The sequence below is a fragment of the Streptomyces sp. NPDC053069 genome, from assembly GCF_044546895.1.
Classification (GTDB): Bacteria; Actinomycetota; Actinomycetes; order Streptomycetales; family Streptomycetaceae; genus Streptomyces.
Genome location: NZ_JBITZN010000001.1, coordinates 224,619 through 282,289 on the forward strand (window position 1 = coordinate 224,619; position 57,671 = coordinate 282,289).

At 71.8% G+C, this 57,671-nt stretch carries 44 protein-coding genes (2 of these 44 cut by a window edge); 16 read left to right on the forward strand and 28 right to left on the reverse strand.

Annotation, left to right across the window (positions count from 1 at the left end; translation table 11 throughout):
• The 7 genes from pqqB to ACIGXP_RS01070 all read right to left on the reverse strand — a co-directional run.
• On the reverse strand, positions 1-263 hold the beginning of the coding sequence (gene pqqB, locus ACIGXP_RS01040; RefSeq protein WP_399762737.1) for a pyrroloquinoline quinone biosynthesis protein PqqB. The gene continues 628 nt to the left of window position 1, outside the view; 263 of the gene's 891 nt are visible here — the first part of the coding sequence; the start codon lies at positions 261-263; the stop codon falls past the left edge of the window.
• A gap of 123 nt (positions 264-386) precedes the next feature.
• A complete protein-coding gene (locus tag ACIGXP_RS01045; protein ID WP_363219071.1) occupies positions 387-785 on the reverse strand; it encodes an SseB family protein in 399 nt (132 codons plus the stop codon).
• 168 nt (positions 786-953) lie between these two features.
• Entirely contained in the window at positions 954-1,673 is a 720-nt protein-coding gene (locus ACIGXP_RS01050; RefSeq protein WP_399762739.1) for a GntR family transcriptional regulator, read from the reverse strand.
• Positions 1,670-2,221, reverse strand: a complete 552-nt coding sequence (locus ACIGXP_RS01055; RefSeq protein ID WP_399762741.1) for a cysteine hydrolase family protein — start codon at positions 2,219-2,221, stop codon at positions 1,670-1,672. Before ACIGXP_RS01055 ends, ACIGXP_RS01050 begins: the two co-directional genes overlap by 4 nt.
• Entirely contained in the window at positions 2,218-3,732 is a 1,515-nt protein-coding gene (locus ACIGXP_RS01060) for a purine-cytosine permease family protein (protein WP_399762743.1), read from the reverse strand. The genes ACIGXP_RS01055 and ACIGXP_RS01060 overlap by 4 nt, the downstream gene beginning before the upstream one ends.
• A gap of 118 nt (positions 3,733-3,850) precedes the next feature.
• On the reverse strand, positions 3,851-4,174 hold the full coding sequence (locus ACIGXP_RS01065) for a DUF2795 domain-containing protein (protein ID WP_363219067.1): 324 nt from the start codon (positions 4,172-4,174) through the stop codon (positions 3,851-3,853).
• A gap of 10 nt (positions 4,175-4,184) precedes the next feature.
• Positions 4,185-4,331, reverse strand: a complete 147-nt coding sequence (locus tag ACIGXP_RS01070) for a hypothetical protein (protein WP_363219065.1) — start codon at positions 4,329-4,331, stop codon at positions 4,185-4,187.
• Positions 4,332-4,510: 179 nt separating this feature from the next.
• Between ACIGXP_RS01070 and ACIGXP_RS01075 the strand changes: the two genes are divergently transcribed.
• A complete protein-coding gene (locus ACIGXP_RS01075; protein ID WP_363219064.1) occupies positions 4,511-4,705 on the forward strand; it encodes a DUF2795 domain-containing protein in 195 nt (64 codons plus the stop codon).
• A gap of 84 nt (positions 4,706-4,789) precedes the next feature.
• Here the strand turns inward: ACIGXP_RS01075 and ACIGXP_RS01080 are convergent, their stop codons facing one another.
• Complete coding sequence (locus tag ACIGXP_RS01080) at positions 4,790-5,983, reverse strand: MFS transporter (RefSeq protein ID WP_399762745.1); 1,194 nt, start codon at positions 5,981-5,983, stop codon at positions 4,790-4,792.
• A gap of 54 nt (positions 5,984-6,037) precedes the next feature.
• On the opposite strand from ACIGXP_RS01080, the gene ACIGXP_RS01085 reads away from it, so the two are divergent.
• Positions 6,038-6,799: an AraC family transcriptional regulator gene (locus ACIGXP_RS01085; protein ID WP_399762747.1), complete on the forward strand. Its 762-nt coding sequence runs from the start codon at positions 6,038-6,040 to the stop codon at positions 6,797-6,799.
• Positions 6,800-6,959: 160 nt separating this feature from the next.
• Entirely contained in the window at positions 6,960-8,033 is a 1,074-nt protein-coding gene (locus ACIGXP_RS01090; protein WP_399762749.1) for an NAD(+)/NADH kinase, read from the forward strand.
• Between the two features lie 139 nt (positions 8,034-8,172).
• Here ACIGXP_RS01090 and msrA read toward each other — a convergent pair whose 3' ends face one another.
• On the reverse strand, positions 8,173-8,694 hold the full coding sequence (gene msrA, locus ACIGXP_RS01095) for a peptide-methionine (S)-S-oxide reductase MsrA (protein ID WP_363219412.1): 522 nt from the start codon (positions 8,692-8,694) through the stop codon (positions 8,173-8,175).
• A 249-nt stretch (positions 8,695-8,943) separates the two neighbouring features.
• Here msrA and ACIGXP_RS01100 point away from each other — a divergent pair, with 249 nt between their 5' ends.
• The gene (locus ACIGXP_RS01100; RefSeq protein ID WP_399762751.1) at positions 8,944-10,611 is read left to right on the forward strand and encodes a carbohydrate binding domain-containing protein; all 1,668 of its coding nucleotides are present in this window, start codon (positions 8,944-8,946) and stop codon (positions 10,609-10,611) included.
• A 93-nt stretch (positions 10,612-10,704) separates the two neighbouring features.
• Here the strand turns inward: ACIGXP_RS01100 and ACIGXP_RS01105 are convergent, their stop codons facing one another.
• The gene (locus ACIGXP_RS01105) at positions 10,705-11,517 is read right to left on the reverse strand and encodes a TetR/AcrR family transcriptional regulator (RefSeq protein WP_399762753.1); all 813 of its coding nucleotides are present in this window, start codon (positions 11,515-11,517) and stop codon (positions 10,705-10,707) included.
• 157 nt (positions 11,518-11,674) lie between these two features.
• Between ACIGXP_RS01105 and ACIGXP_RS01110 the strand changes: the two genes are divergently transcribed.
• Positions 11,675-13,387, forward strand: coding sequence for an MFS transporter (locus tag ACIGXP_RS01110; protein ID WP_399762755.1), 1,713 nt, complete (start codon positions 11,675-11,677; stop codon positions 13,385-13,387).
• Between the two features lie 444 nt (positions 13,388-13,831).
• Here the strand turns inward: ACIGXP_RS01110 and ACIGXP_RS01115 are convergent, their stop codons facing one another.
• Genes ACIGXP_RS01115 through ACIGXP_RS01130 form a run of 4 tightly spaced genes read right to left on the reverse strand, consistent with a single transcriptional unit; the run spans position 13,832 to position 18,569 of the window.
• The gene (locus ACIGXP_RS01115; protein ID WP_399762757.1) at positions 13,832-14,875 is read right to left on the reverse strand and encodes a 2-hydroxyacid dehydrogenase; all 1,044 of its coding nucleotides are present in this window, start codon (positions 14,873-14,875) and stop codon (positions 13,832-13,834) included.
• A gap of 25 nt (positions 14,876-14,900) precedes the next feature.
• Positions 14,901-15,506 carry a histidine phosphatase family protein gene (locus tag ACIGXP_RS01120; protein WP_399762759.1) on the reverse strand — a complete coding sequence of 202 codons (606 nt, stop codon included), beginning with the start codon at positions 15,504-15,506 and terminating at the stop codon, positions 14,901-14,903.
• Positions 15,503-17,017: an FGGY-family carbohydrate kinase gene (locus ACIGXP_RS01125; protein WP_399762761.1), complete on the reverse strand. Its 1,515-nt coding sequence runs from the start codon at positions 17,015-17,017 to the stop codon at positions 15,503-15,505. Before ACIGXP_RS01125 ends, ACIGXP_RS01120 begins: the two co-directional genes overlap by 4 nt.
• A complete protein-coding gene (locus ACIGXP_RS01130) occupies positions 17,010-18,569 on the reverse strand; it encodes an FGGY-family carbohydrate kinase (protein ID WP_399762762.1) in 1,560 nt (519 codons plus the stop codon). The genes ACIGXP_RS01125 and ACIGXP_RS01130 overlap by 8 nt, the downstream gene beginning before the upstream one ends.
• A gap of 300 nt (positions 18,570-18,869) precedes the next feature.
• On the opposite strand from ACIGXP_RS01130, the gene ACIGXP_RS01135 reads away from it, so the two are divergent.
• Positions 18,870-19,691, forward strand: coding sequence for a DeoR/GlpR family DNA-binding transcription regulator (locus ACIGXP_RS01135; protein ID WP_399762764.1), 822 nt, complete (start codon positions 18,870-18,872; stop codon positions 19,689-19,691).
• Positions 19,692-19,934: 243 nt separating this feature from the next.
• A complete protein-coding gene (locus tag ACIGXP_RS01140; RefSeq protein ID WP_399762765.1) occupies positions 19,935-21,257 on the forward strand; it encodes an MFS transporter in 1,323 nt (440 codons plus the stop codon).
• A gap of 104 nt (positions 21,258-21,361) precedes the next feature.
• On the opposite strand, the gene ACIGXP_RS01145 is transcribed toward ACIGXP_RS01140, so the two are convergent.
• The gene (locus ACIGXP_RS01145) at positions 21,362-22,675 is read right to left on the reverse strand and encodes a serine hydrolase domain-containing protein (RefSeq protein ID WP_399763512.1); all 1,314 of its coding nucleotides are present in this window, start codon (positions 22,673-22,675) and stop codon (positions 21,362-21,364) included.
• 590 nt (positions 22,676-23,265) lie between these two features.
• Between ACIGXP_RS01145 and ACIGXP_RS01150 the strand changes: the two genes are divergently transcribed.
• From ACIGXP_RS01150 to ACIGXP_RS01170, 5 genes are read left to right on the forward strand one after another with little or no spacing between them, the layout of a single operon-like run.
• The gene (locus tag ACIGXP_RS01150) at positions 23,266-24,528 is read left to right on the forward strand and encodes a phenylacetate--CoA ligase family protein (protein WP_399762766.1); all 1,263 of its coding nucleotides are present in this window, start codon (positions 23,266-23,268) and stop codon (positions 24,526-24,528) included.
• On the forward strand, positions 24,525-25,802 hold the full coding sequence (locus ACIGXP_RS01155; RefSeq protein ID WP_399762768.1) for an MFS transporter: 1,278 nt from the start codon (positions 24,525-24,527) through the stop codon (positions 25,800-25,802). The genes ACIGXP_RS01150 and ACIGXP_RS01155 overlap by 4 nt, the downstream gene beginning before the upstream one ends.
• Positions 25,799-26,935, forward strand: coding sequence for a GNAT family N-acetyltransferase (locus ACIGXP_RS01160; RefSeq protein ID WP_399762770.1), 1,137 nt, complete (start codon positions 25,799-25,801; stop codon positions 26,933-26,935). Before ACIGXP_RS01155 ends, ACIGXP_RS01160 begins: the two co-directional genes overlap by 4 nt.
• Positions 26,932-28,098: an acyl-protein synthase gene (locus tag ACIGXP_RS01165; RefSeq protein WP_399762772.1), complete on the forward strand. Its 1,167-nt coding sequence runs from the start codon at positions 26,932-26,934 to the stop codon at positions 28,096-28,098. Before ACIGXP_RS01160 ends, ACIGXP_RS01165 begins: the two co-directional genes overlap by 4 nt.
• Positions 28,095-30,626 carry an acyl-CoA reductase gene (locus tag ACIGXP_RS01170; RefSeq protein ID WP_399762774.1) on the forward strand — a complete coding sequence of 844 codons (2,532 nt, stop codon included), beginning with the start codon at positions 28,095-28,097 and terminating at the stop codon, positions 30,624-30,626. The genes ACIGXP_RS01165 and ACIGXP_RS01170 overlap by 4 nt, the downstream gene beginning before the upstream one ends.
• Positions 30,627-30,754: 128 nt before the next feature.
• Here the strand turns inward: ACIGXP_RS01170 and ACIGXP_RS01175 are convergent, their stop codons facing one another.
• The 5 genes from ACIGXP_RS01175 to ACIGXP_RS01195 form a co-directional block, all read right to left on the reverse strand.
• Entirely contained in the window at positions 30,755-31,558 is an 804-nt protein-coding gene (locus ACIGXP_RS01175; RefSeq protein WP_399762776.1) for an IclR family transcriptional regulator C-terminal domain-containing protein, read from the reverse strand.
• 61 nt (positions 31,559-31,619) lie between these two features.
• Entirely contained in the window at positions 31,620-32,573 is a 954-nt protein-coding gene (locus ACIGXP_RS01180; protein ID WP_399762778.1) for a zinc-binding alcohol dehydrogenase family protein, read from the reverse strand.
• Between the two features lie 295 nt (positions 32,574-32,868).
• Positions 32,869-35,115: a S9 family peptidase gene (locus ACIGXP_RS01185; RefSeq protein WP_399762779.1), complete on the reverse strand. Its 2,247-nt coding sequence runs from the start codon at positions 35,113-35,115 to the stop codon at positions 32,869-32,871.
• A complete protein-coding gene (locus ACIGXP_RS01190) occupies positions 35,091-36,872 on the reverse strand; it encodes an N-acetylglutaminylglutamine amidotransferase (RefSeq protein ID WP_399762781.1) in 1,782 nt (593 codons plus the stop codon). The genes ACIGXP_RS01185 and ACIGXP_RS01190 overlap by 25 nt, the downstream gene beginning before the upstream one ends.
• 177 nt (positions 36,873-37,049) lie before the next feature.
• Positions 37,050-38,243, reverse strand: coding sequence for a glutamate--cysteine ligase (locus ACIGXP_RS01195; protein WP_399762782.1), 1,194 nt, complete (start codon positions 38,241-38,243; stop codon positions 37,050-37,052).
• Between the two features lie 261 nt (positions 38,244-38,504).
• On the opposite strand from ACIGXP_RS01195, the gene ACIGXP_RS01200 reads away from it, so the two are divergent.
• Both ACIGXP_RS01200 and ACIGXP_RS01205 read left to right on the forward strand, forming a co-directional pair.
• Positions 38,505-39,644 (forward strand): hypothetical protein, encoded by a 1,140-nt coding sequence (locus ACIGXP_RS01200; protein WP_399762784.1) that lies wholly within the window; start codon positions 38,505-38,507, stop codon positions 39,642-39,644.
• Between the two features lie 231 nt (positions 39,645-39,875).
• A complete protein-coding gene (locus ACIGXP_RS01205) occupies positions 39,876-40,214 on the forward strand; it encodes a hypothetical protein (RefSeq protein WP_399762785.1) in 339 nt (112 codons plus the stop codon).
• A 47-nt stretch (positions 40,215-40,261) separates the two neighbouring features.
• Here the strand turns inward: ACIGXP_RS01205 and ACIGXP_RS01210 are convergent, their stop codons facing one another.
• From ACIGXP_RS01210 to ACIGXP_RS01225, 4 genes are all read right to left on the reverse strand, one after another.
• Positions 40,262-41,560, reverse strand: a complete 1,299-nt coding sequence (locus ACIGXP_RS01210) for a M64 family metallopeptidase (RefSeq protein WP_399762787.1) — start codon at positions 41,558-41,560, stop codon at positions 40,262-40,264.
• A 159-nt stretch (positions 41,561-41,719) separates the two neighbouring features.
• Positions 41,720-45,343 (reverse strand): sodium/proline symporter PutP, encoded by a 3,624-nt coding sequence (gene putP, locus ACIGXP_RS01215; RefSeq protein ID WP_399763515.1) that lies wholly within the window; start codon positions 45,341-45,343, stop codon positions 41,720-41,722.
• Positions 45,344-45,472: 129 nt separating this feature from the next.
• A complete protein-coding gene (locus ACIGXP_RS01220) occupies positions 45,473-47,542 on the reverse strand; it encodes a SpoIIE family protein phosphatase (RefSeq protein ID WP_399762789.1) in 2,070 nt (689 codons plus the stop codon).
• Between the two features lie 128 nt (positions 47,543-47,670).
• Positions 47,671-48,726, reverse strand: a complete 1,056-nt coding sequence (locus tag ACIGXP_RS01225; RefSeq protein ID WP_399762790.1) for a PP2C family protein-serine/threonine phosphatase — start codon at positions 48,724-48,726, stop codon at positions 47,671-47,673.
• 260 nt (positions 48,727-48,986) lie between these two features.
• Between ACIGXP_RS01225 and ACIGXP_RS01230 the strand changes: the two genes are divergently transcribed.
• Entirely contained in the window at positions 48,987-51,791 is a 2,805-nt protein-coding gene (locus tag ACIGXP_RS01230) for a SpoIIE family protein phosphatase (protein WP_399762792.1), read from the forward strand.
• 146 nt (positions 51,792-51,937) lie between these two features.
• Here ACIGXP_RS01230 and ACIGXP_RS01235 read toward each other — a convergent pair whose 3' ends face one another.
• The 4 genes from ACIGXP_RS01235 to ACIGXP_RS01250 form a co-directional block, all read right to left on the reverse strand.
• Positions 51,938-54,016 carry a SpoIIE family protein phosphatase gene (locus ACIGXP_RS01235; protein WP_399762793.1) on the reverse strand — a complete coding sequence of 693 codons (2,079 nt, stop codon included), beginning with the start codon at positions 54,014-54,016 and terminating at the stop codon, positions 51,938-51,940.
• 138 nt (positions 54,017-54,154) lie between these two features.
• Complete coding sequence (locus ACIGXP_RS01240) at positions 54,155-55,162, reverse strand: YihY/virulence factor BrkB family protein (RefSeq protein WP_363219136.1); 1,008 nt, start codon at positions 55,160-55,162, stop codon at positions 54,155-54,157.
• Between the two features lie 148 nt (positions 55,163-55,310).
• Positions 55,311-55,685, reverse strand: a complete 375-nt coding sequence (locus tag ACIGXP_RS01245) for a peptidoglycan-binding protein (protein WP_399762795.1) — start codon at positions 55,683-55,685, stop codon at positions 55,311-55,313.
• A 283-nt stretch (positions 55,686-55,968) separates the two neighbouring features.
• Positions 55,969-56,340 (reverse strand): peptidoglycan-binding domain-containing protein, encoded by a 372-nt coding sequence (locus ACIGXP_RS01250; RefSeq protein ID WP_363220596.1) that lies wholly within the window; start codon positions 56,338-56,340, stop codon positions 55,969-55,971.
• Between the two features lie 302 nt (positions 56,341-56,642).
• Between ACIGXP_RS01250 and ACIGXP_RS01255 the strand changes: the two genes are divergently transcribed.
• Positions 56,643-57,671, forward strand: the 5' portion of a protein-coding gene (locus ACIGXP_RS01255; RefSeq protein WP_399762797.1) for a helix-turn-helix domain-containing protein. Its footprint extends 2,526 nt past the window's final position; 1,029 of the gene's 3,555 nt are visible here — the first part of the coding sequence; the start codon lies at positions 56,643-56,645; its stop codon lies beyond the right edge, outside the window.

A 57,671-nucleotide genomic window follows, 5' to 3' on the forward strand; every position in this document is an offset into this window, starting at 1 on the left:
TCGGCGTCGGTGAGCAGCACACCGCGCAGCGGGGTGTCCCGGGGACCGCGGCCGGGCCGGAGCGCCGGCGTGGCGGTGAGCTGGGCGCGCAGGTCCGGCGAGGCGTTCAGCAGCCACCAGTCGCGGCCGTTGCCGGTGACGGCCGCGCATTCCCGAGTACGGGAGGGCAGCCGGCCGTCCCGGGTGGCCGTGCACAGCGCGCAGGCGCAGTTCCAGGGCGGGAAGCCGCCGCCGGCAGCGGTGCCCAGCAGGACGACCCTCACGACATCGGCTCCTTCGCGCGCCGCTTCCGTCTTCCGCTGAGGGTCTTCCCTGCGGGCGGCGGGTGATCCCCGGGTGCAGGGTCCAGTTCCGGCCGTCGTGCAAGGCCCGCTTCGGGGCGCTGGTCACCGCGCCAACAAGGTGCGTACCCCCTGTGACGTGAGGGTCAGGGCGTGGGTGGAGTTGCCGTCGATGGCCAGGGAGAGGTCCTCGTCGGGCCATTGGGAGGCCAGGGCGCCCAGCGGTATGAGGCGGTAGCGCGAGACGAACGGCAGCAGTCCGGTCATCTCGCCCTCCGTGGTGAAGACGGGGACGACCGGGTCGCCTCCGGGCTGTTCGAGGACGGGCAGCGCCACGCTCGTGGCATCGGCGCCCTCCCCGTCGATCGCGTCGTCCGGCACGGGGACGAGCACGTCACTGTGGGCGAGGACGTCCAGCGCGGACTGGTCCTCGGCGTTCACGGCCAGCGCGTCCAGCGCCTGCTGGGCCGGCGTCGGCAGGTCGTCGTGTGCGGGTGTCTCCATGGCAGATCCCCAGGTAGCGGCGGTCGTACGGGCCACCCGGGGCGGTTGCACCCGGGCGTGCTCCCGCCTCGCGTACCCGGTGGGCGGCGGCGCATGCGTGAGGATCGGCGGAGGTCCGGTGGGGGCCTGGAAACGTGCGTCCGGAGACGGTGAGACTCAGGACAGCCGTCAGGCGGCGGGTGGGCCGAAAGCCAGGGTCAGTCGGAAGTGGCCGGGGTCGAGGAGCGTGACGACGTGTTCGACGAAGGCGCCGTCGGCTGCCCGGCCGGTCCGCCGCGTCTGCAGGAACCAGTCCCCCGGCGTGCGCCGCAGCAACTGCGCCTCCCGGGCGTCGACCGGCTGCCCGCTGATCCGCTGCTCCCCGTGGTCCGCGCGCAGCCCGGCCCGCAGGAGCAGTTCGGTGAGCGGCTCCTGGGCGAGGCCGCGGGCGGGCAGCTCGCGGATCACGGGCACCGGTGGCAGGAAGCTGCGCTCGTACGACACCACGGTGCCGTCCGAGGCCGGCTCACGGGTGCGCTCCACGCATACGAACACGTCCTTCTCCAGGCCGAGCTCTGCGGCGAGTGCGGCGTCGCGTGTCTCGCGTACGGCGAGGGTCCGCACCGTGGTGTCCACGCCCGGCACGGCCACGGCGCGGGCCCAGCCGAGCCGGTCGTCCAGCGGGCGGCCGTCGAAGAGGGCGTAGGAGCCCTTGCCGGTGCGGGTGGTGATCAGGCCCTCCTCGGACAGTTCGGCAAGGGCCGCGCGGATGGTCGTACGGCTGACGCCGAACCGCTGCGCGAGGGCGTGTTCGCCGGGGAGCCGCCGGCCGGCCGGGCGGCTGCCGCCGCGGATCTCGCGAGCGAGGATCCGGCTGATCCGCTGGTGCTTGAGCGGGACGCCGGTCACGGTCGGCTCTCCGCGAGCAGGTCGTCGACGGTGGTGATCCGGACGAGCGGCTGGTACAGCCCCATGATCTGCAGGGCCTTCAGGTGCGAGTCGTCGTCCACTCCGGCGCAGGCGTCCGCGACCACCAGAACCTCGACGCCGGCGTCGGCGGCGGCCAGGGCGGTGGACAGCACACAGCATTCGGTGCTGACACCGGCCAGCACCAGGCGGTCGTCCGGACCGACGCGGGCGGCGAGCTGCGGGGTCCACTTGCCGAAGGTGGTGGCGTCCACGACATGGGCGGCGTGCTCCGCGAACTCCTCGGACAACTGCCACAGCTCGGAGTCCGGGGGCTGGAGGGCGAAGGGCCATCGGTCGTAGTAGGCGCGCCAGGCCCCCGTGGGTGTGCCGGGGGCCAGGAAGCGGGTGAAGGTGACGCGGTCGTCGAAGGACGGCAGCAGGCTGCGGACGCCCGCCACCGCGTCGGCGTACCGGGGAGTGGCCCAGGGGCTCGCCGGGGCGGCGAAGACGTGCTGCATGTCGATGACGGCGAGGTGCCCGGCGGTCATGCGTTCAGCACCCCCTCGTCGGTGACCGGGCTCGGTGCCTGCGCCTCCTGGGCGCGCACCCGGCCCCGGCCGAGCAGCAGGGTGCCGGTGAAGGCGAGGGCCAGTGCGACCAGGACACCGAGGTTGGCGTACGCCCAGGCACCGGTCTTGCCGCCGAGGCCGAGCGGGGAGAGGAGGTAGCCCTGCCAGGTGAGCCAGCTCGCGGCGGTGTTGGTGACCAGGCCCCAGCCGACGGCCGTGGCGGCGAGGGTGAGCAGCAGGGGCGGCAGCGGGATGTCGCCGTAGCGGCCGTGCGGGCGGTAGAGGTCGCCGTCGTCGTAGTCGCGGCGGCGCAGGGCGAGGTCGGCGAGCATGATGCCGCACCAGGCGGCGATGGGCACGCCGAGGGTGGTGAGGAAGCCCATGAACTGGCCGAGGAAGTCGCCCGCGAAGAAGACGATGTAGACCGAGCCGGCGATCATCAGGAGGCCGTCGAACAACGCGGCCAGGTAGCGGGGCACGCGCAGGCCGGCGGAGAGCAGGGCGAGGCCCGAGGAGTAGATGTCGAGGACGGCTCCGCCGACCAGTCCGAGCACGGCGACCACTGCGAAGGGCACCAGGAACCAGGTGGGCAGGATCGTCGTCAGCGCACCGATCGGGTCGGCCGCGACGGCCTTGCTCAGGCTCTGGGAGGAACCGGCCAGCAGCAGGCCGAAGACCAGCAGGAGCAGCGGGGCCACGCAGGCGCCGAAGGTGGTCCAGCCGATCACTCCCCGGCTGGAGGAACTCCTGGGCAGATAGCGGGAGTAGTCGGCGGCGGCGTTGACCCAGCCGAGGCCGAAGCCGGTCATCATGAACACCAGCGCGCCGACGAACTCCTGCGCGGAACCGGCCGGGAGCGCACTGACCGTGCTCCAGTGGACGTGGTCGGCGACGAGGGCGATGTAGACGAGTGTGAGGACGCCCGTGATCACGGTGATGAATGTCTGCAGCCGCATGATCAGGTCGAAGCCCATGACCCCGCCGACGACGGTCAGCGCGGCCACCACCATGAGGGCGACCACCTTGGTCTCGGTGCCGCCGCCCCAGCCGAGGCGGCTGAAGACGGTCGCGGTGGCCAGCGTGGCGAGCGCGGTGAGGACGGTCTCCCAGCCGACGGTGAGCACCCAGGAGATCACGGACGGCAGGCGGTTGCCGCGGACTCCGTAGGCCGCCCGGCTGAGCACCATGGTGGGCGCCGAGCCGCGCTTCCCGGCGACCGCGATGAAACCGCACAGCAGGAACGAGACGACGATGCCGAGCACACCGGCGATCAGCGCCTGCCAGAAGGAGATGCCGAAACCGAACGCGAAGGCGCCGTAGCTCAGTCCGAGAACTGAGACGTTGGCCCCGAACCAGGGCCAGAACAGCGTGCGCGGGGTGCCCTTGCGGTCCGCGTCGCCGATCACGTCGAGCCCGTGGGTCTCCACCTGGATCGGCCGGGCGGGGGATCTGCCGTCGGTGCTTGCGAGCGGGTCCTGCGGGTGCGTCATCGCCGAGCCACCTGTCCTACCTGTCCAGACGTGTCTGATCAGGCACGCTAGCGCACGGGGGGTCAGGGGGCCACGAGCCGCAGGAACGCCTGGGCGGCGCCCGGGCGCCGGCGCCGGCTCAGCGGTCGAACTCCTCCTGGATCGGTGTCTTCGGTTCCTCCCGCAGATGCTGGGAGAGGCCGGGCTTGCCTCCCTCTCGTGCCTGTTCCGCACGCTGTGCCGCGGTGTGGCCGAGGTCCGAATCCGGGTCCACCCGCACCGACCTCGCCACGTCCTCACGGCCCGTGTACTGCTCGGCGGGGATGCCGCGCAGGGCCTTGACGACCTCTTCGGACGCGCCTGCCTCCCGCGCGGCCGAGACCAGGTGCTCCTTGTCGGTCGGGTAAGACACGTCCTTCAGCGCCGCCAGCACCTCGGGGACGCTGGTGTGTGCCGTGCTCATGACGCCTCCTTCACTCGTCGTCCTGGTCGCTGTTGCCGTTCTCGTCTGCGGTGTCCGATCCTTCCGTCTGGGACGGCGTCGTGCGCGGCGGCTGCTCCGCCTGCGCGTCTCCGGGCTCCCGGTCGCCCTCCGCCTGGGAGGGCGTGGACTCGCTCATGGGGGCCTCCCTCACGTGTCCTTGCCTGTTCCGAAGTCACCGAGTACCCGTCCGCCCGGGGACCCATGACCGGGAGGAATTCGTGAATCCGCCGCCGGGCCGTGGGTACCTGGGCAGTCCCGGCGCAGCATGCGGCGCCGGCGTACCGACCGAGCACGATCTCACCGCCTGGAGGAACCATGGCGGGTATCAACCCCCCTGATCTGCAGAAGGCACTGTCCGGCGCGGAGTACCCGGCCAACTCGGAACAGCTCCGGAAGGTCGCCGAGAAGAATCACGCGTCCAAGGAAGTCACCGAGCGCATCGCACACCTCGGCAAGAAGGAATTCCAGAACCCCGCCGAGGTGAGCAAGGCGGTCTTCCAGAACGAGTGACGAACCACGGCGCGCGGCGGCCGGGCATCCCGCTCCGGCCGCCGCACGTTCCGTCTGCGCTCGTCGCTCACCGCCCACCGCTGGTCACCGGCGCGGGGCTGACGGGTGGGGCTGCGGTTCGCCCTTGTTCCCGCCGGCCGTGCGCGAGGTTGCGGGCTCGGGCAGGGTGCGCAGCAGCAGCCAGCTGAGCGCCGGCATCAGGGCGAGCGGGGCGAGAGCGGTGCGCAGGGAGGCGGCGTCGGCGAGCCGGCCGATGAGCGGGCTCACGAGACCGCCGACGCCGACGGCCAGACCGAGGGTGATCCCGCCGGCTGTGCCCACCCGTGTGGGCAGGTAGTCCTGGCCGAGAGTGACCTGGAGGGAGAACGGCACGTAAAGGCCGGCGGACGTGAGCGCGACGCACGCGTACAGAGCGGGACCGGGGACGCACACCACGCCCGCGACCGCCACCACCGAGACCAGATATGACCAGCGGCACACCGTGACCCGGTCCCACCGCTCCGCCAGCGCGCCGCCCAGCACGGAGCCCAGCGCGCCGCCGAGATAGAGCACGAACAGCGCGGTGGTGCCGGCGGCCCTTCCTCCCAGACGCTGCGCGGCGTACAGGGAGAGGAAGGAGCTCAGCCCGGTGAACACGACCGAGCGGCACACCACGGCCAGCGACAGCTTCACGAACGCTGCCATGTCGTCGGTCCCGGCCACCGGCGCCGTACCGGCCCGGACGGACCGGCGTCGCTCCGGTGCGCGCAGGACGGCCATGCACAGCGCGGTCCCGGCGAGCGCCGGCAGCACCAGCAACGGCGTCCAGCGCAGCCCGCCGGTGCCCACGACGGCGGCGACCAGCAGCGGAGCCAGGGCGAAGCCCGCATTGCCACCGAGCGAGAACCAGCCCATGGCGCGGTGTGCACCCGCGGCCGCCTGCCGCGCGACCCGGGCGGACTCGGGATGGTAGGCGGCCACGCCGATCCCGGACAGTGCCGCGCACCCCAGGGTGAGGGCATAGGCGTCGGCGAGCCCGCTCAGCGCGATGCCCGCACCGGCCAGGAGCGTACTGACGGGAAGCAGCCAGGGAACGGGCCGGCGGTCGGTGAGGGCGCCGAAGAGCGGCTGCGCCACGGACGACAGCAGGGAGGCGGCCAGTACGACACCCGAGGCCGCGGCATAGCCATAGCCGCGCCGGGCGACGAGAAACGGGATCAGGGAGGCGACGGCGCCCTGGTAGACGTCGACGCACGCGTGCCCGGCGGACAGCAGGGCGATCGATATGTTCCTTCGCACCCCGTCATGCTCCGGCCCGGCCGGGCTGTCGTACTTCCGATAACCTGCCAGGTGATGACGGAAGTCCGCCATCAGCCGACGGCTCCGACGCGCACCCGGCGGCTGGCGTCCCGCGCGGCGATCGAGGCCCACCGGCACGACGACCACCAGATCGTCTACGCGGGCCGGGGCGTTGTGGCCGTCACCACCGGCGCGGGTTCCTGGGTCGCCCCGGCCACCCGGGCCATCTGGGTGCCGGCCGGCACGGTCCACGCCCATGAGGCGCACGGCGAGCTGCAGCTGCACCTGGTGGGGCTGCCGGCGGCCGAGAACCCGCTGGCCCTGCACACGCCGACCGTGCTCGCGGTGGGCCCCCTGCTGCGCGAGCTGATCATCGCGTACACCCGTGCACCGGACGACGGCAGTGCCGAACGGGCCCGGTTGCGCGCGGTGTTGCTCGACCAGCTGAGGGCCTCGCCGCAGCAGCCCCTGCACCTGCCCACGCCCTCCTCGCCCCCGCTGCGCGCGCTGTGCGAGATCCTGCGCGCTGATCCGGCCGACGGCCGCACCCTGGCCGAGCTGGGCCGGGAGGTCGGGGCGAGCGACCGTACGCTGTCGCGGCTGTTCCGCGGCGACCTCGGCATGACGTTCCCGCAGTGGCGCACGCAGTTGCGGCTGCACCACGCGCTGGTCCTGCTGGCCGAGCAGACGCCGGTGACCACGGTGGCGCACCGGTGCGGCTGGTCCTCGGCCAGCGCGTTCATCGACGTCTTCCGCCGCACCTTCGGCCACACACCGGGCTACCGCCCGAAGGACACCGGCGGACCGGCCGACTGACGGCGTCGACGTCAGAGGTATGACGGGGATGTCAGGCGGAGACGGCCGTACTCGGGCGCGCGGGCGCACGTGCCCAGGAGGCCGCCCGCGTGGCGGGGGCCGCGCCGAAGCGGTTCGCGGGCGAGGATGGCGCAGGGGAACAGCCGGCCGGGAGGCGGATATGAGAGTGAACCATGTCGGCCTGGTGGTGCACGGCGGCCGCGCCGAGGCCGTGGCTGCCGCACAGGCGGTGCGCGAGTGGTGCGCGGAGCACGCCGTGGCGTGCGCCGACATCGACGTGTGGCAGGAGGGGGCGCGGCACAGCGCCCGTGAGGAGGTCGACGCGGCGGGCGATCCGGACCTCATCGTCACCCTCGGCGGCGACGGCACGTTCCTGCGCGGCGCCCGGCTGGCGGCCGAAAACGACGCCCTGGTCCTGGGCGTCGACCTCGGCCGGGTCGGCTTCCTCACCGAGGTCCCGGCCCCGGCGGTGCGCGCGGCGCTGGACGCGGTCCGGGCCGGACGCATCACCGTCGAGAGCCGGATGCTCCTCACCCTGCGGGCGTCGTGCCGGCTGGAGGTGCCCGCGCAGATGGAGGCGCTGCTGCGGTACGGCCGCGGGCCGATGCTGCCGCCGCCCCGGGTGCGGATGGAGTGCGAGACGGGTGACGACTGGGGCGTCGCGCTGAACGTCACGGCGCTGAACGACGTCGTCGTGGAGAAGCTCGCCAGGGACCGGCAGGTGTCGGTCGGTGTCTATCTCGCCGGCCGGCTCCTGGCCTGCTACTCCGCCGACGCACTGCTGGTGGCCACGCCCACGGGCTCGACCGCGTACAGTTTCGCCGCCGGCGGTCCGGTGGTCTCGCCGCGCGCGGAGGCTCTGGTGTTCACGCCGGTCGCCCCGCACATGGTGTTCAACCGCTCGGTCGTAGCCGCCCCCGACGAACCGATCGCGCTGCGGATTCTCGAACGGTCCGGCCAGGCCGCCGTCAGCATCGACGGCCAGCTGCGCGGTGTACTGAGCCCCGGGGACTGGATCGGCGTGTACGCCGCGCCACGCCGGCTGAAGGCGGTCCGGCTGGGCCCGACGGACTTCTACGGCCGGCTGCGCGAGCGCATGAACCTCACCGACGCGCCGGCCGCGCTCGCCGACGGGGAGGCCGCTCCCCTGTGGCCGGTCACCACACCGCCGCCGGGCGACCTCGCCCACCTCGCGCTGCCACCGGCTCCCGAGAAGGGGGCTCGGCCGTCGTGAGGAGGATGCGTGTGCGGGCCTCACGGCTGCCGCGGGCTTGACCGCACGGCGCGGCGGGCACGGCCGTGCCGCCGGCACTCGTCCGCGCCGGGCCTGGACTCCAGCAGCCGGGCGACCGGAACCACCTCGCCCGCTCCGCTCAGTTCGTCGGGGACGACTCCCGGCGCGGCAGCTTCCAGTTCGGTCGCGGGAAGTGGCACGTGTAGCCGTCGGGATAGCGCTCCAGGTAGTCCTGGTGCTCGGGTTCCGCCTCCCAGAAGTCGCCCAGGGGCTCCACCTCGGTGACCACCGGTCCCGGCCACAGCCCGCTCGCCTCGACGTCCGCGATCGTGTCCACGGCGACGCGGTGCTGCTCTTCGTCGCCGTAGAAGATGGCGGACCGGTAGCTGCGTCCGATGTCGTTGCCCTGGCGGTCCCTGGTGGTCGGGTCGTGGATCTGGAAGAAGAACTCCAGGATGTCGCGGTAGCTCGTGACGGTGGGGTCGAAGAGGATCTCGATGGCCTCGGCGTGGTCACCGTGATGGCGGTACGTGGCGTTGGGGGTGTCACCACCGCTGTAGCCGACACGTGTGGAGACCACACCCGGCTGCTTGCGGATCAGATCCTGCATGCCCCAGAAACAACCACCTGCGAGTACGGCCCGCTGGATTTCCACGGTCATCGGTGACTCCTGACACTCGAACCCGGCACCGCTGTCGGCATTCCGGCTTACCCGATCACCCTAATACCGGCCACGGACGTACTTGGTCTAGTCCTCTTGACGAGGCACCGTCCGGGCGGTTTGGTATGCACCAACGCGGCCGGTCCCGCACGGCACCACCCCGCCACCCCCCACCCCGCCCCACCGCTCCACGTCCGAGGGGCATCCCCAAAGGGGAATGTCATGCACCTGGCAAGAGTCACGACACACGTGGCTTCCGCATGCACGCTCGCCCTCATCACCACCGGCACGGCCGTAGCCCTGGCCCCCGCCGCCGGCGCAGCGGCGAGCAGCGTCTACTCCGTGGCCCCCTATGTCGACATGTCGAACAGTCAGGAGGGCCTGCTCGACAGCGCCGTCACCGGACACCACCTCAAGGCCTACACCGCGGCCTTCGTCCTCGGCGAAGGCTGCAACCAGATCTGGGGCGACACCCTCCCCGTCGGCAACGACTCCTACACCGACCCCGAGATCGCCAGGGCGGAGTCCGAGGGTGCGTCGGTCATCATTTCCTCCGGCGGGGCGAGCGGCGAGCCGCTCGCCTGGACGTGCTCCACCCAGAGCAGCATCGACGCCGGATACCAGGCCCTCATCGACGACTACGGCGTGACCCGGCTCGACTTCGACGTCGAAGGCGCCGCCGTCGCCGACACGGCGGCCGCGGCCCGCCAGATGCAGGCGATGAAGGACCTCAAGGCGACCAACCCGGGCCTGCAGTTCTCCATGACGCTGCCCGTGCTGCCGAGCGGACTCACCAACGACGGCGTCAACATCCTCAAGACCGCCAAGAACGCGGGCATCAAGATCGACGTGGTCAACATCATGGCCATGGACTACTACGCCGGCACCGGCACCGAGATGGGTCAGGCCGCCGTCTCCGCCGCCCAGGCCACGCTGGCGCAGATGCAGTCCGTGGACCCCGGCTACGCCTATGCCGACCTCGGGATCACGCCCATGATCGGCAAGAACGACGACGGTTCCACATTCACGTTGGCGGACGCCCGGACGGTGGAGAGCTTCGCCGCGCAGAACGGCGTCGGGCGGCTGGCATTCTGGTCGGTCAACCGGGACCAGCCGTGCAGCGGAAGCGCCGACTCGCTGCCCACGTGCAGCGAGATCAGCCAGGACAGCCTCGCGTTCACCGACGCGTTCGTGCCCCATGGGGGCAGCGGGGGCGGCGGCACGACCAGTGACTTCTCCCTGTCCCTGGCTCCGGACTCCGCTTCGGTCGCCCAGGGCGGCTCCGCGACGGCGGCCGTCTCCACGGCCGTCACCTCCGGCGGCGCCGAATCCGTCGGCCTCTCCGCCTCCGGCGCGCCCCCCGGCGTCAGCGTCTCCTTCAGTCCGGGCTCTGTCATGTCCGGCGGCAACGCGACCCTGACGGCCACGGTCGGCTCGTCCGTGGCCGCGGGCACCTATCCGATCACCGTCACCGGCAGCGCCGCGAGTGGCAGCCACAGCGCGGCCTACACGCTCACCGTGACCACCCGCGGGGGCGGCGGAGGTTCACTGACCAACGCGGGCTTCGAAACCGGCAGTCCGAGCCCGTGGACCTGCACGGGCGGCAGCACGGTGGTCACCGGCCCGGTCCACAGCGGCGGCCACTCCTTGCGGGTCGGTCCGAGCTCCAGCGGTACAGGGGAGTGCGACCAGACGGTCAGCCTGTCCCCCCACCACAGTTACACACTCACCGGCTGGGTCCAGGGGCCCTACGCATACATCGGAGTCAGCGGCGCCGCCGGCTCCTGGTCGAACAGCGCGAGTTGGAACCAACTGACGGTCGGCTTCACCACCGGCAGCAGCGGGACCGTCACCGTGTACGTCCACGGGTGGTACGGCCAATCCGCCGTCCACGCCGACGACTTCACTCTCGGCTAGACGTCGGCCGCCACATCGCGCGTGCGGTCCGCTGCCTTCCCCAGGGGCGACGGGCCGCACGCGTCGCACCGTCAGGGCCCAGGACGTCGCGGGTCAGGTGGTGTCGTGAGGCTGGTGCGGGTCAGGACGCGCGCTGGACTCCGGGGCGGGCAGATAGCTCGCAAGGCCGCGCAGGATGATCTCCAGGCCGATGTCGAACCTCTCGTCGGACGAGTCCGACACGATCAGCCCGGCCAAGGCGCGCAGATGGGGAAATTCAGCTGCGGGCAGGGACGCGAAGTACTCCTGCATCTCGTCGGCCATCTCACGCCAGTCGGGGCGGGCCGGCGACGAATCGTCACTGCCGTGCCGGGCGGCCCGGTCCTGCCACATGCCCTCCTCCAGGACGAACCCGTCGATGTAGGTGGAGATGAGATCCCCGGCCTCCGCCGCGATACGGTCGGGCAGCCCTGCGGTGCGGAAGATGGCGAGCAACGCTTCGACGTGCGGCAGAAGTTCGGCCGTGAAGGGAACATGGGCCATGGAGATCCTGGCCATGTCGCGGTGGGACAGCAGGCGTTGCCGTCCCGAACGGGCGTAGTCCCGCACCTGTTCCCGCCACCGCTCCGGGTCGGGCTCGGGCAGTGCGAAGCCGTCGAAGAGCCGCGTGTACATCAGCTCCAGGAGGTCGTCCTTCGAGCTGACGTGGGCGTAGAGGGCGGAGACCGCGACTCCCAGTTCGGCCGCCACCTGACGCATCGACAGCCCGTCGAGTCCCTGGCGGTCCAGCACGGTGAACGCGGCCTCGACGACCCGTTCCCGCGACAGCGGTGCGCGCGCGGGCGTCACGTGGGTGCGCACACGCCGCTCACGCTCCCAGGGGGACGGCGGGGGGGAGGTACGGGCGTCGGCGGCCTCGTCGGTCATGGCGCCAGTCTAGGCATCGCGGAGAACAGTGTTCTGCTGTGGTGAGCGGCCTTCGGAACCACAACAGACGCGATATATCTTGTCACGGATCACGGATTGCGCTATATCTTAATGAACGCCGTTCTCTCATCGAACACTGTTCTGCCAGGGGGTACCGATGTCCACCACCGGTGTCGCGTCCGTCGAGACGCCCACCGACTCACCAGCGCCCTACCGGTGGCGCTGGCCTGCGCTCTTCGTGATCCTCGCGGCCGAGGTGATGGATCTCCTCGACGCCGTCGTCACGAACATCGCCGGCCCGTCCATGCGAGCCGACCTCGGCGGAGGTGCCTCCACACTGCAGTGGCTCGCCGCCGCGTACACGCTGTCGATGGCCGTCGGGCTGGTCACCGGCGGCCGGCTCGGGGACATTCACGGGCGCCGCCGGATGTTCCTGGTGGGAGCCGCAGGCTTCACCGTGGGCTCGCTGCTGTGCGCGGTGTCCGTGTCGCCCGAGATGCTGATCGCCGCACGTGTCGTACAGGGGCTGTTCGGCGCGGTGATGCTGCCGCAGGGCCTCGGCATGATCAAGGAGATGTTCCCGCCGCAGGAGTCGCAGAAGGCCTTCGGCATGTTCGGCCCGATCATGGGGCTGTCCGCGGTGTGCGGACCGATCCTGGCGGGCTGGCTCGTGGACGCCGACTACTTCGGCACCGGCTGGCGGATGATCTTTCTGATCAACTTGCCGCTGGGCGCCGCGGCCTTCCTCGGTGCCGTGCGCTACCTGCCGAGGGGCCGGGCCGGCACCAGGCCGCGCCTCGACATCCCCGGCATGCTCCTGGTCTCACTGGCCGCGCTGCTCATCATCTTCCCGCTGGTCCAGGGCCGTGAGTACGACTGGCCCCTGTGGACGTTCGCGATGATGGCCGCCTCGCTGGTCGTCTTCATCGCCTTCGGTGTGTACGAGGCACGCCGCAGCAAGGCCGGCCGGGACCCGCTCGTCGTGCCCAGCCTGTTCCGCAAGCGCGGATTCAGCGGCGGCATGACGCTCGGGCTGGTGTTCTTCTCGACCATGCAGGGCTTCATGCTGGTCTTCAACCTCTACACCCAGATCGGTCTCGGCTACTCGCCGCTGAAGGCGGGACTCGTGATGGTGCCCTGGTCGGGCGGCATGATCGTCGGGTTCGGGATCGCTCAGGGTGTCGCCCGGTTCGGCCGGGCCGTCCTGCAGGCGGGCGCGCTGGTCATGGCGGTCGGCGTGTTCGGCGTGTGGCTGACCCTCGACATGGTGGGGTCCGGCGTCGGCCCCTGGCAGCTCCTGCCGTCCCTGCTCGGCACCGGAATCGGAATGGGCCTGCTGATGGCGCCGTTCTTCGACATCGTGCTCGCCAGCGTCGAGCAGCACGAGACGGGTTCGGCGTCCGGCACGATGACCGCGATGCAGCAGCTCGGCGGCGCGTTCGGGGTGGCCGTCCTCGGTACCGTGTTCTTCGGTCTGCTGGGCAGTGGGATCGCCGCCGCCGTCGACCACCACGCGGACGGCCTGCGGGGGCAACTCGCCGCCGCGCACGTCCCGCCCGCCACCCAGAAGCGCCTCGTGGCGGACCTTCGCGAGTGCACCTCGGACCGTGCCGTGGCCAAGGATCCTGCCGCGACCCCGGCGTCCTGCGCACGCCTGGAGAAGGACACCCGCGCCGCCGTGACCTCACCTCAGGCCGGCGCCCGGATACCCGGCGCGCTGCATGCCACCGCGACGTCGGCCTTCCGGAGCGGTTTCGGCTCCGTCATGAAGACGGTGCTGTGGATCGTCGACGGCATGCTCGCCCTGACCTTCCTGCTGGCGTTCCTCCTGCCGCGCCACGCGCGCCCCGAGGGAGCCGCCGGACACTGACGCGGGCCTGGCCCGCATCGGCGCCGACGGGCGGCCGGGCCCCTGAGAAGAGCCGGTCCGGCCGCCTCGTCCGCGTAAGGAGAGGATGACCGGGCTTCCCGTCTGCGTGAGGAGGGGCGGCCGGACCGCCCCGTCCGCGTGAGGAGGGGCTGGCTCCGGCGTTCCGTCTCGGTGTGGAGGGGCTGGCCCGGCGTCCCGTCTGCACGTGGAGGGGCTGCCGGGCCGCCCCGTCCCGCTGCGAGGGGCCATTGCGTCTGTATGAAGGCGCCCGTGCGACGCGCCGGGTTCGGGCGCCCGTGCTCCTTGCCCGTCGGCACCTGTGCCAGCGGCGCGCCGCCGTCGCCCCGCACCGCCGCGCCGTAGAGACGGGCCCGGTACGGGCGGTTGCGTGCCGGGAAGAGAATCGAGCCGCCGTGTGACCTCTGCGGAACGCGGGGCGCCGCGTCAGCCCTTCAGGGCCTCGGGGTTGGCGCAGTGGGCCAGTGGCTCGCCGCGGAGGAAGCGGGCGGTCTCGGCGGCGACGATCCGGGCGGCCTTGTGGGCGACCTCGCGGCTCGCGCCGGCGATGTGCGGGGTGAGGATGACCCCCGGGGTGGACAGCAGGCGCTCGCCGGCCGGTACCGGTTCGACTGGGAACACGTCGAAGCCGGCGGCTGTCAGATGTCCCGAGTCCAGCGCGTCGCACACCGCGTCGTAGTCGGCCAGGGCACCGCGGGCGCAGTTGACGAGGACGGAGCCGCGCGGCATGGCCGCGATCTGCGCCTGCCCGATCATGCCGCGGGTCTCGTCCGTCACCCGCGCATGCAGGGAGACGATCCGGGAGCTGCTGAGCAACTCGTCCAGCGACACCAGCCGTGCGACGCCCTCCACCGCCTCCGGCGGCACATAGGGGTCGTGGACGAGGACCGTGGCCCCCATCGCGGTCAGGACGCGGGCGACGCGCGAGCCGATGGCGCCGAAGCCGACCAGGCCCACGACCGAGCCGTCGATCTCGACTCCGCAGCGCGTGTAGTCGTAGTAGTCGCCGCGCCAGGTGCCCTGCTTGAGGTCGGTGTGGACGTCGCCGATCCCGCGGGCGGCGGCGAGGATGAGCGCGAGGGTGTGTTCCGCGGTGGCGACGGCGTTGCGGCCCGGGGCGTAGCAGACGGCGACGCCGTGCCGGGTGGCGGCCTCCAGGTTGGCGTTGACGGGTCCGCCCCGGCTGACGCAGAACAGCTCCAGATCAGGGCAGGCGGCCAGCACCCGTTCGGTGAGCGGGGCCATCTGGGTGACACAGATCCGTACGCCGCGCAGCGCCTCGATGAGCTCCTCCTCGGTTCCGGACGCCTCGTCGACCTCGGCGACCTTCCCGAACGGGGTGTGCGGCCAGGGCAGTCGGAGCTGACGGATGTCCAGGCCGGGGCCGGCGGGCACCGCGGCGCGCAGTTCCTGTTCGAGCAGCCCGGGCAGGACGAAGTGGTCGCCGGCGGCGAGGACGGTGGTGGGCACGGTGGTTCTCCCGGAGAGCGGTGGATCAGTGAACGGGTGCGTTGAGGCGGAGCAGGGACGCCTGGCCGGCGCGCAGCCGCAGTTCGGTCAGCGCGCCGTTGTGCAGGGCGGGGAAGACCTGGCGGTAGCGCGCGAGGGGAATGCCGAGCAGCTTGCACAGCACCAGGCGCAGCAGAGTGGAGTGGGCCACGACCAGGACACGCCCGTCGGGGAACTTGTGCGCGGCCTCCTGGAGGCAGTCGACCGCGCGGTCCGCCGCCGTGACGGGATGCTCGCCGCCGGGCAGGTGGTGGGCGACCGGGTCGGTGAGGAACGCGGCGAGTTCCTCGGGGAACGCCTCGGCCATCTCGGCGCGGGTGAGCCCGTCACCGCGGCCGAAGTCCACCTCGTACAGGCGCTCGTCGACCCAGGACGTCAGGCCGAGGGCGCTCGCCGCGGGCTCGGCGGTCTGCCGGGCCCGGGACAGCGGTGAGCACAGCACGGCGTCCAGGTGCTGCCCGGCGGCCCAGTCCCCCAGTTCGGCGGCCTGCCGGCGGCCGAGGTCGGTGAGCGGCACGTCGGTGCGGCCCGCGTAGCGGTTTTCGGCGTGCCAGACGGTCTCCCCGTGGCGGACGAGGACGAAGTCGGTCACTGCAGGGCCTTTCCGCGCGCGTGGTCGGCCACGGCCGCTGCCAGCCAGCCGCGCCGGACCAGCGCGTCGACGAATCCGAGGTAGACGGGGAGCAGGCGGGCGGTGCGGGCGGGGTCGGGGCGGAGTTCCTCGCGCAGCCGCACCATGGCGCCCGCGGCCTCCTCCAGCGTGGCACCCGAGGCGGTGGCGGCGAGCACCGCCATGCCGAGGGCGCTCTCGGCCTGCTCCGGCAGCCGGGCGGGGCGGCCGAGCACGTCGGCGCGCAGCTGCGCCCAGTAGCGGTTGCGGGCCCCGCCGCCGGTGAACGTGAGCGGACCGTCGACCGGGGCGCCGAGGTGGTCGAGGTAGTCGAAGCAGAGCCGTTCGAGCAGCGCCACGCCCAGCAGACAGGCGTGGAACTCCTCCGCGTCGCCCGAGGGCTCGCCGAGGACGAAGGACTGGGCGTCGGGGGCACGGAACGGGAAACGCTCGCCGGCCGAGCCGACCAGCGGGTAGACGACGGCGGTGGAGCCGGTCGCGGCGGCCCGCGCGGTCAGCGCGTCGAGGTCGGCGGGGCTCGCGCCGGGGAACCGGTGGGAGAGGACTCCGGCGCCGCTGCTGGAGGCGCCGCCGGGCAGCCAGCTGCCACCGGGGCCGCGGTGGCAGTAGACCACGCCGCCGGGGTCGCGGACGAGGTGGGGGCTCGCCCCCTTGAACACCAAGGTGGTGCCCAGCACGGAGTTCCAGGAGCCGGGCGTGAGTGCCCCGGCTCCGATCTGCGCGGCGCAGCCGTCGGTCATGCCCGCGGCGATGAGGGTGCCGGCGGGGATGCCGGTCGTCTCGGCGGCCTCGGCGCACACCGTGCCGAGGACGGTTCCGGGCCGCACGACGTCGGGCAGCAGCCCGCTGGGGACGCCGAGCGCGTCGAGTTCGGCCTCGGGCCACCGCTCGGCGACCAGGTCGTAGCCGGTCTTCAGGGCGTGGCTGGCATCGCTCGGGACCTGGTGCCCGGCGAGCCGCCAGGTGATCAGATCGGCCTGGTGCAGCAGGCGTGCGCCCGCCGGGAGGCCCGGGCCGCCCGGCCGGGTCGGGTCGTCCAGCAGCCAGAGCAGTTTGGGCAGCGCCCAGGACGGCTGCATGGCGCGATAGCCGAGCTTCTCCCACACCCGCGCGCCACGCGTGTTGACGCGGTCGGCGTATGTGTCGGCCCGGCGGTCGTCGTACATCAGTCCCGGGGTGAGGGGGACGCCTGCCGAGTCGGCCAGGAGCACGGTCCCGGAGGTGGCGTCCACGGCCAGGCCCCGCACCCGGCGCGGGTCGATACCGGTCAGGGCCTCGCGGCTGGCGGCGGCGAGTGCCGACCACCACTGCTCGGGGTCCTGCTCGTGGCGTACGCCGTCGCGGCGGCCGGTCAGCGGACGGGAGGCGGCGCCCAGCAGCCGGCCGGTGCCGTCCACGGCGACCGCGCGGGCGCTCTGGGTGCCGAGGTCGAGTCCGAGGTGGACCGCGTCGGATGACAGGGCGTCAGACATGCGGGACCTCCGGGGCACGGGCCGGGGAGGCGGCCGGTGCGGCAGTGGGCGGCGGGGCCGGGACAGCGGCGGGCGCGGGTGCCCAGCCGAGGGAGCGGGCGGCGTCGCGCCAGGTGAGGTACGTGTCGTAGAGCCCGTCGTAGAACGCGGCGCGTTCGGCGTCCGGTTCCCAGCTCGTACGCATACGGACGTACCGGGCGGCGGCGCTGTGCATGCTGCTCTCCGCCCCGGTGAGGACGAGACCGGTCAGGAATGCGCCCTTGGCGCCCAGTTCCGTGTCCGCGCTGCGGGCCGTCGGCACGCCGGTGACGTCCGCGATGAGCCGGCACCAGGCGTCGCTGGCGGATCCGCCGCCGCACAGGCGCAGTTCATGGACGTCGGTCCCGGACGCGGTCAGGCAGTCGCGGACGACGAGGGACAGTCCCTCGAAGACGGCGCGGGCGACATGGGCGGGGGTGTGGTCGAGGGACAGGCCCCAGAAGGCGCCGCGGGCGTGCGGGTCGAGGAACGGGGCGCGCTCACCGGCGGGCGAGAGATACGGCAGGAACGCCAGTCCGGCCGCGCCGGGTTCGGTGCCGAAGGCGAGCCTGCCCAGGGCGGCGGGGTCCTCGACGGACAGGGTGCGGCAGGCCCAGTCGAGGACCTCGGTGCCGGAGAGGGTGGGGAAGGCGCGCAGGATGCGTTCCCGGCCGCGATAGGCGATGTTGATGCCGCACGGCTCTCCCCCGGTGTCCGGCTCACGGCTGACGATCTCCGTGCACAGGGTGGTGCCGAGGATGGCGCACGCCTGGCCGGGGTTGACGGCTCCGGCACCACGGGCGGTGGCGGCGATGTCGTACGGGGCCATGACCACGGGCAGCCCGGCGGGCAGGCCGAGTTCGGCGGCGGTGTGGTGGGTGATCTCGGCGATGCGCTCGTGCTCGCCGAGGATCCGCGGCAGCAGCGGCTCGGCCCACTGCATCGCGAAGAGATCGAGGATCACGGGGTCGTACGCGCCCGTGGTGTGGTCGAGGAAGGGCGCCGACGCGTCGGACTCGTCGATGGCGGTGACCCCGGTGAGCTTCAGGAACAGCCAGCCGGCCGCCGTCAGCACGGTACGGGAGCGCCGCAGTCGCTCCGGGTCGTGCTCGGCGAGCCAGCTGAGCACCGCGTTCGGCATGCCGCTGCAGGTGAGGGAGCCGTTGCGGCGGAACGCCTGCTCCAGGACACCGTCGGCCTGCCAGCGGGTGAGCAGATCGCCGGCGCGCCCGTCGGACCACAGGACCGCCGGGCCGGTGGGACGGCCGTCGCCGTCGACCAGCCAGCAGCCGTCGCCCTGTGCCGTGAAGCTCACCAGCCACACCGGGTCCTGGGCGGGGCCGAGCTGGGACAGGACGCTGCGCACGGTGTGGACGACGCCGTTCCACACCGCGTTCATGTCCTGTTCCGCCCAGCCGGGACGGGGCCGCAGCACCTCGGTGCCGATACGGGCCACCGCCAGCTCCTGGCCCTGGTCGTCGAACACGACGGATTTGATGACCGACGTTCCGACGTCGATGGTGAGAACCGACATGACTGCAATACCTGCCCCTTCACAAAGGCCCGCGCCCGCGGAACGGAACGTCGGATCGAACGGTCCGGCCCGGGCGGCTCGCAGAAATCAGGAAACGCGCATCGGAAGGGGCCGTCAATCGGCCCGGCGACTTATCCCGCGGCCGGGCCCACGCGCCGTGTTAAATTCCCTTCCGGATCCGGCGCGCCACCGTCCGCGTGCGCCGCTCGCAAGGACACCGCGCAGGCCGGCGCCCATCCTCCGGCGTGTTACGTTCATGTGGGATTCTCATGAGCCTCTTCTCAGGAAGGAGCGGCTGCCATGGCCGGTCTGGACGCCCGGACGGACGCCCAGGAGGGGCGTCGGAGCCGGGTGCGTGAACTCGTCACGAGCAAGGGCTTCGTCCGTACCACCGACCTCGCGGCCGAGTTCGGCGTGAGCGTCATGACCATCCACCGTGATCTGGATGCCCTGCAGGCGCAGGGGTGGCTGCGCAAAGTGCGCGGCGGGGCCAGCTGCCTGCCCTCGACGCAGTTCCACGGCAGCGCCGGCGAACGCCTGTCGACGATGGTGCACACGAAGCAGCTCCTGGCGCGGGCCGCAGCCGAGGAACTCGCGCCCGGCCAGGTGGTGATGATCGACGACTCGACGACCTGTCTGCACCTGGTCCGGCACCTGTCGGAGCACACCCCGATCACCGCGATCAGCAATTCGCTGCCGGTCATCTCGGCGCTGGCCCGTGAACCCGGCGTGGCGCTGGTCGCCCTCGGCGGCACCTACTTCCCGGCCTACGACGCCTTCATGGGCGCACACACCGCGCACAGCGTGGAGGCGTTCCGGGCGGACGTGCTGTTCATGTCCACGACGGCGGTGACCGGCGGCCGCTGCTATCACATGTCGCCCGAGACCGTGCAGGTCAAGCGGGCCATGATGGCCGCCGCCTCGCGTCGCGTGCTGATCATCGACCACACCAAGTTCGCCAACCAGGGCCTGTACGCACTCGCCCCGCTCACCGACTTCGACCTGGTCCTCGTCGACGACGCGGCCCCCGTGGGAGAGGTACGGCGGCTGCGCGACAACGGCGTCCACGTCCGCACCGTCGCCGCGGCCCCCGGAACGCCCCGGCCGCAGGACGCCACGTGAACATCACACGGTTCTCACTCGGCGCACCTCACCCCGCAACAACCCACCAGCGGCCCTGAGCTGCGGAGACAGGCTGAACCCCGGACTGCCCGCACGGCGCCGGACCGGCGACTTAACACCACGGGACACCTGGCCGGCGAGGTCTTTCCCACGACGGATTGACCCCGCCCCGGAGCGGACTTTTCATCGGTCCCACGCCGTACGGCACTCCGCTCTCCCCATTTCCGCAAGAAGGTGGCCGCCGTGACCGTCCCCCTGAATCCTGCTTCTCCATCCGCAGAAAACGGACCACACACATTCCTGGACCGAATAGGCATTCCGAAGGCCCTGTGCTGGGGATTTCTCGGTGTTCTGATCTTCATGATCGGTGACGGTGTGGAATCGGGGTTCCTCTCGCCCTATCTACTGCACGAGGGCATCTCCAAGGAACGCGTGGCACTGCTGTTCACCGTGTACGGCGTCACCGCGAGCATCTCCGCCTGGTTCTCCGGAGCGCTCTCCGACCTGTGGGGGCCGCGCCGCGTGATGATGCTCGGCCTCGGCATCTGGGCCGCGCTGCAGGTGGCCTTTCTCGGCCTCGCCGTCCCGACCCACCACTACTGGCTGCTGCTGACCAGCTATGGTCTGCGCGGCTTCGGTTATCCGCTGTTCGCCTACGGCTTCCTGGTCTGGGTGACGGCAGTGACGCCCAGGCAGCGGCTCGGCTCCGCCGTGGGCTGGTTCTGGTTCGCCTTCACCGGCGGGCTGCCCACCCTGGGCTCGCTGGTCGCGAGCTTCACGGTGCCGTGGATGGGCACGTACCGCACCCTGTGGTTCGCGCTGGCCCTGGTGGCGGCGGGCGGCCTGATCACACTGCTCCTCGTGCGCGAGCCGACGGGCAGGTACCGGCTGGCTCCCGCCGGTGAGCGTCCGGTGGCCACGCTGCTCGGCTCGCTCTCCATCGTCTGGCGCAACCCGCGCATCGGCGCCGGCGCGGTGGTGCGCACCATCAACACCGCGGCCCAGTTCGGCTTTCTGGTCTTCCTGCCCGTGTTCTTCACCGACACGCTGGGCTTCTCGCTGACCGAGTGGCTGCGGCTGCTGTCGGCGATGTTCGCCACCAACATCTCCTTCAACCTGCTCTTCGGCCTGGTCGGCGACCGCCTCGGCTGGCAGCGCACCGTCGCCTGGTTCGGCGGGGTGGGCTGCGCGGTCACCACGCTCCTGCTCTACTACGGCACCGTGGCCTCCGGCGACGACTTCCCGCTGGCCATGGTCCTGGTGAGCCTCTTCGGCGCGACGCTCGCCGGTTATGTACCGCTGTCCGCGCTCATGCCCTCACTGGCACCGGAGCACAAGGGGCAGGCGATGTCGGCACTCAACCTCGGCGCCGGGGCCAGCACGTTCGTCGGCCCGGCCGTGGTCGCCCTCTTCCTCGGGCCGCTCGGCGTCGAGGGTGTGATGTGGATCTTCGCCGGGCTCTATCTGGCGAGCGCCGGCATGACCTTCTTCCTCACCCTGCCGGAACACTCCGACGCGGCCGGCGCCTCCGCGGTGCGGGCACCGGGCAGTGCCCAGAAGGTGTAGCCGCCCGCCGGTGCGCGCCGCTCCCCACACCGGAGGGTGGTGTGGAGCGGCGCGCGTGGAAGCCCTGCCCCAGGCGCCGAATGCGCGTGGGGCAGGGCGGTGTTTCAGCGCAGGACCGTGGCCCAGCCGCGCGACGCCAGGTCCACGGTGGGCAGCACCGTCCGGGGCAGCGCCGTCGCCGCGTGGGACTCGGCGGGCGGGGCGGGCGGGGTCGTCGGGCACAGTGCGCGCACGACCTGGCGGTTGAGGGCGTCGTCGATCGGGCTGTCCTCAAAACCGGAGCCGTCGGACTTGAGGCGCTCGTACTTCATGAGGTTCCAGCCCATGGCGACCTGACGCCTGCCGTCGGGGCTGGAGTAGACGAGGGTGCCGGCGCCGAAGACCGCACCGTCGTGACCCCAGAAGCGCCCGCAGCCGCGCACGTCGATGCTGTAGATCCCCAGTCCGTAGTTCATGCCGTCGGCCGCCGGGACGGTGCGCTGCATCTCCCGCAGGGCGGCCGGGCCGATCAGCTTGCCGCCCAGCAGGGCGCGGTAGAAACGGTTGAGGTCGTCGGTGGTGGAGACGAGCGCACCCGCGGTGTAGGCCCAGGACATGTCGTAGTCGCTGTAGTCGCGCGGCGGGTTGATCAGGCCGTAGAACGACTCGTACATGCGGGCGTGCGGCCCCTGGATGTACGGGGTGCGCGGGAACGAGGTGTGGTGCAGGCCGGCCCGGGCGATGACGTGGCGGGTGATGTAGGCCTCGGCGTTCTGGCCGGTCAGCTTCTCCAGGAGCAGCCCGGCGATGACGTAGTTCGTGTTGGAGTACGACCACTTCTCGCCGGGCTTGCCGGTTGCCGGGGCCGCCAGTCCCAGGCGGACCAGTTCTTCGGGACGTATGGAACGGAAGCGGTTCTCGTCGAGGCTGGCCGTCGAACCGTGGACGAGCGAGGGGAAAGCACCGGTGATGTAGTCGCCGATGCCGCTCGTGTGGTTCAGGAGCATGCGGACCGTGATCTGGTGGCCGCGCTCGCCCGGGACCAGGTCGGGGAGGTAGTCGCCGATGGGCGCGTCGAGGCGGAGGCGGCCGCGTTCCACCTGCTGAAGGAGGGCGACGGAGGTGAAGGCCTTGCTGACGCTGCCCACTCGGTGGAGCATGCCCGGGCGGACGGGGCGCCCGGTGTTCACGTCGGCGACGCCGGACGCGCCGGTCCACCGCTGGGAGCCGTCACGTACGGAGGAGTAGATGCCGTACATGCCCGCGTCATGGATGGCGCGGAGACCCGAGTTGAGCGCCGCGTCGTCCAGCTTGCCGCTGTGTAAAGGAGTTTCGGTCGCCTTCGTGGCCGGTCTGGCGTCCGCCTGTGCGATCGGTGCCGCGGCGGTCAGCACAAGCGTCGTACCCAGGACGGTTCCGACGAGCCGGAGGATGCGCAAGGGGTGTCCCTTCCCTGCGGTCCGGACCCCGTGCCCGGACCTCGCCCGGTCATCGTCGTCGATCATGGATGCGCCCTACATCCTTCTTGCGGAGGATCACGGGTGCCGCACTGTACGACCAAAGGCTGCCGCACCCCCCGCTCCGAAAACGCGGCGGACAGGGTGTCGCGGTTCGGATACAGCCAGGCGCGGCGAAAACTCCGGAAGGAGCAGCCCGTATCGACGCAGTCCCATTCCAGCCGGATATCGCCGCGTCTTCGCCAACCGCTGTCCATAAGGCGCCCTTCAGCTGCCTTCAACAAACCGTTATGTATGGCCAGCTCAATGTGATCGCCGTCTCCGTACCGCATGGAACCGAAGGGTCCCGTATTACGTCCACGGGGCGTCAAACCCCTTGCGGGCATGGCTGGTTAGCGCAAGTCCGTCCCGCATAGTGAGATATCCTGGTGCACAGACGCCCTGTTCGTCATGGGCGCGCCGCTTTTTCACACCCTCAGCGACACGGTCCACGCCCACCCCGGCCGACCGGCTCCGTCGCACCTCGCCGGTGATGTGCCGTGCCGGCGGTCCACGCCATTGAGCAGGAATTGATGCCCGTTCAACCTTTTGCGGAACTGGTAAGTTTCGCCCGCAACAACTCGCCTTTCTACCGTGAGCTCTATGCCCGGCTACCCGAGCAGGTGACGCGCCTCACGGATCTTCCGGTGGTACCCCAGGCCGATTTCTGGCGGGCCAATTCGCCCCGTGACAACCGGCTGCTGACCGCCCCGCTGGACGAAGCGGTCGTCTTCCGCAGCGGCGGGACCACCGGGTCGCCGAAGTTCTCCTACTACACCCGCACGGAATGGCGGGAGTTCACCACCGCATTCGGTGCCGGGCTCGTCCGTGCGGGACTGCGGCCCGGTCACCGGGTGGCGGACCTCTTCTACGCGGGCGACCTGTACGCCAGCTTCAGCTTCGTCCTCGACTCGCTGCACCGCTCCCCCGTGGCCAACGTCCGCCTGCCCATCGGCGGCGCGGCACCCTGGGAGTCCACCGCGGCGACCCTGGAGGAGTTCCGGGTCCAGGTGGTCGCCGGTACTCCGACCACGCTGTGCTCGCTCGCCGAGCGCCTCAGCCGCGCCGGCCGGACACTGCCGGACGTGGAGCTGCTGTTCTTCGGCGGGGAATGCCTTTTCGGCGATCAACTCCCGCTGCTGCGGGCTGCGTTCCCGAACGCCCGGCCTCGCTCCCTCGGGTATGCGAGCGTGGACGCCGGACTCCTCGGAGAGGCCGTGCCCGGTGATGACCCGCGCGTGCACAGGGCGTTCACGCCGTACACGGTGGTCGAGATCCTCTGCGACGAGACCGACCGTCCCGTCGAGGCGAACGCCGTGCCGGGGCGGCTCGTCGTCACCGACCTGCGCAGGCGGCTCATGCCGGTGCTCCGGTATCCGGCGGGCGACCGGGCCGAGTGGGTCGACCGGGACGCCGGTGTCTTCCGCATCCTCGGCCGCGCGGAGGAGGGCGTGCGGGTCGGTCCCGTCTCCCTGTACACCGAGGACGTCCATCACGTCGTCGAAGCCGCCGACGCCTCGGGCGAGGTGACCGGGCTGCAGCTCGTCGTGCGGCGGTGGGACGGCCGCGACGGGCTGGTGCTGCGGCTCGCGGTCGCCGACCCGGGCAAGGACCATGCCCGGCTGGGCGAGTCCGTCGTGGCCGCGCTGCTCGCGCAACGCCCCCTCTACGCGACCGCGACCGCCGCCGGGCACGTGAACCCGCTGACCGTCGAATGGGTGCGGCACCGGGACCTCGCGGTCAACTCCCGCTCGGGCAAGCTCATCCGCGTCATCGACGAACGGCCGCACTCGTGAGCCCGGCACCCGCGCAGATACGACGTCTGCCCCTCGTCCTGCGCAATGCGTCCTTCGGCCGGGTCTGGACCGGTCAGCTCCTCACCCAGGCGGCGAGCAGGATGTTCCAGGTCGGCGCGGTCTGGTGGCTCGTCGGCTTCGCCGGCGGCGCGCACCGCGGCCTCGCCTCGGGCCTGTTCCTGATGGTGAGCACCCTGCCCGCGGTCGCGCTCGCTCCGGTGGTCGCGCGCATCGTCGACCGATGCGCGCACCGCACGGTGCTGGCCGGCGCGGCGGCCGTGGCGGGGGCGGTGGCCGGCACGGCGGCCGTCGTGGCGTACGCCGGACTGCTGCCGGTGGCCGCCGCCTACGCGGTCGGGCTGGCGCTGGCCGCCTGTCAGGCGGTGTTCGATCCGTGCCTGACCACTTCGGTGCCGGAACTCGTCGAGGACGCCGACATCGAGTCGGCCACCGGATTCGAGCTGTCCACCCAGTCCGTCGCCGGGCTGTGCGGCGGGCTGCTCGGTCCGCTCGTCGTCGACGCGGGCTCACTGGCCGCCGTCGCCGCCGCGTGCGCTGCCGCGTACCTGCTGGCCGCCCTGCTGGTCGGCTCCGCCCGCTTCCCGAGGACCGGGGCCGGGCACGCGGACACGGACGAGGCGTCTCCGAGGCGGCGCACGCTGCGCCAGGTCCTGGCCGGTCTGCCGTTCATCCGCCGGGTGCTGGTGTGTTTCGCCGCCGCCAACGTCTTCACCACCGCTGTCTACGTCGTGATGCCGCTGTACACCCGGGAGGTGCTGCACGCGACCGGCTCGACCGTGGCCTCCCTGGAGGCGGCCCTCGGCGCGGGGACCCTGGTCGGCTCCTTCAGCGGCGGGCGGCTGCCCGGCCGTCCGGTTGCCGTGGGCAGTGTCTGCCTCGCGGTCATGGCCGCGGCCCTCGGCCTTCCGGGGCTGCTCGCCGGGCATGCGGCGGCGGTCGTCTCGATGGCCGTCGCCGGGTGGTGCGTCGGTGTGATCGGCGTGCGGTTCGTCGCACTGTTCCAGCGACTGGTGCCCGCCGCCGACAAGCCGGGGTTCTTCGCGGTCATGCAGGCGCTGCTGGGTGCCACCTTCCCCGTCTCCTCGCTCGTCTTCGGGGCACTGGGCGACCATCTGGCGGCCCGCACGCTCTGCCTGGTCCAGGGCGCGGGTCTGGTCCCGGTGGCACTGGCGCTGTGGTGGCTGGGCCGCCGGTCCGACGCCGAAGCCCGGCGGACGCCCGTCGCGCAGGAGCCGGCGGGGGCGGCGTCGTGACCGCCGTCCTCTCCCCCGCCTCCGCCCAGGACATCGCCGAACTGCGGCAGTTGTACTTCGAGGTGTACGGGCACGGTTATCCGGTGCCGCTCGGCAGCGACCCGGTGGTCATGCGCCGGCTGATCACCGACGGCACCGCGCACTGGCTGACCGCCCGCACCGCCGGCGGCGCCCTGGTGGGCTCGGCCGTCGTGGTGACCGAACCGGGCAGCCGCATCGGCAAGCTCGTCGGCCTCGCGGTGCACCCCGGGCATCGCGGCGGCGGGCTCGCCTCCCGGCTGACCGGGGCGGTCTGCGCCGAGGCCTTCGCCACAGGCGGCCTCGACTCGGTGTACGCCACCGTCCGCCTGGTCACCGAAGGACCGCAGCACGTCGTCGTACGCAACGGCTTCCGGCCGCTCGGCCTGCTGCCGAACGCCGTCGAGGTCGAGGGGTGCGAGACCCTCGCGCTGTTCGCCCGCTACGCCGACGGGGTGCTGGAACACCGCGAACCGGTGGCGAGCGTGCCCGAACGGCTGTCGCCGCTGATGTCCGCCGTATCCGCCGGCGTCGGCATCGACTACGCCGGCACCCGGCACGTCCCCTCCCGCCGCACGGTGGGCACGGCCTCCGGTGCCGAGCCGATCGAGCTGATCACCGCCCCGGCCTTCGTGCGGCGCCGCTTCCTGGAGCTGTTCCCGGAGCCCGACGACCGCTTCTTCCCGCTGCACACGCCCACCGCGCTCCTGGTCGCCGCCGACGGCAGCTTCGAGGCGTACGCCGACCTCGACGCCGTGGCGGGCAGCTGTGCGCTCGTCGCCGTCCATCCGCGTCCGGCCGCGGTGGCCGGCGCCCTGGAAGCGCTGATGGCCGCGGTCACCCGGGCCGGCGCGGACTACGCCGAGGCGCTGCTGCCGCTGGCCGACGCCGAGGCCCTGGAGGTGTTCCTCGCCTCGGGGTTCGTACCCAGCGCGGTCTACCCGGCGATGCGCCGCATCCACGACCGCCTCCACGACTACGTGGTGCTGTCGCGGACCAGCCGTCAGATCGACTTCCGCACCACCGCCGTCAGTCCGCTGCTCCAGCCGTACCTCGGCGCCTACCTGAGTGCCTGGACCGCCACCTATCTGCCCCTTCACGAGGTGTCCCGATGAAACCCCATCTCGCTCCCGTCGAGGTTCCCGACCCGGCGGCGCTGGCCCATGTGCAGCAGCTGTGCGACCTGGCCGAGCCGTACGCGCACGGCCAGGTCGCGGACGAGCTGTTCGCCGCCGCCATGGCGGAGACCAACGCCTGGCACGCCCGCCGCTCCCCGTTCTTCGCCGCCCTGCTCCAGGACCCGGCCGAGACGCCCGCGCCCTCCGTCGGCGACGGGGTGCGCACCCCGCTGGTGCCCGCCGCCTTCTTCAAGCGCCATGAGGTGCTCTCGATCCCGCGCGAGGAGGTGTTCCTGCATCTGACCTCCTCGGGCACCACGGGCCAGAAGTCGCAGATGTTCTTCGACGCGTGGACCATCCGCTCGGCCCAGCGCATGGTGGCCCGGATCTTCGACCACTACGGCTGGATCACCCCCGAACAGCCGGTCAACTATCTGCTGTACAGCTACGAGCCGGCGCCCGCGCTGAAACTGGGCACGTCGTTCACCGACAACTACCTGTGCGACTTCGCTCCGGCCCGGCACACCACGCACGCCCTGCGGCACACCGGCAGCGGCCACGAGTTCGACGTGCACGGCTGCATCGCGGCGCTCCAGCGCTGTGCCGAGGACGACGTACCGGTCCGCATCCTGGGTTTCCCGGCGTTCCTGTACTTCACCCTGGAGCGGATGCGGGCGATGGGGCTGCCGCCCCTCACCCTGCCCGAGGGGTCGCTGGTGGTGCTCGGCGGCGGGTGGAAGGGCCACGCCGACCGGCAGATCGGCAAGGAGGCGTTCTACGCGGAGGTCACCGACCTGCTCGGCGTGCCCGGGGACCGCGTGCGCGACACCTTCGGCTCGGTCGAGCACTGTGTGCCGTACGTCGAGTGCGCGCACCACCGGCTGCACGTGCCCGTGTGGTCGCGGGCGGCCGTACGCGACACCGGGACGCTGCGCCCGCTGCCGTACGGCGAACGCGGTTTCCTGCACCTGGTCAGTCCCTACATCACCTCCGTGCCCGCACACAGCGTGGTGATGGGCGACCTCGCGTCGCTGCACCCGGGTGAGGAATGCCCCTGCCCGCTGTCCACCGACTGGTTCACCGTGCACGGCCGGGCCGGGGTGAGCCGCAACCGCAGCTGTGCGGTGGCCGCCGCCGAACTGATGAAGGGAATGTCGTGACCGCCTCCGTACTCCACCCCGTGTCCCACCCCGAACTCCACCTGTGGCAGGGGGAGCTCGTCGACGAGGCCGAGGCCGGCCGGCGGCTCGCCGGGCTGCCGGAGCTGGCCGCGCGGGTCCTGACGCGTCCGCTGCCCACCGACGTGGTGCTCGGCGCCTGCGCCGCGGTCGGCCGCGACCTGGCCGATCCCGCCTCCGCCCTGTACGGCCGCCTCGCCGGGCAGCTGCCCGCCGACGACGCCGCGGCCGTTCTGGCCGAACTGGCCGGCGTGCTCACCCGGGAGGCGCTGGAGCGCAAGCTGCGGCGGGAACTGGGCGGCCTGCGCCCGGAGCGGCTGACCCGGCCGGACGCCCGCGAGACGGTGTACGAGGCCTGGGCGCCCGTCGGCCTGCTGGTGCACATCGCGCCGGGCAACGCCGCGGCCGTGGCACCGCTGAGCGTCGTGGAGGGACTGCTGGCGGGCAACGTGAACGTGCTCAAGACCAGCAGCTCCGACTCGCGCCTCGCCCTCGACCTGCTCGCCGCGATCGGTGCGGCCGATCCCTCCGGACTCATGGCCGAACGGATCATCGCCCTGCGCTTCCCGTCCTCGCGCCGCGCGTGGATGGAGGCGCTGTGCGGGCAGGCCGACGCCATCGCGGTGTGGGGCGGCGAGGACGCGGTGCGCGCGGCGGGCGAACTGGCGCCGCCCGGCTGCCGGGTGGTCGAGTGGGGCCACCGCATCTCCTTCGCCTACCTGACCCTGCGGGCCGCGTCCGGCGACGGTGTCCTCGACGCGCTCGCCGAGGACGTCTGCCGGCTCGAACAGCAGGCGTGTTCCAGCCCGCAGGTGGTCTACCTCGACACCGACGACAGCGAGGAGCTGTACGCCTTCGCCGGACGGTTCGCCGAGCGGCTCGCGAAGGTGTCCGCGGCACGGCCGGTGTCCGCCCCGCCCGGCACGGCCGAGCAGGCGGAGATCACCACCGTGCAGCAGCTCGCCCGGCTCGAACAACACCTGGGCCTGACCCGCGTGTTCTGCGCCGAGGACGGCTCCTGGCGGGTGCTGGCCGACACCCGGCCCGCGCTCGACGCCTCCCCGCTGTACCGCACCATCTGGGTGAAACCCCTGCCCCGGCCCGCGGTCACCGCGACCCTGCGCCCCATGCGCCGCTATCTGCAGACCGCGGCGGTCGGAGGCGACCGCGCCGACGTGGCCGCGCTGTCCCGCGCGCTGTTCGCGGCGGGCGTCACCCGTGTCACCCCGGTCGGCTCCATGCTGGACGGCTACGAGGGCGAACCGCACGACGGCGTCTACGCGTTGCAGCGCTACAGCCGCCGGGTGAGCGTGCGCGCCGCGGACGCCGCCTTCGGTACGGTGGCCTGCCTGGACGACCTGGTGGCGGCGCCGGTGCTGCCCCCCGCGCCGCACGCACCGCTGCTCGGCAAGGAGGGCGTACAGCACGCGCTCGCCGCCCTGGACCCACGCCATGCGCACCTGCACTTCCGCAGCGGGGGCTCCACGGGCGCGCCCGCGCTGTCGGTGTTCACCTGCGACGACTACGACAACCAGATGCGTGCCGCGGCGGACGGACTGCTCACCGCGGGCTTCGACCCGGCCCGCGACCGGGCGGCCAACCTGTTCTACTGCGGCGGGATGTACGGCAGCTTCATCAGCTTCTTCTCCATCCTGGAACGGCTGAACGCCACCCAGTTCCCGATCGCGGCAGGCCCCGACCACGCCTCGGTGGCCGAGGCACTGGTCACCCACCGGGCGGACACCGTCTTCGGCATGCCGTCCTACCTGTGGCAGCTGTTCCACGCCGAGGCGGACCGGCTGAGCGCCTACGGCGGCATCCGCAAGGTCTTCTACGGCGGCGAGCACTTCACCGCCGAACAACGCCGGGTGCTCACCGAGGAGTTCGGAGTGGAGGTGATCCGTTCCGCGGCGTACGGCAGCACCGATCTGGGACCGCTGGGCTACCAGTGCGCGTCCTGCGACGGCTCGGTCCATCATGTGCTGACCGACCTGCACACGCTGGAGATCCTCGACCCGCACGAGGACCGGCCGGTGGCGCCGGGCGAGCCCGGACGGCTGGTGTTCACGTCCCTGGCGCGGTCCGGTCAGCGGCTGGAGCGCTATGAGATCGGTGACATGGGGCGGGCGGTGCAGGGGCCGTGTGCATGCGGCAGCCACGTGCCTCGGCTGGAACTGCTCGGACGCTACGGCGACGTCGTCCGTGTGGGCACGTACTTCGTCAACTACCGGCGCATCGTCCGGGTGCTGGAGGAACGGCTCGGCTACCACGGCGAGGTACAGCTGGAGGTGGCCCCGGATGCCGACCGGGAGCGGCTGACGGTCCGGCTCGACGAGCAGTACGCGCCCGGTCCCGAGGTCGCCCTGGCCGCTCTCACCGCCGAGGTGGCGGAGCTCGCCTCGGCACGGACAGAGGGGCTGTTGTCCCTCGCCGTACGGACCGCCCGGCGGGAGGAGTTCGAGCGCACCCCGACCAGCGGCAAACTGCGCACGGTCATCGACCTGCGCTAGGGCGTGCCAGACCCCGCGACGCCGGGATGATCCAAACGACACCCCCTGGCAGCGACGCCTGCGGGCGGCGGCGCTCCGTGCTGCCGCCCGCGGCGCTGCTGCCGTACCCCGGCGTGCGGAGCGGGCGGTCAGCCGGCCGACGAGGCTCCGCCGAGCCGGCTGAGCCGGGCAGCCGCGGTGATGGTGGCATGGATGTAGCGCTGCGGGGCTTCCGGCATGACGTCGACGGGCTTGAGCAGCAGGACAGCTCCCCAGATCGCACCGTCCCAGATGACGGGAGCGGCAACGGAGTTCCACTTCGCCATGCACTCCTCGCGTCCCAGTGCGTATCCCTGGTCACGGATGTCGGCGAGTGAGGCGAGAAGTTCGTCGCCGTCCCGGATGACGCCGGGGCCCGCCTCCTGCGGGACCGGGTCGGCGGCGACGCGCTCCTGGATCTGCGCGGGCAGATAGGCGAGGATCGTCCGGCCCGAGGCACCGGTGCGCAGCGACCGTGTGACGGAGAGGACGTCGCGCGGTGTCATGCCGAGTTCCACGAGGTCGGAATCGCCCACCGCCATGTCCAGGCACTGTCTGCCGGCTATGCCGAAGGGGGCCCTCATGTACAGGAAGACCAGCCCGCTGTCGGTCGCCTCCCGCAGGCCCCGCAGCACATGGGTGGCCTCGTCACCGGAGAGTTTGTCCTCGGAGAGCGCGTGGAGCCCCAGGTCGGCGACCGTGCTGCCGAGCTGGTACAGGCCCCGGTCGACCCGGACGAAGGTGCTGTTGTAGGTGCCGGCGGTCAGCATGCGGCCGGTGGTGGAGTCGTCGAGGTCGGCGGCCTTGGCGATCGCGGACAACCGGTGGGCACCGGGTCCCAGAGTGATGAACGCCTGCTGCACTCGCATGAAACGGTCGGCGTAACCGGTGCCGCTTCCGCGCTGCCCACTCATCAGCCGTACCCCCTTCGTCCCGCCCGCGTGCCCGTCGGTGGGAACGCAGCCGGCACCAAGACTATGGGTTGACCGTATCGAGGCTGAACTTGCCCATGCCGGCCCGCTTGTTGAGCATGTTGTGCGCCTTGGCCGCGTCGGCCAGCGGGAAGGTGCCACCGCTGACGATCCTGAGCGTGCCGTTGCCGACAGCGTCGAAGAGCTGCCTCATGGACGCCGTCAGCGGGAGCGTCCGGTCGGTGTACAGGTGGGGAAGCCAGAACCCGGCGGCGGTGATCGACTTCTGGAGCAGGGTGTGCACGGGGACGTCGGCGAGCTGCCCGCCGGCGAAGCCGTACACGGCGAGTCGGCCGCGCGGCGCCAGCACGTCGAGGGTCTGCTGCAGCGTCTTGCCGCCGGTCATCTCCAGCGCAGCGTGCACGGGGCCTCCTGCCGCGTCGAGGATCCGTTCCGCCAGGCCGTCCGCGTCGGAGGAGTCGACGGCCGCCACCGCACCGAGTTCCAGGGCCAGCCGGCGCTTCTCCGCCGTGCCGGCAAGAGCCACCACGCGGGCGCCCGCCTGTTGCGCCAGTTGGACGGCCAGCGAGCCCACGCCTCCGGCCGCGGCGGGAATGACGACCGTCTCCCCCTTGGTGATCCTGGCGACCGTGAAGAGGAGGTGGTACGCACTGTTCCCCTGCAGAGCCAGCGGCACCGCCTGTTCGTCGGTGATGCCGTCCGGGATCTCCCAGTGCAGCCTGCGGTGCACGGCGGCCTTCTCCGCGTAGCCGCCGCCCTGCGTCAGCGCCACGACACGCCTGCCGTCCGGCGTGGTGCCGACGACCTCGTTGCCGGGGATGTACGGCAGTCCGACCGGCGCGAGGTAGGTATTTCCCCGCACATGGACATCTGCGTAATTGACACCCGCGAGCCTCACATCCAGGAGGATCTGTCCACGCGCGGGTTCGGGATCGGGAACCTCTTCCAGTCGCAGAACCTCGGGTCCGCCGAATTCCCTCATGACAATCGCGCGCACGGTACTCCTATCGACACGGGCCGGATGCGTACGCCGACAGGCTAGGGCATCCGCGTACCGGTTCCGACCCGGGAACCGTGCCTCATACATATTTCTCACGAGCCGAGAAAGGGCCACCTATTTCTCGCTCCGCGAGAAGATTTAATGTCGAACTTCTCGTGAGGTGAGAAAGGGAAGGGAAGAGTTGCGTTCGTCCTTTCGATAGGGACATAGTGATGCCGCCCTCCTTGCTGCCGCGCACGTTCCTGACGGGGGATGCGACGGAACGGCCGGCAGCACGGGGGAGGAGGGCAACTCATCGTCCGGTCAGGTGCCGCTGCAACCAGTCGGCGGCGGCACGCCGGAAGAGCCGCCGGTTGTCGGCACGCAGAAAGTCGTGCCCCTCCTCGCGCAGCGTGAGCAGCTCGGCGGTCAGACCACGTTCACGTGCCGCCCGCACGAACTGTTCCGACTCCCCTGGCGGCACATTGGTGTCGTGTTCACCGTGCACGGCGAGAATCGGCGCGCGCAGCGCGTCGATGCGGCTCATCGGTGACAGGGCGTGCAGCAGTTCACGGTCGGCCACCGGGTGACCGTATTTGTTGGCCGCCGACTGGGCGATCCAGGGTTCGGTGCCCTCGAAGAACGTCGCGAAGTCGGACATGCCGCACACCGCCACGCCGGTGCGGAAAAGCTCCGGGTGCCAGACCAGAGAGGCGAACGTGAGATAGCCGCCGTACGAGCGGCCCATGACCGCCAGCCGGGCGGGATCGGCCGGGCCGGCCAGAACCGCGTGGGCGGCGCAGTCCGCCACGTCGTCGATCGCCGCGAACCGGCCCCTCCCCAGGTCCGCGTCGACGAACGACCTGCCGTATCCGGACGACCCGCGCACGTCGGGCGCGAAGACGTCCAGTCCCCTGCCCAGGATCTCGTGGTAGAGCGGGTCGAGGACGGGGCGCTCCTGGTCCTCGGGTCCGCCGTGCAGATGGATGACGCAGGGCGCCGGCTCCCCGGGGCCGCGCCCCGGAGCACGGTAGTACCAGCCGTTCAGCGGCAGCCCGTCCCGTGCGGTCGGACGGCGGTGGGCCGGTCGTACGGGCGGGCGGCCCGGGGGAACGGCGTCCTCGTCCCGTGACGACCACGGGGTGCGCACCGAGGTCACGCCCTCCGGGAGCCACCAGATGCCGGGGCGCCGCCGGGACCCCGACAGGGCCAGCAGCAGCCGGGGGCCGGCGTCCACGATGCGGGTGACCACCTCGTGGGGCAGGGGCACGGGCCGGGACGGACCGGTGGCGGGCCCGGCCGTACCGGACGCGTCCGTGTCGAGGACCTCGACCTCGCTCATGCCCCGGACGTTCCAGGCCAGTACGGCGGCACTGCCGTCGTGGACGCAGCGCAGCAGCTCCAGGTCGCAGTCCTCGCGCGAGGCCCCGACGGACCAACTGCGCGGCCGCCCTTCCGGGTCGAGTCCGGCGGCGAGGAGGACCGCGAACTCCCGGTGGGCGTTGCTGCGCAGCCACAGGGTGTCCGCGCGGGGTGAGAAGCTGCCGATCCACGGGTCGCCGTCGGCCACCGGCACCACACAGGTCGTCACGTGGTCGAAGGTGCGCAGCACGACGGCCTCACGCCGCCCGCGGGGCCCCCGGCGCAGCAGCGCCAGTCCGCCGTCCCGGCTGACATCGCACACGCGCAGCGTCGCCGCGTCCTGCTCGGTGGCGAGCAGGGCGGGGGCGGCCATGCCGTCGGGGTCGATGAGATAGGCCGACAGCCCGTCGCCGAAGCCGGCCGCGGGGGCGATGTGCGCCTCGCCCGGAGCACCCCGCTCGCGCGTGTCGACAGTGACGTGGGGCGACGGCACTCCGAGCCCGGCGTCCGTGGGATGTGCTGCACCGAGGAGTTCCGCATCGCCCATCCGGCGCTGCCAGTGCTCCGGCAGGCGACCGGCTGCCGGACCGGGGCCCTCCGGACCGGGCTCGGCCATGGTGTCCAGGGCGGGTACGGCGGTGGGCACCGCGACGGTGACCGCGACCGCCGATCCGTCGTGCGCCCAGCAGCCCAGATGGGCGGAGCTGCCCGGCTCGGCTCCGGCCAGGATGTGCCGGTCGGTGCCGTCGGGACGTACGCACAGCACCCTCATGTGCTCGCCACCGCCGGGGGCCACCGTGTAGGCGATCCAGCGGCCGTCGGGCGACCAGGACACCTCCCGGACCGGGTCCGGTCCGTCGTCGAGCAGACGTATCGCGTCGCCGTCGACGGGGCCCGCCCAGAGCTGGGGTACACCGCCGCGGTCGCAGATGAAGGCGACCTGTGTTCCGGCCGGGTCGGCCGAGGGGTACCAGCAGCCGTGCGCGATGAGCCGCGTCGTCGCGTCCCGCGGCCCGGAGGAGTCCGGCAGGGGAATGCGGGCGGGCGCGGCGAAGGCGGTGCCGTGGCCGTCCGAGGCCGGCGGAGGTGAGTCGGCGGTCAGGCGCGCGGCGGCAGGCCGCTCGGCAGTGGTCCGGTCCGTGCCCGGCGTGCGCCCCGTGAGGGGGTCGGTGGTCAGATTCCGTGCGTCTGCAGCCATATCTCCAGCAAAGCCACTTGCCACAGCGCGTTCGCTCCGCGCTTGGTGCGGTGTCGGTCGGGGGCCGCCAGCAGTTCGGCGACGTAGGAGTCCTGGAACAGCCCGCGCCGCTTCGCCTCCGGGGCGTTCAGTGCCTCACGCACCCTCTCCAGGACGGGTCCGGCCAGGTGGGTGATCGCCGGGACCGGGAAGTAGCCCTTGGGGCGGTCGACCACCTCCAGGGGCAGCAGTTTGCGGCCGCCCTCCTTGAGGACGCCCTTGCCGCCGTCGGCCAGCTTCAGCTCCGGCGGGCAGGCGGCCGCCAGCTCCACCAGCTCGTGGTCCAGGAACGGCACCCGGGCCTCCAGGCCCGAGTCCATGGTCATGTTGTCGACCCGCTTGACCGGATCGTCGACCAGCATGACATGGGTGTCGAGCCGCAGGGCGGCGTCCAGCGCGGTCTCGGCTCCCGGCACCGCCATGTGCTCCCGGACGAACCGGCCGGATACGTCGTCCGGCGGCAGCATGTGCGGCTGCAGCATGGCGGCGAGGTCGGCGTGCGGCCGGTCGAAGTACGTCTCGGCATACCTGTCCGGTTCCTCCTCGCGGGCCGCGGAGGCGAGGCGCGGATACCAGTGGTAGCCGGCGAAGACCTCGTCGGCGCCCTGCCCGCTCTGGACGACCTTCACGTCCCTGGCCACCTGCTCGGACAGCAGATGGAACGCGACCACGTCGTGGCTCATCATCGGCTCGCTCATCGCCAGGACGGCCGCGTCCAGGGCCGTCGACACCCGCTGCGAGGGAACCACCAGCTGATGGTGATCGGTGGCGAACTCCCTGGCGACCAGGTCGGAGTACCGGAACTCGTCCCCCTCGTCGCCGCCTTCCGACTCGAAGCCCACGCTGAACGTCGCCAGGTCCCGCTGTCCCTCGTCGGCCAGCAGGGCCACGATCAGGCTGGAATCCAGCCCTCCCGAGAGCAGGACACCGACCGGCACGTCAGCGACCATGCGGCGGCGTACGGCGGTCCGCAGGGTGTCCAGCACCGTGTCCCGCCACTCGGCGGGGCCCATCCCGGCGTGCTCGGGGCGGCGTGTGTAGGACGGCTGCCAGTAGCAGTGCTCCTCATAGGTGCCGTCCGGCTCGACGGTCCGCACGGTGGCCGGGGGGAGCTTGCGCACCCCGGCCAGAACGGTGCGGGGTGCGGCGACGGTCGCGTGCCAGCTGAGGTACTGGTGCACGGCGGCCGGGTCCAGTGAGGTGTCGACGTCCCCGGCCGCGAGCAGGGCGGGCAGCGTCGAGGCGAAGCGCAGCCGTCCGGGGGTCTCTGCCAGGTACAGGGGCTTGATGCCGAGCCGGTCGCGTACCAGGACCAGCCGGCCGGTCCGGTGCTCGACGAGGGCGAAGGCGAACATGCCGTAGAAACGGTCGACGCAGGCGGTCCCCCACTGCTGGTACGCCTTGAGGACCACCTCGGTGTCGGAAGTGGACCGGAACCGGTGGCCGAGGGCCTTGAGCTCCGCGCGCAACTCCTCGTAGTTGTAGATGCACCCGTTGAAGACGCCGGTGAGCTCCTGCTGGTCGTCGGTCATCGGCTGCGCCCCGTGCTCGGAGAGATCGATGATCTTGAGTCTGCGGTGCCCGAGGGCCACCGCGTCCCGCGCCCAGATCCCGTGGCCGTCGGGACCGCGCGCGGCGAGCCGTTCATTCATGCGCTCGACGGCCGCCAGGTCGGGCCGCGTGCCGTCGAAGCGCATCTCCCCGCTCAGACCGCACATCCGCGACCACCTCCCCGCTGCGCGTGCAGGTCGCGCGGGTTGCGCGGCGGTGCCGTGAGCAGGGGCCCGCCCGTCGGTGTGCCGGTCGGTATGTGGTCGTGACTGGTGGACACGGTGCTGTTTCCTTCGCGACGAGAGCGGACAGGGAACAAGGCGGCTGAACTCGTTGGTCGCGCCTCAGCAGCCGGCGATGCGTGCCGGGCGGGCCCCGGAGGCTTCGGCAGCGGGCCGCCCCGGGGAGGCGACGTGCCGGGCGGGGCCGGCACCGGGCCGCGGAGGCGGGTGGTCCTCGCCTCTGGTCTCCGCGATCGCCACATCCGTGCAGGCCAGCAGGTCCTCCTGCACGGCCGTGCGGCGCAGGCGGTGGGCGGCGCTGCCGGCCGCGAGCGCCCTCTCGGCAAGCTCTCGGACCGTGTGCCAGTCGCCGGCGGACTCCAGCGCGGGGCGCGCCCGTAGCAGCAGGCTGCGGACGACCTGGGCCGCGGGCGCCTCGTGCCGGCTTCCGGGATCGATCAGGGTCCCTTCCAGGCCCGACCGTGCGGCCCGCCAGGAAGCGGCACGCAGCCACTCGTGCCGGACGGCACAGGCGGGGACGTCCGTGGTGCCCAGCCGCTCATGGGCATCGGTCACCAGCGCGCGGAAGAGTGCGGCGATCAGCACGACCGTTTCCGCGCGGGGGCAGGCGTCGCAGATGCGCAGTTCAAGGGTCGGCTGGTGGGCGGAGGGCCGGATGTCGTAGTAGATCATTCCTGGGTCGCTGATGACGCCGGAGTCGACGAGGCACTGCACGGCCGCGTCGTACTCGGCGGCGTCGGCGAAGCACCCCGGCGGCCCCGAGGTGGGCCAGCGCTGCCACACCATGGTCCGCCAGCTGGCATAGCCGGTGTCGGCGCCCAGCCAGAAGGGCGAGCTGGCGGACAGGGCCAGCAGCACGTGCAGCCACGGCGACACCTCGCACATGACGCGTACCGCGAGGTCACGGTCGGGGGCGTCGACATGGACGTGGGTCCCGCAGATCAGTTGCTCGTCCGCGATCATGCGGTACTCGTCGACCATACGGCGGTAGCGGTGGCCGGGGGTGGGACGGATGTCCGCCGTGCGGGCCAGTGGCACCGTTCCGGCGGCCACCACGGCCAGCCCGTGAGCGGTCGCTGCGGCGTCGAGCCGGCGCCTGGTGCGGATGACATCGCCGTACAGGCCGTCCAAAGACGTGTGCACCTCACTGTTCGACTCCACCGTCGCCTGCTGCAACTCGGTCGTGAAGGTCCGCTCGGGCAGCTCTTCCAGCACGGTGTCGGCTCGGGGCACGAGCAGACCCGTCTCCACCTCGACGATGTGGAACTCCTCTTCCACTCCGATGCGAAGGGTCACGGCACTCCTCGGATGACGGGCGGGCACCCGCCCCACCGGTCCACCGGCGGCGGGCTGTGCACCTCCGACTTCCCACCCAGCCCATTACTAAGCAAGGGGTGCTCTATCGAGGCATGGGCATCACAGATGAGCGGGGGGCTCCGCAAGGCGGCCGGTGTGCGGTCGGCCCTGAGTACGCGTACTCAGGCAGCACCAGCTGCGCACCGACACAATCGTCGCCATGAACAGATCTTCGACGGGTGGCATGGCATGGACATGCATATGAGCCTGCGGCGCGCGATGGTACCCGCACTGCTCGGAGCCCTGCTGCTCACGCTGCTGCTGTGGTGGGCGGGAGCGAGCGCGCCGGCACTGCAACTGCGCGGCGCCACCAACGTGTTCGACGTCCAGTCGGCGGGCGAACTCCGGCGTTGGCTCACGCCCTGGTCGTACGATCCCGCGACGGCGCTGCTCTACGACGGGCCCGCGGGCGCCGGTTCGACCGGGGACGCCGCCGTGAGCGCGGGCACCCAGTACGCCGATCTGTACCGTACCGCGATGCAGATCAGGTTCGTGACGGTCTTCCTCGTCTTCCTGGCGGGCGCGCTGCTCGTGATCCGCAGGATTCCACCGACGCAGGGACGTACGCCGGCCACTCTGCTCGCACTGTGGGCCTGGGGCCCGGTGGCCGGAACGCTGGCCGTGACGGCCTCCGCGCCGTGGCTGATCGCGTCCCGGGGGCACGGCAGCTACAGGATCCTGCCGCAGCTTGCGGGGGTGATCGCGTCGAGCGGGCCGGTCGTGGTGGCCGCAGCGCTGTTGACCGCCGTGCTCACGGTGCTCGTGGCGCGTGTCGGCGCGAGGGCTGCGGACCCGCTGCCCCGGCGGAGTGTGCCGCCGCGTATCGCCCGCCTGGCCGCGAGCGCCGGGACCGCGGTGATCGCACTGTCGCTGGTGGTCCTGTCGTACGGATCGGTGGCGGCCGGGATCCAGACGGCGTTCAGCGGTGCAGGACTGCTGTCCGAGCCCGGCGACCTGCTGCGGCAGTGGCTGCTGCTCGGCGCCTGGACGGGCCCGTCGACCACGCCGCTCGGTCACTGGCTGCTGTACCGGGCCGCTGATGTGGTCATGCTGGCGGTGGTGTGGTGGGCACTGCGCCTGCTTCCCGGCCTGCTCACCCGGATGACGGTGCCGGCGATGGCGGTGGGTGCGGTCTGCGCGACCGTGCTGGGACTGCTGGCGAGCCAAGTGCTGCACATGACGATGGACGACACTGTCGGCGTGTGGGGACCTGTGCATCTGTTCTCCGGGCTCGGCGACGGCGTCCCGGCCGCACTCACCTTCGGTACGGCGGCGGGGACGGCGGCCCTGGCGACACTGCGGCTGGCCGGGGGCCAGGACGCCGGCCCATCACCCCGGTGAGGAACGGGGGTTGCCCCGTCGGCACGCCGATCGCCTTTCTCCGCCTCCGACTTCGGCCGGGCCGCCACCGTCCCCCGCACAAGACCTCGTCCACGGCGCCTGGCAGTGGCTGCTCGCGCAGGCATCGCCCCCCACAGCGGGTGCACCCTGTGATGTCTCAGGTTCACGCGCGGGCTCGTGTGCTCTTCACTGATGGCGAGAAGACAGCAACTCGACCTCACGGGGGTACACATGCACAGCAGGAAGCGCATCCTGGCAGCCGGCCTGGCCACGGCGGTCTCCGCCGTGGCCCTCTCCGTCGCCGGTGTGGCGGTTCCGGCCGAGGCCGCTGCTCAGGGGACCGTCGACTGCGACGGCTGGGTGCACAACAACGATCCGAACGTCGGCATCGCGGGCTGCGAGAACAACACCGACCACGCCATCACGTTCCGGGCCGAGATCGTCTGCGGCTGGGCCCCGGACGTCTCCGGCAACTGGGTGACGCTGAACCCGGGACAGTACGGCGAGTCCACGGGTTCCTGCGCGTTCTACAGCACGGGGGTCGGCAGCGTGGGCTGGACCATCCAGTGACGCCCAGGTGTCGGGGCGCCGTCAGTCAGCACTGGGGGGCCGCTGCTTCACCGTACCGTCCACGTCAGTGAGGTGGTCGCCTCGGCCCGGACCCCAGGGTCACGTATGGCCGTCGTGTCGTCGGTGACGGTCGCCGTGACCTTGTGGCCGTGGCCCCGGACGCCCAGTTGGTGCGGCGTCACCGACAGGTCGCCCGTGGCCGACGGTACCTGCCTGCCGTCGACGTACCAGGTCAGTTCCGGGTCGGCGAGGCCGGTCAGCGGCGCGAGGCACACCGTGATCCGGCGCTTTTGCCCGATGGGCCGGGATGTCGGGAGGGAGGAGGTCAGCGCGTCCGCGTCGGCGTAGAAGCCGGCGATCATCGTCTCCCGGCCGACGACGCTGAACTCGGTCGAGGCCAGGGAGCGCATGAGGGACGTCTCGGTCGGGCGGTAGACGCCCGCCTCGTAGTAGCCCCCGCCCTCGTACGTGCCCACGGCCGAACCGGTCGGGTCCTGGGCCCCGAGCCAGCGGTACCACTTCGTCGTACCCAGGTCGCGGTGGAGGGTGAGGTTGGCGGTGGCCGGTTCCTCGGCGGAGGGATACGTGCCGTAGCCCGCGTATTGGTACTCGTCGGCCAAGTGGCCTATGGAGTGGCCGAGTTCGTGGGCGCCTATGAGGTACGACCTGTCGTTGTCGGACGACATCGTCGCCACCCCGTGAAAGGTGGAGCCCGACGGCAGGTCGGCGGCGGAGTAGCCCGCACCGCCGTACTTGGCGGAGTGGGCGATGACGAAGACGATGTCGGCGTCCGGTGCCAGGCCGGCGTACTGAGCGACCTCGTCGGTGTCGACGCACAGGAGGCGTTCGATGCCGTCGCAGAAGAAGGAGGAGCCCAGCGCGGTGTCCTTCACGACGTCGGCCGCCGGGTCGCCGGAGACGCCGGACTCGTGGGAGACGGCGTTGACCAACCAGACGTTGAACAGGCCCCGGTAGCTCCGGTACGGCTCGACACCAAAGATCGCGTCCAGCTTCGCCTCGGCGTCGGCGGCGAACTCGCCCTGTTCGTCGGCTGTGTAGCCGTCGCCCATCACCACCAGATCGAGCCGCCCGGACACCGGTCCCGTGCGCTGGAGTGCTGTCACCGCCGGGATGGTGCCTGTCAGGCCCGGCGCGGGGCGGGCGGTCCGGTCGAGGGCGCTCGCCGGGACGGTCACCTGGCGGGGCTCGGCCCGGGGTCCGGGGAAGTACTCGACGTGCTGAGTGCGAACCGAGGGGGCGGCCGCCTCGGCCGCCCCTGAGTTCACTCCGCCGACCAGCGCCGCCGCGGCGGCAAGGACAGCCACGGCAGCGGTGGTCCAGCGCATACGCGCTCTTGCGGGATGCGGCACGGCAACCCTCACTTAAGTATCCAGTTAAGTAGATTTAATGGCGCGCTTAATGTAGAGGCCCGTGCTTCAACCGGCAAGCGTTTCTTCATGGTTGACGCGTCGCCGGGGTCGTCTCATACGCGCCGAGGGCTCTGCTCAGGAGAGTTGCCGGCCAGGCTCGCCCGTTCCCGGATCGCCGTCCGCGCCGGTGTCCGCCGGAACGACCTGCTCCGTCCAGATGATCTTGCCGGTCGCCGTGTAGCGAGTGCCCCACCGGTGGGCCAGCTGGGCCACGATCAGCAGGCCCCGCCCTCCCTCGTCGGTGGTCCGTGCATGGCGCAGGCGCGGTGAGGTACTGCTGGCGTCGGAGACCTCGCAGATCAGGGCACGGTCCCGGATCAGGCGGAGACAGACCGGTCCGGCCGCATGACGGATGGCATTGGTGACCAGTTCGCTGACGATGAGCTCCGTGGTGAACGTCAGATCGGGCATGCCCCACTCCGTCAGCTGCCGGGCGGCGAGGCTGCGGGCGTGCGCGACGGCTGCCGGATCGCTGGGCAGGTCCCAGGAGACGACCCGGTCGCGGGCAAGGACCCGGGTCCGGGACAGGAGCAGGGCCGCGTCGTCGGACGGCGGAGCGGTCAGCAGATCGTCGATCACCGTGCGGCCGGTCTCCTCCAGCGTCGGCCGGGGCACCGCAAGGGCGGCACGCAGCCGGGAGAGTCCGGCGTCGATGTCCCGGTCGAAGGACTGGATGAGGCCGTCGGTGTAGAGCGCGATGAGGCTGCCCTCGGCCAGCTCCAGCTCTACGGACTGGAAGGGGAGGTAGCCGAGGCCGAGTGGTGGTCCGGCGGGCAGATCCAGGATGTCGGCACCGCCGCCCGGGCCGACGATCACCGGCGGGAGGTGACCTGCCCGGGCCAGGGTGCACCGCCTGCTGACCGGGTCGTAGACGGCGTACAGGCAGGTGGCACCCATGAACGCGGTGCCCGCGGCCTCATCCTGGGTCGCCGCCGAGGCGTCGCCGCCGTGCGCCCCCATGAGGCCGATGACCAGGTCGTCCAGATGGGCCAGCAATTCGTCCGGGGAGAGATCGAGATTGGCGAGCGTACGCACCGCGGTGCGCAGACGCCCCATCGTCGCCGCGGCGTTGATGCCGTGCCCGGCCACGTCCCCGACGACCAGCGCGACCCGGGCTCCGGACAGCGGAATCACGTCGAACCAGTCGCCACCCACCCCACTGGGGACATCCGCCGGGAGATACCAGGACGCCACCGCCAGCGCGGAGCCTCCCGTCAGTTCCTGCGGCAGCAGATAACGCTGCATGGAACGGGCCGCGGTGCGCTCGCGGGTGAAACGACGCGCGTTGTCGATGCACACCGCCGCGCGGGAGACGAGTTCCTCGGCGAGACGTACGTCGTCGTCCTCGAAGGGGCCCCGCCGCCGGGACCGGGCGAACGTCGCCGCGCCCAGGGTGACGCCACGTGCCCGCACCGGGAGCACCATCACCGAGCGGAAGTCGAAGTCGCGGAAGGAGGCACCCAGCGATTCGTCCTCGGTCACCCACGGGCTGGCGTCGCGGTCCAGGATCCGTTCCACCAGGGTCCTGCTCTCCAGCAGACAGCGGGTCACGGGCGACGAGGCGGCACGCCGGACCGTTTCGCCCACGTTCAGACTCGCCTCGGGACAGCCCTCGCGCACCGACTGCTGTCCGGCCCGCCGGATGACGGGCGACATGCCGACCGGCCCGGGCGCCGGTTCCTCGCCCCTCATGACCGAGTCCAGCAGGTCCACGGCGACGAAGTCGGCGACGGACGGCACGGCGTCGTCGGCCAGTTCCTGGGCGGTCCGCGTCACGTCCAGGGTGCTGCCGATGCGGGTGGCGGCGTCGTTGAGCAGGGCCAGTCGTTCCTGGGCCCGCCAGCGTTCGGTGACGTCGATGACCATGTACCAGACACCGACGTTCCGGCCGTGGCGGTCCTTCATCGCGAAGAAGGACGCCGAGATCGCACGGCCGGCGTCGGGGTCCGTGCCACCGAAGCCGCGGTATTCGAAGTCCATCACCGGGGCGCCGGTCTCCAGGACCCCGCGCATCTTCTCCTCGAAGGCCGCGGCCTCCGTCTCCGGCAGCACGTCCGCCATCCGCCGGCCCAGCCGCTGTTCGAGGGGGATCCGGCGGTCCAGGGTTTCGTTCACCCAGACGTACCGCAGGTCCGTGTCGAGGACGGCGATGCCGACCGGCGCGTGGGCGAGGAAGGGCGTGAGCGTCAGCTGGCTCACCCCGCCGCCCGGCATCCGCCAGAAGGCCCGTTTGGGAGGCCGGCCGACGAACCTGCCGAAGACCAGTGCGGCGACCGTGGCGGTCAGGACGCCCGGGACCATTTCATAGATGCCCGACTCGAAGGGACCGAGCAGCGGATTGATCTTCTTCCACAGCAGCACCGTGGTCGCGCCCGAGATGATCCCGGCCATGGCTCCCGCCCAGGTCATGCGCGGCCAGTACAGCGAGAGAAGGACGACCGGTCCGAACGCGGCACCGAAGCCCGCCCAGGCGTAGGCGACGATGCCCAGCAGCCCGCCGCCCCTGAGCGCGATCGCGAAGGCCACCAGAATCACGGCGACGACGGCGGCGCGACCGGCCCAGACCAGTGTCCTGTCCGAGGCGTGCCGGTTGAGGAACGCGCGGTAGAAATCCTCGGTGAGAGCGACCGACGACACAAGGAGCTGGCTGTCCGCGGTCGAGATGATCGCGGCCAGTACGGCGATCAGCATCACGCCGGCACCCCAGGGATTGAACAGGGTCCGGCTGAGAGTGAGGTACACCGTCTGCGGGTCGTGCAGCGGCGTGCCGGTCCGGGCGATGCCCACCAGGCCGACGAGGGTGGCGCCGGCGAGTACGACGATGACCCATCCGGTTTCCAGACGGCGGGCCGCGGGGATGGCGTCGGTGCTGCGGATGCCCATGAAGCGGGCGAGGATGTGGGGCTGGCCGAAGTAACCGAGCCCCCAGGCGAGCAGCGAGACGATCGCGACGGCACCGAGCGGCCCGCCGGCCGACCACCGCCCGTCCGCGAAGTCGACCTTGGCACCCATGTCCAGCAGGCCGGGGGTCTTGCTGTCGAGGGCGTCGCGCAGTGCCCCGAACCCGCCGAGCGCCCCGATGCCGACGACGGGGAGCACGAGCAGGGCGAGGAACATCAGCGTGGCCTGCAGCACGTGCGTCAGACTCACGGCGAGGAAGCCGCCCAGGCACGAGTAGACGACGATCACCAGGGCGGTCAGGGTCACCCCGAGCCCGAAGCTGACTCCGAAGATGTGCCCGAACAGTACGCCTCCGGCCACCAGCCCGCTGGCGACGTAGACGGTGAAGAACAGGAGGGTGACCGCCGCCGAGACCATCCGGAGCATCCGGGTGCGGTCCTCGAACCGCTCCTCCAGATAGGCCGCCAGGCTCACGGCGTTTCCGGCGCGCTCGGTGTAGGTGCGCAGCCTCGGCGCGACGAACAGCCAGTTGAGGTACGTACCGATGACCAGACCGGCCGCGATCCAGCTGGCGCCGACACCGGCCGCGTACACCGCTCCGGGAAGAGCGAGGAAGAGCCAGCCGGACATGTCGCTGGCTCCGGCGGACAGGGCGGCGACGAACGCGCTGAGCCTGCGGCCCCCCAGGGCGAAGTCGGCGAAGGTGTGAGTGCGGCTGTAGGCCCAGAAGCCTGTTGCGATCATGACGGCCACATACAGAAGGAATGTGGCCACGATCGGCGCACTCAAGTCGATCATGTCGTCCTCGCCTGCGAGGTTCCCGAGCATGGGCGCGACCGTCGCATGCCTGACAGCCGCGACTCTTCGTATACAAATGTACAGATTCCGGCCACGGCCGGCCGACAGCTCCGTCCGGGTCGGACGTGCTCAGGACTGGGCTCGGGCGATGAGCAGCGCGACGTCGTCCTCACCCCCGGGCGAGCGCAGGGTTTCCAGGATGCGGTCGCAGGTGTCCTCCAGATCGTGGCCGCGTGTCGCCGTGAAGGCGTCGAGGAGGGAGTGCAGCCGACTGTCGATGGGTTCACTCCGGGTTTCGACCAGGCCATCGGTGTAGAGGGCCAGCTCGTCGCCGGGGCGGAAGGGGATGGTGGTGGCCTCGAAGGGCACTCCGCCGACCCCCAGCGGTGCACCGGTGGGGAGGTCGAGAAGCTGCGCCGCGTGGCCGACACGCATCAGGGCCGGGGGCAGGTGGCCGGCGAGGCAGATCTCGCACTGCCCCCGGTGGGGGTCGTAGACGCAGTAGATGCAGGTGGTGATGGTCTGCTCGACACCTTCGGTCAGGTGATCGAGGTGACGCAGGGCCTCGGCGGGGGCGAGGGCGAGTTCGGCGAAGGCGCGGGCAGCGCTGCGGAGTTGGCCCATGGTGGCGGCGGCTTTGATGCCGCTGCCCATGACGTCCCCGACGACCAGGGCGGTTCTGTCACCCCGGAGAGGTATGGCGTCGTACCAGTCACCGCCGATCTCGCTGGTGACGCCGGCGGGCTGGTATCGGCAGGCGACCTCCAGACCGGGCAGGCGCGACGGGGGGTCGGGCAGCAGGCTGCGCTGGAGAGTGAGGGCCGCTTGGCGCTGGGCCTGGTATCCGCGGGCGTTGTCGATGCACACTGCGGCCCGGGCGGCCAGCTCCCAGGCCAGGAGCGCGTCGTCGTCGTCGAAAGGTGCGGGGTTGCGGGTGCGTTTGAGGTCCAGGGCGCCGAGGACTTCGCCCCGGGCCATGAGCGGTACGGCCAGGTAGGAGTGAACGCCGGCCGCCGCGAGCAGGGCCGCGGCCTCGCCGTGTCGGGCGATGCGCTCCAGATCCCGAGGGGTGGTGTGGGGCACCAGGACCGGCTCCCGGGTGCGTACGCACTGGGTGATCAGGCGGTCTACGGCGTAGGAGGCGCGTCCCCCTGGCGGGTCGGCCGCGCGGACCGCCTCGGTGGCGTGGACCGCATGAACGGCAAGGGCGCGGAAGAGGGCCGGCCCCTCGTGTGGCGCCATCCGGCCGTCGAGGGCGCTGTCGAGTACGTCCACGGCTGCCACATCGGCCAGGTCCGGCACCACTACGTCGGCAAGCTCTCGTGCGGTCGTTTCCAGATCGAGGGTGGTACCCACGCAGGCGGATGCCCTGGCGATCAGTGTCAGCCGTTGCCGGGCCTGTGCCGCCTCGGCAGCGGCTTGATGCCGCTCGGTGACGTCGATGACGGAATAGGCCAGACCCAGCACCCGCCCGGCGGAATCCTCCAGCCGGTAGTACGAGACGGACCAGGCGTGCTCGTGCTCCGGATCGTTGGGAGGCCGGCAGACGATGTCCCGGTCCACCACCGACTCGCCCGTCTCCAGGACACGCCGCAGACGGGCCTCGGGGTTCGTGTCCAGGAAGCTCAGGACTTCGCCGGCCGACCGGCCCAGACGCTCGGCGGCGGACTGACCGGTGATGCGTTCGAGAGCAGGATTGACGGCCAGGTACCGCAGGTCGGGGTCGAGGATGGCCAGCCCGACCGGGGACTGGGACACCAGACGCATGGCCAGGGCGGCATCTCGCTCGACCCGCTCCACGGCGGCCTGGTCCGCGGCAAGGCCCAGGGCGTAGACGTCACCGAGCTCGTCCAGCAGCCGCATGTTGCGGAACTCCACCAGACGGGTGCTGCCGTCCTTGTGCCGGATCGGGAACGCCCCGGCCCAGTCGGTGCCGGATTCCATCACCTCGGCGAACAGCTTGATCACCGCGTCCCGGTGTTCCTCGTGGACCGTCAGCCGAGCCGCGTCCCGACCCAGCGCTTCCGCCGCGGTGTAGCCGAAGAGTTCCTCGGCCTTCGGACTCCAGAAGACCACCTGACCCTGCGCATTCAGGACCACCGCGGCGACGCTGAGCAGATCGAGCAGGCCGCTGGGCGGCGCGGCGGAAGCGGCCGCTGACCGGCCGTCGCCTGCTCGGGAGGAGTCCGTCGTGCCCATGCCTCATTTTCCTTCCCGCTCGGCGCCTTGCTCGTACGCCGTACCGGCGGGCGTGCTGCCTTCATCCATCGTCGGCCCAGACCGGGGCAGCACACACCTGGACCGAGGACTGAGACGCCGGGACTCACCTACGCGGAGCCCTCTGCGGAGCCCTCTTGAACCGCGGGGCGCCTGCAGCGGACGGCGACGGCCGCGATGTCGTCGTCGAGCCGTCCGCCGCTGTAGTGGAGCAGGTCTTGGTGCAGCCGGTCCAGCAGCTCACGGGGCGCTGCCGAGCCGAGCTGCCGCATCCACTCCGGCAGCGGGAAGAACGCGCCGGCGCGGTCCCGGGTCTCCGTCACTCCGTCGGTGTAGAGCAGCATCTGGTCGCCCGAGGCGAAGGCGACGGTGTCGACGTTGTAGTCGTCCCCGAGGAGCGCCGCGAGGTTGAGGGGCGGAGAGGGGACGGTGGGGTCCAGGACGCACACCTCTCCGCTGCGCATCAGCAGGGGCGGGGGGTGGCCACAGTTCAGGATCTTCACATGCCCACTGCCGTACGGGATCTCGGCGATCAGAGCGGTGGCGAAGTGCTCGGGCTGATCCGGGTCGAGGAGCGCGACGCTGTAGCGGCACATGCTGGTCTCCAGGCGATGGATGATGCCCCTCAGGTCGGGCTGGTCGTACGCGTTCTCCCTGAAGCAGTTGATCACCGCCGAGGCCGCCCCCACCGCCGACAGGCCTTTGCCGCGCACGTCACCGATGAGCAGCCGGACCCCGTACGGCGTGTCCGCCACCTCGTAGAAGTCGCCTCCGATCCGGGCCTGCTCCTGGGCCGCGAGATACAGCGACTCGATGTCGACGTCCTGGACGCGGCGCGGCAGCGGGCGCAGCAGCACCTGCTGCGCCGCGTCGGCGACCAGCCGGATCTGGAAGAGTGTCTCCTCCCGCTGGAGCCGGAGGTGGCTCGTGTAGGCGGCCGCCAACGTGACCGCGACGATCGCAGCCGCCGTGTAGGGCGTCCCCAGATCGGAGTAGACGAGGCTGAGCCCGATCATGGCCAGCAGGCAGAACGCCCCCAGCACGATCGTCGGCAGCACGGGCCACATCGCGGCGGCGAGAGCGGGAGCGGCGGGCAGGAGACGGCTGAACGCGATCTCCCGGGGGGTGGCGAAAGCCAGGCCGGTGATGAGAACGGTCAGAACCACAGGGGACAGCAGTACGGTTTCGCGTCGGCCACCGTACGGAGGGCGGTGGCGCCGAGGCCGTCCTGTCCTGATCACAAAAGATATCCTATCGGGGCATAACGGGCTTCGGTGTGGTCGGCGGAGCGGAGGGCGCCGAGTACGCGCGCGAACGACGAACCGACCGCCTCCCGCAGAGCGGCGCCGAGCCTGTACGCCCGTGCCGCCGCGCAGCCCGGCCGTTTGGTACTTCGGCTTGGCCCCAGTGGTGTTATCAAGGGTGTATGGAGGTATTTTCCGGGCGCTCTCCGGGCCCGGAACGTCATCCGCCCGTCGGACCCTCGCGCCGACACCGGGCCTCCCTGCTGGACCTGCGCAGTGCGGCCGGTCAGGTGTTCCTTCTCCAGGTCGTCATCGTGGTCCTGCTGGTCGTGGCCGCGGTGGTGGCCGCGGTGCTCCAGACGGCGCGTGACGCGGTGCAACTGGGTCGCCGTGAGTCGGTCGTCGTGGCCCAGGCGTTCGCGAGTGCGCCCGGCACGGCCGAGGCGCTGCAGAGCCGGGATCCGACAGCGGTGCTGCAGCCGTGGGCCGAGGCGGCGCGGAAGCGCACGGGCGTGGACTTCATCGTCGCCATGAACACCCAGGGGATCCGTTATACGTATCCCTATCCGCAGGAGATCGGGAAGAAGTTCGTCGGCACCATCGCTCCGGCGCTGCAGGGCCGTACCGTCGTCGAGCAGGCCGGTGGGCCGCCTCTGCCCGCGGGCAAGGGAACGGACGTGCAGGCGGTGGTCCCGGTGACCGACTCGCACGGCAAGGTGGTCGGCCTGGTCTCGGCCGGAATCACGGTCAAGAACGTGTCGGCACTGTGGATGCCGCAGCTGCCGATCATCCTGGGCAGCGGCGCCGTCGCGCTGGCGCTGGCCATGACGGGCACGACGCTCGTGTCCCGGCGGCTGCGCCGGCAGACGCACGGCCTGGCCCCGGTGGAGCTGGCAGAGCTGTACGAGCACCATGACGCGGTGCTGCACTCGGTGCGGGAAGGAGTGCTGATCACCGGAGCCGACGGACGGCTGCTGCTGGCCAACGACGAGGCGACGCGGCTGCTGGGACTGCCGGCGGACGCGCGCGGGCGCCCGGTGCCGGAACTGGGCCTGCCGGAGCCGATCACGCGTCTGCTGTCGTCGCCGGAGACGGTCACCGACGAGCTGCATCCCGCCGGGGACCGGTTGCTGCTGGTGAACAAGCGGCCGACCTACCCGCACGCCGACCGGGGAGGCAGCGTGGTGACCCTGCGGGACACCACGGAGCTGGCGGCGGTCTCGGTGCGGGCCGAGATGGCGCGGGAGCGGCTGGAGCTGCTGTACGAGGCCGGGGTGGGGATCGGGACCACGCTGGACGTGGAGCGTACCGCCCAGGAGCTGGCCGACGTGGCGGCACCCCAGTTCGCCGACCTCGTGACGGTGGACCTGCTGGAGGCGGTGCTGCGGGGGTGGGAGCCCACGGCGGAGGGCTGGCGGCAGCTGCGCCGGACGGCGATCGGCGGCGACCGGCAGATGATGCCGGTGTATCCGCCGGGCGAAGTGATCACGTTCTCGGCCCGGACCCCGCAGATGCGGACGCTGCAGGAACGGCGGGTCATGCTGGAGGCGGACCTGCGGGAGGCACACGGCTGGCGGGAACAGGATCCGGAGCGCGCCCGCAAGGCCCTGGAGTGCGGGTTGCGCTCGCTGGTGACCGTGCCCCTGCGGGCGCGGAACGTGGCGCTGGGCGTGGTGAACTTCTACCGGACGGCGGACTCCGCGGCGTTCGAGCCGGAGGATCTCACCTTCGCCGAGGAACTGACCGCGCGGGCGGCCGTGGCCATCGACAACGCCCGCAGATTCACCCGCGAGCACGCGATGGCGGTGACGCTGCAGCGCAGCCTGCTGCCACGGGGGCAGCCGGAGCAGGACGCGCTGGAGGTGGCCTGGCGGTATCTGCCCGCGGAGGCGGGAGTGGGCGGCGACTGGTTCGACATCATTCCGCTTCCGGGCGCCCGCGTGGCTCTGGTGATGGGTGATGTCGTCGGCCGCGGGCTGCACGCGGCGGCGACCATGGGCCGGCTGCGCACCGCGGTGCACAACTTCTCCACCCTGGACCTGCCCGTGGACGAGGTGCTCGGGAACCTGGACGACCTGGTCATCCGCATCGACAACGAGGAGAACACGGACGATGCCGCGGCGGGCGGCGAGGGTGAGGGCGTGACCGGGGCGACCTGCCTCTACGCGGTCTACGACCCGGTGGCGGGGGTCTGCACGATGGCCCGCGCGGGACATCCGGAACCGGTGGTGCTGCACCCGGACGGGACGGTCACCTGTGCCGGCGTGCCGGCTTCCACGCCGCTCGGCCTGGGCGGCCACCCGTTCGAGACCGCGGAGGTGTCCCTGCCCGAGGGCTCACAGCTGGTGCTGTACACCGACGGCCTCGTGGAGGACCGCACCCACGACATCGACGCGGGGATGGAGCGGCTGCGCCGGGCCTTGGACGGATCCGGGGGCCGTACTCCGGAGGAGACGTGCCAGGCGGTGATCGACGCGCTGAAGCCGTCACCTGCCTGCGACGACATCGCGCTGCTGACGGCACGTACCCGGAGGTTCCCGTCCTCCCGTGTGGCCGAGTGGGACGTGCCGCAGGACCCGGCGCTGGTGCCCTCGGTACGGGCGCGCTGCAGGGAGACATTGCGGCAATGGGGGCTGGAGGAGACGGGATTCGCCACGGAACTGATCCTCAGCGAGCTGGTCACGAACGCGATCCGGTACGGCTCGCCGCCGGTCAGGGTGCGGTTGCTGCACGGACGCTGTCTGATCTGCGAGGTGTCGGACGGCAGCGGCACCTCGCCCCGCCTGCGGCGGGCGGCGACCACGGACGAGGGCGGACGGGGGCTGTTCCTGGTGGCGCAGTTCGCCCAGCGGTGGGGAACGCGGTACACGCCCCGTGGCAAGGTCATCTGGGCGGAGCAGCAGCTTCTCGACGCCGGCCCGGCAGCCCGCACGGGCCCCACACCGGTCGACTTCCTGCTCGACCAGTTCGACGATCCCGACGCCTGAGCCCGCGGGCCTCCGAGCGCCCGCCGGGCCGGAACGGCGACCGGGACGACCAGGGCGACCGGGACGACCAGAAGGGCACGCCGGACGGGACGCCGCCGCATGATGCCGGCGCTCTCTTCCCGTCCGGGGCCGCTTCCGGGCGTCGTTCAATGCTGGGCGCGGGCCAGCAGGAGGGCGACGTCGTCGCCGGCCCTGGGCCGGAGGGTCTCCAGCACCCGGTCGCACGTGTCTCCCAGATCCCGGGCGGCCGTCGCGGTCAGGGCGTCGCGGAGGATGCCGAGGCGGGCGTCGATCGGGTCGCCGCGCGTTTCGACCAGTCCGTCGGTGTAGAGAGCGAGTTGATCGCCGGGGCGGAAGGGGAAGGCCGTCGTCTCGAAGGCCCATCCGCCGACGCCCAGTGGCACGCCGGAGGGGACGTCGAGCAGCTCGGCCGGCCGGCCGGACCGGACGAGGGCCGGAGGCAGATGACCGGCCAGGCTGATGCGGCACTCGCCCCGCTCGGGGTCGTACCGGCAGTAGACGCAGGTGGCGATGGTGTGCTCCACGTCCTCGGCCAGATGGTCGAGGTGACGGAGAACCGCGGCCGGGTCGAGGTCCAGCTCGGCGAAGGCGCGGGTGGCGCTGCGCAGTTGGCCCATGCTGGCGGCAGCGTTGATGCCGCTGCCCATCACGTCCCCGACGACCAGCGCGGTCCTGTCGCCCGGCAGGCGCACGGCGTCGAACCAGTCTCCGCCGATCTCGCTGACGGCTCCGGCCGGCCGATAACGGCAGGCGATCTCCAGTCCGGGCAGGCGGGACGGCAGCTCGGGCAGCAGGCGGCGCTGGAGGGTGAGGGCGGTGTCGCGCACGCTCTGGTACCAGCGGGCGTTGTCGACGCACGTCGCGGCACGGCCGGCCAGCTCGCAGGCGAGGAGCGTGTCGTCCTCGTCGAACGGCGCGGGCGTGCGGACGCGTCCGAGGCTGAGCGCCCCCAGGACCTCTCCGCGGGCCAGCAGCGGCACCGCGAGGTAGGAATGCACGCCGGCCGCCTCCAGAAGGGCGGCGGCCTCGCCGGTGCGGGCGATGTGCCGCAGGTCCCCGCGGGTGGTCTCGGCCACCAGCACCGGCCTGCGGGTGCGCACACACCGGGTGATCAGACGGTCGCTGTCGTACGTGGCGAGGTCGCCGGGAACATCGGCCGCCGCCTGTGCCGCCTCGCCGGCGGGTGCCGCGGCGACGGCGGCGACACGGAAGCGGGCGGGGCCGCTCTCCGACGGGGTGCGTCCGCGCAGCACGCTGTCGAGCACGTGCACCGCGGCCACGTCGGCCAGGTCCGGTACGACCACACCGGCCAGCTCACGTGCCGTCCGCTCCACGTCGAGGGTCGTACCGATGGAGGCGGAGGCGTGGGCGATCAGGGCCAGACGGTTCCGGGCGCGTGTCGCCGCCAGGGTGGCCTCATGGCGTTCGGTGATGTCGATGACGGATGTGGCCAGACCGATCACCCGGCCGGTGGCGTCGTCCAGCCGGTGGTACGACACCGACCAGGCGTACTCTCGGTCCTGGTCGGCGCTGGTGCGGCCGACGACGTACCGGTCGGACACCGGCTGTCCGGTCTCCAGGACCTGGCGCATACGGGCTTCGATGGCATCGGCGTCCAGAAAGGTCAGGACCTCGCGGACCCGCCGGCCCAGATGTTCGGCGGCGGGGAGTCCGTGGATGCGCTCCAGCGCCGGGTTCACGGTCACGTAGCGCAGGTCGGGATCGAGGATGGCCAGGCCGATCGGGGACTGGGAGACCAGACGCGCCGAGAGGGCCACGCCCCGCTCGACCCGTGCCACCGTCGCCTGGTCCACGGCCAGCCCCAGGGCGTAGGTGTCCCCGAGATCGTCGAGCAGCCGCATGTTGCGGAACTCCACCAGCCGCTTACTGCCGTCCTTGTGCCGGACCGGAAAGGCCCCGGCCCAGTCCGCGCCGGACTCCATGACCTCGGCGAACAGCGCGATCACCTGGTCCCAGTGCTCCTCGTGGACCAGCAGCCGCGCCGCGAACCGCCCCAGCGCCTCCTGCGCGCTGTAGCCGAACAACTCCTCCGCCTGCGGGCTCCAGAACACCACGCGTCCCTGCGTGTCCAGGACCACCGCTGCGACGCTCAGCAGGTCGAGCAGGCCGGTGGGCGACGAGCCGGCACCGGGCAGGGGCCGGTCCGGGGCGCCGGACTGCGAGGGGCCCGTCCTGCCGCCCATAGGTCGTTCTCCTCTCCCCTCGGCGGGAGCCCGCCGCCTCGGCGACTTACTGCCTTCTTCCTTCATAGTCACCGCCTTCCGGGCGGCGTGCCTCCCAGCGAGCCGGGACCTGCGCCCCCTGCTTGCTCCCCAGTCACATCAGGGAGGTCCCGTGTCGCCAACGGCCGGCGGCGGAGGCTCGCCGAAGCGGACGTCGATCTTCTCGAAGCCCTTGAAGGACTCCGTGGTCGCGTAGGACCGGTAGGCGCGCACGTCGCCCCTGGCGAGGTGGACGTGATCGGTGAAAGGTGTCAGCAGGCTGCGCGGCCACAGTCGCAGGCAGCGGACGGCGATGATCTCCGCTGTCGTCAGGTACACCGTGGCGGCGAGGTAGATCCAGGCGAGCAGGCCGAGCACGATGCCGAACATGCCGTAGGTCGCCGTGGTGCCCCGCAGCACGTGCCCGACGTAGTAGGAACCGCCCCACTGCAGTGCCTGCCACGCGCAGGCGGCTCCCAGGGCCGGGCCGTACGTCACGCGCAGCGGCAGCTTGCGTCTGGTCATCAGCCGGTAACTCAGCAGCAGGAGGGCGGCGTCGGCGGCGACCGCCAGGGCTGCGACGGCGATTCTGATGCCGATGGCCAGGCGGGTTCCGAAGATGGTGGCAGCGGATTCAGCGGTGGACAGTGCGGTCGTCAGGCACAGGCCTGCCGCGAGCAGGAGCAGGAAGTACAGGCTCCGCACCCGTGAGCGCAGCGGGTCGGGACGGGCATGGCGCGGCACTGCGAAGATCTTGTTCAGTGCGTGCTGCACCGCCTGGGCGATCCCCAGGGCGCCGTACACGCTGCCCGTGACACCTACCGCGACGGCGGCGCTGCTGCCGTGGAACGAGTGGATGTTGTGGCCGAGTTGGTCGCCGATCACCGGGAACTCGCTCAGTGCCGAGTGCAGCATCGAGTGCTGCAGCTGCGGATTGCCGTGCAGGGCGGCGCTGAGGATCGCCACCAGGAACAGCAGCAGCGGGAAGAGGGAGACGAAGCCGTAGTAGGCCATCAGCGCGGCCAGGTAGGTGGCCTGGTCGTCGAAGAACTTGTACACGACCGCGAGCGGCATCCCCGCCCACCGGTGCCGTCTCTGATATCGGTCCAGCCGGGCCAGCGCGTCCATGTGCCCTCCCACGCCCTCGGGTGCGGGTCCGCACGTCAGCGGAACACCTCAGCATTCCCGTGCCCCGGCCGGGCTCTCCCACACCGCCGCTCGTGGGAGTCGCCGGGGGCTGCCGGGACCGGTCGGCCGGCACGGGCCGAGGTCGCGCCTACCACCAGACGCCGGCTCGCAGGGCCGCCCAGGTGGCGGGGCCCACGATGCCGTCGGGGGTGAGCCCGGCGTGCTGCTGGACCACGATGACCGCGCTTACGGTCCGGGGGCCGTAGAGGCCGTCGACGGGCAGCGGCGGGCGGTAGCTGGTGTTGGCGTCGATCAGGCACTGCACTTCGGCCACCCGCCGGTCCGGATAGGTCTTGCCGGACTGCACCGGTCCGATGCCGGAGTAGTAGCTGCAGGTGGCGAGAGTCCCGGCTGCTGCGGCGGGCGTACGGGCCGGTGCCGCTGCGGATGGCTCCGCGGCGGCAACACCGCCGGCGAGCAGCAGCGCGGTCAAGGTGAGCAGGGCACGGTGCGGTGAGGCCATGATCCGACTCCTTGTCCTGGGATCGGGGGTGCGGTGGCGAGGCGGGCGCGTGACGGTCGTCGGCGGATTCGGGCCGGGGCCGGAGGAAGCGGACACGGCGGTCCGGCACGGGCGTGTCGCCGTTTCGCGTCCGCGCCGGGCGCCGGCAAGGCGCAGCGCCATGCCTGTGCGGGGCCGGACACGCCGCAGCCCCGGCGGGAGGCTGCGGCGTGCGGCCGGCGTCGGCAGCCGGGCGGCGAGTGCCGGGCCGGAGCGCTGCCGCCTTCCGGCCCGGCAGCGCCGGTCACTTGTGGCAGTCGATGTCGTTCAGCCACCACCGGTCCAGCGCGGACCAGGTGTTCGGGCCGATGATGCCGTCGGCGTGGAGGCCGGCGCACTGCTGGAACGCCACGACGGCGCTCTTGGTGCCCGAGCCGAAGATGCCGTCCACGTTGACCCTGCGGTCCAGGACGCTGTTGAGCTGGCACTGGGCCTGCTTGACGGCCGTACCCGTGGAGCCGACGGAGAGTTGCGGCTCGGCCGTGGTGTAGGTGCAGGTGAAGTGGTGGGGCTGGACCGGGGCGGCGGTGGCCGCCGGAGCGCCGGCGATCAGGCCGCCACCGCCCAGCAGGACCGCGCTGGTGAGCAGTGCGACGCGGGAGCGCAACGACAGCATGCATACCTCCGATGGGAGAGGGCCGGGCGCCCGAGCACGGCGGGCGCCGGGGCCCGGAAGGGAAGAGGACGTGGGTGGCCGACGTCGCCCCCCGAAGCGTTGTCCGTCGCCGGCCAGGCATCAGGTTTCCGGGTGGCCTGGTTGTTGCGCACCCGCCTGCCACCGCCTGCAACAAAATTCCAAAGGCGGGTGTCCGCGGCAGTGGTTGGCCGAAAAGTGCAGGTCAACAGGCTTGTAGCCATCTGAGTGGCGCGCGTAGGTTGTGGCCCGCTGCAATGCGTCGACGGGGAGGCGAGGCAGGAATGGGCCGCCGTGAAGGCCAACTGGATCCGGCGTCAGGCCCGGCTCAGGCCTTCGCCTTCGAGCTGCGCAAGCTGCGTCAGGAAGCGGGAGGCCCCACCTACCGAGCCATGGCGCAGCGCACGTCGTACTCGGCGGCCACGCTGTCACGGGCGGCTGCAGGCGAGCAGTTGCCGTCCCTCGCGGTGGCGCTGGCCTATGTGCAAGCGTGCGGCGCGGATGCCGCGGAGTGGGAACAACGCTGGCGCGCGGCGGCCGGGGAGGTTGCCGCCGGTGCACGGCATGGCGACGACGCGCGGTCGCCGTACCGGGGTCTGGCCCGCTTCGAGACGGGCGACCAGGACGTGTTCTTCGGCCGGGACGAGCTCACTGCTCAGCTCGCCGAGCGGGTGTACGCCCACCGCCTGGTCGCCGTGGTGGGCCCTTCGGGCAGCGGCAAGTCCTCGCTGCTGCGCGCGGGACTGATCCCCCTCCTCCAGAACGAGGAGTCCCCGGACCGCCGGCCGGCGGCCATCCGCATCCTCACCCCCGGGCCCCGGCCCATGTCCGCCCACACCGCTGCGATGCGGGTGAGCCGGGAGCCCGGGGACACGGTCGTCGTGGTCGACCAGTTCGAGGAACTGTTCACCCTGTGCACCGACCCGGCTGAACGCGAGGCCTGCATCGGCCTGCTCCTGACCGCGCTGGAACCCGGGAGCGGGGTGAGGGTCCTGCTCTCGGTGCGGGCCGACTTCTTCGGCCGCTGTGCGGAACACCCCGCACTGGCCGCGGCGCTGCGCGAGGCCACCGTGCTCGTCGGGCCCATGAGCCCGGCCGAACTCCGGCAGGCCATCGTCAGGCCGGCGATGGCTGCGGGGCTGATCGTGGAGCGGGAACTGACCACGAGGATCGTCGAGGAGGTCTCGGGGAATCCCGGCGGGCTGCCCCTGATGTCCCACGCCCTGCTGGAGACCTGGCGCCGTCGCCGAGGCCGCGCTCTGACCCTGTCCTCGTACGAGGCGGCAGGCGGCGTCCAGGGGGCCGTCTCCCGT

Bases quoted from the DNA above. Each gene is read 5' to 3' on its own strand.
- ACIGXP_RS01070 (WP_363219065.1), bottom strand. From the start codon at position 4,331: ATGAGCGAGTCCACGCCCTCCCAGGCGGAGGGCGACCGGGAGCCCGGA.
- ACIGXP_RS01085 (WP_399762747.1), top strand. From the start codon at position 6,038: ATGACGGAAGTCCGCCATCAGCCGACGGCTCCGACGCGCACCCGGCGG.
- ACIGXP_RS01245 (WP_399762795.1), bottom strand. From the start codon at position 55,685: ATGGCCTCACCGCACCGTGCCCTGCTCACCTTGACCGCGCTGCTGCTC.
- ACIGXP_RS01200 (WP_399762784.1), top strand. From the start codon at position 38,505: ATGAGCCTGCGGCGCGCGATGGTACCCGCACTGCTCGGAGCCCTGCTG.
- ACIGXP_RS01210 (WP_399762787.1), bottom strand. From the start codon at position 41,560: ATGCGCTGGACCACCGCTGCCGTGGCTGTCCTTGCCGCCGCGGCGGCG.
- ACIGXP_RS01205 (WP_399762785.1), top strand. From the start codon at position 39,876: ATGCACAGCAGGAAGCGCATCCTGGCAGCCGGCCTGGCCACGGCGGTC.
- ACIGXP_RS01150 (WP_399762766.1), top strand. From the start codon at position 23,266: ATGCCCGTTCAACCTTTTGCGGAACTGGTAAGTTTCGCCCGCAACAAC.
- ACIGXP_RS01220 (WP_399762789.1), bottom strand. From the start codon at position 47,542: ATGGGCACGACGGACTCCTCCCGAGCAGGCGACGGCCGGTCAGCGGCC.
- ACIGXP_RS01045 (WP_363219071.1), bottom strand. From the start codon at position 785: ATGGAGACACCCGCACACGACGACCTGCCGACGCCGGCCCAGCAGGCG.
- ACIGXP_RS01235 (WP_399762793.1), bottom strand. From the start codon at position 54,016: ATGGGCGGCAGGACGGGCCCCTCGCAGTCCGGCGCCCCGGACCGGCCC.
- ACIGXP_RS01185 (WP_399762779.1), bottom strand. From the start codon at position 35,115: ATGGCTGCAGACGCACGGAATCTGACCACCGACCCCCTCACGGGGCGC.
- ACIGXP_RS01060 (WP_399762743.1), bottom strand. From the start codon at position 3,732: ATGACGCACCCGCAGGACCCGCTCGCAAGCACCGACGGCAGATCCCCC.
- ACIGXP_RS01240 (WP_363219136.1), bottom strand. From the start codon at position 55,162: ATGGACGCGCTGGCCCGGCTGGACCGATATCAGAGACGGCACCGGTGG.
- ACIGXP_RS01250 (WP_363220596.1), bottom strand. From the start codon at position 56,340: ATGCTGTCGTTGCGCTCCCGCGTCGCACTGCTCACCAGCGCGGTCCTG.
- ACIGXP_RS01130 (WP_399762762.1), bottom strand. From the start codon at position 18,569: ATGTCGGTTCTCACCATCGACGTCGGAACGTCGGTCATCAAATCCGTC.
- ACIGXP_RS01110 (WP_399762755.1), top strand. From the start codon at position 11,675: ATGTCCACCACCGGTGTCGCGTCCGTCGAGACGCCCACCGACTCACCA.
- ACIGXP_RS01090 (WP_399762749.1), top strand. From the start codon at position 6,960: ATGAGAGTGAACCATGTCGGCCTGGTGGTGCACGGCGGCCGCGCCGAG.
- ACIGXP_RS01135 (WP_399762764.1), top strand. From the start codon at position 18,870: ATGGCCGGTCTGGACGCCCGGACGGACGCCCAGGAGGGGCGTCGGAGC.
- ACIGXP_RS01075 (WP_363219064.1), top strand. From the start codon at position 4,511: ATGGCGGGTATCAACCCCCCTGATCTGCAGAAGGCACTGTCCGGCGCG.
- ACIGXP_RS01190 (WP_399762781.1), bottom strand. From the start codon at position 36,872: ATGTGCGGTCTGAGCGGGGAGATGCGCTTCGACGGCACGCGGCCCGAC.
- ACIGXP_RS01230 (WP_399762792.1), top strand. From the start codon at position 48,987: ATGGAGGTATTTTCCGGGCGCTCTCCGGGCCCGGAACGTCATCCGCCC.
- ACIGXP_RS01055 (WP_399762741.1), bottom strand. From the start codon at position 2,221: ATGACCGCCGGGCACCTCGCCGTCATCGACATGCAGCACGTCTTCGCC.
- ACIGXP_RS01175 (WP_399762776.1), bottom strand. From the start codon at position 31,558: ATGAGTGGGCAGCGCGGAAGCGGCACCGGTTACGCCGACCGTTTCATG.
- msrA (WP_363219412.1), bottom strand. From the start codon at position 8,694: ATGACCGTGGAAATCCAGCGGGCCGTACTCGCAGGTGGTTGTTTCTGG.
- ACIGXP_RS01105 (WP_399762753.1), bottom strand. From the start codon at position 11,517: ATGACCGACGAGGCCGCCGACGCCCGTACCTCCCCCCCGCCGTCCCCC.
- ACIGXP_RS01165 (WP_399762772.1), top strand. From the start codon at position 26,932: ATGAAACCCCATCTCGCTCCCGTCGAGGTTCCCGACCCGGCGGCGCTG.
- putP (WP_399763515.1), bottom strand. From the start codon at position 45,343: ATGATCGACTTGAGTGCGCCGATCGTGGCCACATTCCTTCTGTATGTG.
- ACIGXP_RS01125 (WP_399762761.1), bottom strand. From the start codon at position 17,017: ATGTCTGACGCCCTGTCATCCGACGCGGTCCACCTCGGACTCGACCTC.
- ACIGXP_RS01065 (WP_363219067.1), bottom strand. From the start codon at position 4,174: ATGAGCACGGCACACACCAGCGTCCCCGAGGTGCTGGCGGCGCTGAAG.